Source organism: Streptomyces sp. NPDC002104 (genome assembly GCF_053593795.1).
This window is the reverse complement of record NZ_JBSFDF010000061.1, coordinates 1-42,724: the sequence shown is the minus strand read 5'-3', so window position 1 is coordinate 42,724 and position 42,724 is coordinate 1. Positions and strand designations below refer to the sequence as shown.

The following is a 42,724-nucleotide window of genomic DNA, read 5'->3' as shown; positions in this document are numbered from 1 at the left end:
GGGCGCAGCCCCACGGGGTCCGGGGCGCAGCCCCACGGGGTCCGGGGCGCAGCCCCGGGGAACGGTGGAAGGGCGGGTAGGGGACAGCCCCGCAGGGCCCCGCACCACCGAGCCGCATCCGCCCCCGCGGGGTCACCCGTACGGCCCACCGTCACCCGTCTGGAGTCGCGGGGGCCGAACGGGCGAATGACGATGAGGACGCCGAGGCGGGCGCACCCGCGCCCGGCCGCTACGGCGTGCTCAGGAGGTTTACGCGATGACCACCGCCGGAGAGATCATGCACCCCGGGGCCCAGTGGATCCCCGCCACCGAGACCCTGGACCGGGCCGCTCAGCTGATGAGCCGCCTCAATGTGGGTGCGCTGCCCATCAGCGACTCCAGTGAACGCCTCTGCGGCATCCTGACCGACCGCGACATCGTCATCGGCTGTGTGGCCAAGGGCCACGACCCGTCGAAGATCACGGCCGGCGACATGGCCCAGGGCACCCCGCGCTGGATCGACGCGGGCGCGGACGTCTCCGAGGTGCTGGAGGAGATGCAGAGCCACCAGATCCGCCGGCTCCCGGTCATCGACAACAAGCGGCTGGTCGGGATGATCAGCGAGGCCGACCTGGCCAGGCACCTGTCGGAGGAGCAGATAGCCGGCTGGGCCGAGAAGGTCTACGCCCGCGGCTCCGCCTGACCGGACCGCGGTCGCACCGCGTACAGGACCGCCCGCGCCACATGGTGCGGGCGGTCCAGCATGACCAGGTGCCCGGCCGGTTCCGCGACCTCGAAGCGGGCGCCCAGCGCGTCGGCCAGCGCCGCCTGGCGGACCGGCCAGCCCAGGTCCGGGCGGCGCGCGCCGGAGTCGTGGCCGGCCAGCACGGTGGCGGGCGCGGTCAGCGGCAGCTCCGCGCGCAGCGCCAGCACCTCGGCGGCCGTGTCGGGGTAGCTGGAGTTCTCCAGCAGGGCCCCGCGCCAGACCCGCCCGGTCCGGTAGCAGCGGCGTACGAGGTCCCGCGGGGCCGGGTCCGCGCCGGCCCCGCGGGAGGCCCGTACGGCGGTCCTCCGGGCCCAGGGCCCCAGCGCGGCCGGCAGCCCGGCGGCGGTCACCGCCCGGCCGAGCACCCGGGCGGCGCCGGTCCGCACCCCCGCCGGCAGGACCGTACGGGGCCGCTCCTCCACGCTGCTGTCGACCAGCACCAGGGCGGCGGTGCGCTCCGGGTACAGCCGGGCGAAGGCTTCGGCGTGGAACCCGGCGATCGAGTGCCCGGCCACGGTGACCGGCTCGGCGCCCAGACCCAGCGCGTCCAGCAGCCCGGCGATCCGGTGCGCCTCCCCGGCCGCGCCCGGCGGCCTCACGGCGGGGCCGCTCAGCCCGTGGCCGGGCCGGTCGAAGCGGACGACGGTACGGCCGGCGGCGACGAGCAGCTCCGCCACGGGGTCCCAGTCGAACCAGGCCATGGCGAGCCCCACGCTGAGGACGACCGGCGGTCCGGAGCCCTCCACGAGGACGTGCAGCGGTACTCCGTCCGCGGCGGGGCCGGCGGGGAGCCGTACGAACCCCCTCACGTCCGGCGTTCCCGGTGGACGGAGTACGCGAGCAGGCCCAGCCAGACGGCCACGAACAGCACCTGGAGCCGCTGCCCGGCGCCGAGCGCCCAGGTGCCGTGCCCGGCGGTGAACAGGGCGATGGAGACCAGGGTCCAGACGGTGGCGAGCAGTTCGAGGACGACGAGCACGGGCCCGAACCGCGCGAGCGGGGCGAGCAGGCCGTAGCGGCGGGCGGCCAGCGTGAGGGCCACGATGCCGACGAGCGCCCCCGTCATGGCGAGACTGCTGCTGACGGCGTGCGCCTGATGGGTGGCGGGGACCAGCCCGGCGGTCTCCCGCGCCGCGCATTCGGGGTCCACGGTGGGCGTGCAGCTCAGCGGCAGCCAGGCGTCGGCGGCGGTGGCCGCGCCGAACAGGGTGACCCCGGACCAGCCGGCGACGGTCCACGGGCGGCGGGGTTCGAGGCGTCTCGCGAGGCGGAGCAGGGCCAGGAGGCCGCCGAGGAGGACGAGGAGGCCGGCGGTGAAGTCGGTGGCCCGGAACAGGCCGCCGAGCGGCTGGTCCTGGGCCGCGAGCTCGCTGACGTACGTCTCGATGGGGTTGAGGCCCGTGGAGAGGACGACCTCGAGCACCCACGCGGTGTAGGCGGTGGCGCCGAGCCCGATGAGGAGGGCCACGGAGCGGGCACCGGACCGGGACGTGAAGGAGGGGCCCGTCGTGGCGGAGGAGCTGTTCACGGACCTCCAGGACCTCCGGGACTTCACGGGCTTCAGGTGCTTGAGCGGGCTCTGCGCGTTCAGCGGCTTCGCCGGCGGGTCTTTTGTGGACATAGTGTGACTAATCCTAAGCACGGCTGGACCCGATCCTTCGATGGGATACCCACCCCGGGTAGGGTTTCGCCCATGACCCGCCCCGCCCCCCGCACTCGGCGACCAGCAGTCCGGTGGACCCGGCTGCTGCTGTTCGCCGCACTGCTGCTGGGCATCGCGGGCATGCACACGCTGGGCCATCCGACGCGGGCCCACGCCATGGAGGACGTGCCGTCGGTCCGTTTCGTTCCCCAGGGCGGCCCTACGCCGTCCGGGTCGGCCCACGGCGGCCGACCGGGCACGATGCCGGACGTGGCGCCGGACATGACGGCCTCGACGGCCGCCGGGTCGCACGCGGCGGGCCGGACCACCTCCTCCGCGCTCACCACGGCGCTCACCACCGCGGCCACCGCGGCCACCGCGGCCACCGCCATCGGGACCCCGGCCCCGCGGCACACCGGCATGGACCCCATGTCCGTGTGTCTCGCCGTACTCGGCGCCCTCACCCTGCTGGTCCTCGGAGCCGGACTGGCCGGCCCGCGCCGTGCCGCGCCGCTCGGGGGTGCGGCACGCGCGCCGGGCCGGCCGGGCGGCCCCGACCCGCCACCACCCCGCGAACTCCTCACCCGCCTCACGGTGCTGCGCGTATAGGCCGGGCTCCGTCGTCGCCCCCGCATGCCTCCGGGGCGGCGGCAGACGGTGCCCACCTGCCTGCCTCACACCATCACGAGGTGTTCCGCCATGCGCTCTTCCTCCCTCCCCTCCCCGTCTCCCTCCCCGTCTCCTTCATCCTCGCCCTCCCGCCGCACCCTCCTCGGTGCCGGTGCCGCCCTCGCCGGCTCCGGGCTGCTCACCGCCTGTTCGGGCTCCGGCATGGCCGGCATGGACCACGGCTCCGGTTCCACCGGCAAGGGGCCCTCCTCCCCCGCCCCCGGCGGCTACGTGGACCCGGCCGGCGCCGAGGTGCAGGCCGCCGAGGCCGCCCGCAAGGCCACCGGCCCGCTCACCGAGGTCCGGCTGACGGCCACCGCCACCCCGCTCGACCTCGGCGCGGGCCGCAGCGTCCGCTCGTGGGCGTACGGGGACCGGCTCCCGGGCCAGGAGGTACGGGCCACCGCGGGCGGCACCCTCGCCCTGACCCTGGCCAACCACCTCCCCGAAGCCACCTCCCTGCACTGGCACGGCCTGGCGCTGCGCAACGACATGGACGGGGTACCGGGGCTGACTCAGCGGGACGTCGCCCCGGGCGGCTCGTTCACGTACAAGTTCGCCCTCGCGCACCCCGGGACGTACTGGTTCCACCCGCACTCCGGGGTCCAGCAGGACCGCGGGCTGTACGCGCCGCTGATCGTCGAGGACCCCAAGGAGCCCCTCTCCTACGACAAGGAGTGGGTGGTCGTACTCGACGACTGGCTCGACGGGGTCGACGGCTCCACCCCCGACGCCGTGCTCGGCGAACTCCGCAAGGGCATGGACCCGAGCTCGGGCGGCGGCGGCCACTCCGGTCACGGCTCCGGCTCCGGCTCCGGCTCCGGCTCCGGCTCCGGCTCCCACGCCATGGGCACGCCCGCGCCCGCCGCGAGCGGCGGCCCGTCCCGGGTCCTCATGGGCGGAGTCAGCGAGGTCCTCGGCAAGGACCCGGGCGATGTCGCGTACCCGCACTACCTCGTCAACGGCCGCACCCCCGAGGACCCCTCGGTCTTCACCGCCCGCCCCGGCGACCGGATCCGGCTCCGGATCATCAACGCGGGCGGGGACACCGCCTTCCGGATCGCCCTGGGCGGCCACGAGTTCACGGTCACCCACACCGACGGCTTCCCCGTCGAGCACGCGGCCGCCCGCTCACTGCTGCTGGGCATGGGCGAACGCTACGACGTCCTGGTGACGGCGGGCGACGGGGTGTTCCCGCTGACCGCCCTCGCCGAGGGCAAGGGTGACGCGGCGTCGGCTCTCGCGGTGCTGCGCACCGGTTCGGGGGCGGCGCCGACCGCCGCGACCCGGCCCGCCGAGCTGTCCGGGCGGCCCCTGACCGCGGACACCCTGAAGGCCGCCGAGCCGGTGGCCCTGGCCGCGCGCGAACCGGACCGCACGGTGCGGATCAAGCTGACCGGCGGGATGGCGAAGTACGACTGGGCCTTCGACGGCAAGCCGTACGCCGCGGACCAGCGGCATCCGGTGAAGGCGGGGGAACGGGTCCGGCTGGAGTTCGACAATTCCACAACGATGTGGCACCCGCTCCACCTGCACGGGCACACCTTCGCCCTCGGCGGCCGCCCGGGCGGGGCCCGCAAGGACACGGCGGTGGTCCTGCCCAACGGGAAGCTGACGGTGGACTTCGACGCCGACAACCCCGGTCTGTGGATGGTGCATTGCCACAACGTCTACCACGCGGAGGCCGGGATGATGACCGTGCTCGGCTACCGCAGCTAGGCCGTCCCTTCCGGATCCCGCCCCGGACCGGGCCGGTGGCGCGCCGTTCCGCGCGCGCCGCCGGCCCGGCCGGGGGGGCCGGAGGGGGCCGAAACTCACGGCGGGGAACTCGGATTCCATGACAGGCTGGTGATCGTCACGCGCCGATTGCGACCCGAAGGACTGCCCGCCCGTATGAGCACCCCGCCGAACCCGCCCAGCACCCCGTCCGGTCCGCCGACGGAGCCCGCGGGCACGCCCGTACCCGAGGCGGCTCCCATACCGGCGCCCACGCAGCCCCTGTCCCTCGAGAAGCCCCCGGCCCTGACGCCCCCTCCGCCCCTCGGTCCGACCCCGCCCCTGACCGGGGCGACGGCGGAGAGCCCGGCCGAACCCGCGGACGCGGCCCCGGCCGACTCCGCCGACACGGCCCCGGCCCAGCCCGCCGACGCGGTCCCGGCAGCCCCCGCCGACGCGGTCCCGGCAGCCCCCGCCCCCGGTGCCTTCGCTCCGGTCACCCCCGCCCCGGCCGCCGCCACCGCTCCTGCGGCGCCCGCGTGGGGAGCCCCGTACGGCGCCCCGGGCGCCCCCGGAGGCCCCGGCGCCCCCGGCAACCCGTGGGCCGCGCCCGCCGACGGCTACGGCGCCGGTTACCCCGGCGGCCCGCACGCGCCCGGCTTCCCGCCGCCCCAGCCCCGGCCCGCCTCGAACGGTCTGGCCGTCGCCGCCCTGCTCCTCGGGCTGTTCGGCATCTTCGTCGGCCTCGTCCCCTTCTTCTTCTGGGCCGGCGCCCTCCTCGCGGTGACCGGCGTCGGCATCGGCATCGCGGCCGTCGTCAAGGCCCGCCGGGGAGCGCCCCGCGCCACGATGGCCACGGTCGGCACGGTGCTCGCCGCCCTCGGCCTCGCCGCTTCCGTCGGCGGCTGGTTCATCACCTCGGCCGTCATCGAGAAGATCGACAAGACCGTCGCCGACAACCGCTCGCGCTACGACTACGACGACGGTTACGACTACGACTACGACTACGAGGACGACGAGCCGGGCTCCACCGGCACCCCGACGGCCCCGGCCCCGGCCCCCAAGACCTCGCCCTCCGACATCCCGGGCCGGACCTCGGCCCTGGCCTGGGGCACGCCCTACACCTACGAGGACGGGGTCCAGGTCACCGTGGTGAGCGCGGTCCCGTACAAGCCGTCCTCGACGGCCTACCCGGACGAGGCCCGGGGCGCCAACGCGGTCAAGGTGAAGGTGAAGATCGTCAACAACTCGAAGGCCGCGCTCGACGTCGGCCTGTCCCTGCCGCACGCCCGCGACGACCAGGGCACGGAGGCCGAGATGGCCTTCGACGGCTCCGTGCCGAAGATGTTCAAGGGCTCGATCCTGGTCGGCGAATCGATGACCGGCACGTTCGCCTTCATCGTTCCCGACGGCAACAAGAGCCTGCACTTCGAGATCGCCCCCGGCGTCGAGTACGACGACGCGATCTGGAGCGGCCCGATCGGCTGAGCCGGCGACTCCTGCCACTCCGGCGGCTCCGGCGACTCCGGCGACTTCCAGGACATCGCGTCAGAAAGACGATTAGACTGGGCCGCGTGCCTCAACTACGCCTCGCTCTGAATCAGATCGACTCGCAGGTCGGCAACATCGCCGCCAACGCCGACTCGGTCGTCCACTGGACCCGGCACTCCGCCGAACAGGGCGCCCACCTGGTGGCGTTTCCGGAAATGGTGCTGACCGGGTACCCCGTCGAGGACCTCGCCCTGCGCGGTTCCTTCGTCGAAGCGTCCCGCCATGCGCTGGTCGGCCTCGCAGGGCGCCTGGCGGCCGAGGGGTTCGGGGACCTCCCGGTCGTCGTCGGCTACCTCGACCGTACGGAGAAGGCCGCGCCCCGGCTCGGCCGCCCGGCCGGCTCCCCGGAGAACGCGGCCGCCGTGCTGTACGGCGGGCGGGTCGTCCTGCGCTTCGCCAAGCACCACCTCCCCAACTACGGGGTCTTCGACGAGTTCCGGTACTTCGTGCCGGGCGGCACCCAGCCGGTGATCCGGGTGCGGGGCGTGGACGTGGCCCTGGCCATCTGCGAGGACCTCTGGCAGGAGGGAGGGCGCGTCCCCGCCACCCGCTCCGCCGGGGCCGGGCTGCTGATCTCGGTGAACGCCTCCCCGTACGAGCGCAACAAGGACGACCTCCGCCTGGAACTGGTGCGCAAGCGCGCCCAGGAGGCCGGCTGCACCCTCGCCTACCTGGCGATGATCGGCGGTCAGGACGAGCTGGTCTTCGACGGGGACTCGATCGTCGTCGATTCCGCGGGCGAGGTCATCGCGCGCGCCCCGCAGTTCTCCGAGGGCTGCGTCCTGGTCGACCTGGACCTGCCGGCCGCCTCGGCCACGCCCGTCGAGGGCACCGTGGACGACGGCCTGCGCATCGACCGCGTGATCCTCTCCGAGGAGCCCGTGGAGCCGTACGAGCCGGTCGTGACGGGCGGTTACGCCGACCGGCTGGACGACGACGAGGAGGTCTACGACGCGCTGGTCGTGGGCCTGCGCGCGTACGTGCGCAAGAACGGCTTCCGGTCGGTCCTGATCGGCCTGTCCGGCGGGATCGACTCCGCGCTCGTCGCGGCGATCGCCTGCGACGCGATCGGCGCGCAGAACGTGCACGGCGTCTCGATGCCGTCCAAGTACTCCTCGGACCACTCCCGGGGCGACGCGGCCGAGCTGGCCTCGCGGACCGGCCTGAACTTCCGGACCGTGTCGATCGAGCCGATGTTCGACGCGTACATGGGCGCGCTGGGCCTGACCGGGCTCGCCGAGGAGAACCTCCAGTCCCGGCTGCGCGGCACCCTGCTGATGGCGCTCTCCAACCAGGAGGGCCACATCGTGCTGGCCCCGGGCAACAAGTCGGAGCTGGCCGTCGGCTACTCCACCCTGTACGGGGACTCGGTGGGCGCGTACGGCCCCATCAAGGACGTGTACAAGTCGGACGTCTTCCGGCTCGCCGAGTACCGCAACCGGGCGGCGGCCGAGCGCGGCGAGACCCCGCCGATCCCGGAGAACTCCATCGTCAAGCCGCCGAGCGCCGAACTGCGCCCGGGGCAGGTGGACACGGACTCGCTGCCGGACTATCCCGTGCTGGACGGGATCCTGTCGCTGTACGTGGACCGGGACCAGGGCCTGGAGGCGATCGTCGCGGCGGGCTACGACCCGGAGCTGGTCGCGAAGACCCTGCGGATGGTGGACACCGCCGAGTACAAGCGCCGGCAGTACCCGCCGGGCACGAAGATCTCCGCGAAGGGCTTCGGCAAGGACCGCCGGCTGCCCATCACGAACGGCTGGCGCGAGCAGGCCTGACCCGCCCGACGCGCCTGTCCCCCACGACGCTGCGCCCGAGGGCACGGCGCCCGGCGGCGCGATGCCCGACGGCGCGGCGCCTTACGGCCCGACGGTGACCCGGGCCGCGATCGGGAGGTGGTCACTGCCCGTGCGGGGCAGGGTCCAGGAGGCTTCGGGGGTGACCCCGCGGACCAGGATCTGGTCGATGCGGGCCATCGGGAACTGCGCGGGCCAGCTGAAGCCGAAGCCGTCGCCGGACGCGCCCTGGGTGGAACGCAGCTGCGAGGTGACCTCGGACAGGGCGCGGTCGTTGACCGTTCCGTTGAGGTCGCCGAGCAGGATGACCCGGCTCAGCGGTTCGGCGGCGAGCGCGGCGCCGAGGGCGTCGGCGCTGTTGTCGCGCTGGTTGGCGGTGAAGCCGGCGTTGAGCTTGACGCGGACCGAGGGGAGGTGCGCCACGAAGGCGGCCACCTCGCCGTAGGGGGTCTTCACGGTGGCGCGCATGGCCCGGGTCCAGCCCATCTTGATGTCCACGGGCTTGCTGGAGACCAGCGGGTACTTGCTCCAGAGCCCGACGGTGCCCTCGACCGAGTGGTACTTGTACGTGCTCGCCAGCGCCTTCTCGTAGACAGGGACGGCGCTGCCCTTGAGCTCGGTCAGGGCCAGGACGTCGGCCCCGGACCCGGCGACCGAGGCGGCGGTGCCGGCCGGGTCGGCGTTGTCGGCGTCGACGTTGTGGGTGGCGACCGTGAGGTTGCCGCCGCCTTGCGCCTTGTCGGTGACCAGGCCTCCGAAGAGGTTCGCCCAGACCGCGGCGGTCAGCAGTATCGCGATCAGCGCGGTCGCGGACTTGCGGAAGAGCGCGGCGGCGAACAGCAGCGGGACGGCCAGGCCCAGCCAGGGCAGGAAGGTCTCGGTGAGGCTGCCGAGGTTGCCGATGTCGTTGGGCAGCTCGGCGTGGAAGATCATGACGAGCGAGATCAGTACGGCGAGCGCGGCGAGCACGATCCCGCGCCGCCAGATGCCCGGATCCCGCCGCAGTCCGGCCAGCCGGCGCCGGAGACCCGCTCGGGAGGGCTCGGGCTCCGAGCCGTCGCTCCCCGTCTCCGTCATGTACGCCTGTGCCATGCCACTGCCCTCGCTGCCGTGCTCGCGCTCCGTCCCCGCCTCTTGACCCTAGGCGATGGACGGAGGGTTCCGCGCCGATTGTGTCGACCGTACGTCCGGGAGGACGAACGGCCCTGCGGCCGGGGTTCCGCTTGTCACCAAACGCGCACATTGCCCTGCGGCGATGCCGCCCACGGCGAACCGGACCTCGCGCCGGCCTCGTGCCACTTCCCGCCCGGGCCCCGGGAGTGCCACCATGGTGGTGAGTCCGGGGACGCCGTAAGGGTGCCTCGAGATGAACATCAAGGAGCAGTTGCAATGACGCATGCCGTTTCGCCTGCCCGCGAAGCCTCCTCCCCCACCCTGTACGGAGGCTCGGGCACCCGGCGCATCACCGTCCGCGACCTCACCCTCGCCAAGGAACGCGGCGAGAAGTGGCCCATGCTCACCGCCTACGACGCCATGACGGCGTCCGTGTTCGACGAGGCCGGCATCCCGGTCATGCTCGTCGGCGACTCGATGGGCAACTGTCACCTCGGCTACGAGACCACCGTCCCGGTGACGATGGACGAGATGACCCTGCTGTCGGCGGCCGTCGTACGCGGCACCAGCCGGGCCCTGATCGTCGGCGACCTGCCCTTCGGCTCCTACCAGGAGGGCCCCGTACAGGCCCTGCGCAGCGCCACGCGGCTCGTCAAGGAGGCCGGGGTCGGCGCGGTGAAGCTGGAGGGCGGCGAGCGCTCGCTCGCCCAGACGGAGCTGATCGTGCAGTCGGGCATCCCGGTCATGTCCCACCTGGGCCTGACACCGCAGTCCGTGAACGCCATGGGCTACCGGGTGCAGGGCCGCGGTGACGAGGCCGCGCACCAGCTGCTGCGCGACGCGAAGGCGGCGCAGGACGCGGGCGCCTTCGCGGTGGTCCTGGAGCTGGTCCCGGCCGAGCTGGCCGCCGAGGTCACCCGGTCCCTGCACATTCCGACGGTCGGCATCGGCGCGGGCGCGGAATGCGACGCGCAGGTGCTGGTGTGGACGGACATGATGGGGCTGACCGGCGGGAAGATGCCGAAGTTCGTCAAGCAGTACGCGAACCTGCGCGCGACGATGGGCGACGCGGCGAAGGCCTTCGCCGAGGACGTGGTCGGCGGAACGTTCCCGCAGGAGCAGCACGCCTTCCACTAGGCCACTAGGCATCGGCCGACGGCCGGCCCGCGGACGCGCGGGCCGGCCGTCGGCGGTCTGTAGGTGGCCTGTAGGCGCTTTGTCAGTGGCGTCTGGTCCCATGATGGGCATGACGCGAAACGACAAGAATCCCCTGAACGGCTCGAACGCCGTGGAGGTCCGGGGGCTGGTCAAGCACTACGGCGAGACCAAGGCCCTCGACGGTGTGGACCTCGATGTCCGCGAGGGAACCGTGCTCGGGGTCCTCGGCCCCAACGGCGCGGGCAAGACCACCCTGGTCCGCATCCTCTCCACCCTGATCACCCCCGACGCCGGCACCGCCCGGGTCGCCGGCTTCGACGTGGTCCGCCAGCCGCGGCAGCTGCGCCGGACCATAGGCCTGACCGGCCAGTACGCCTCGGTCGACGAGAAGCTCTCCGGCTGGGAGAACCTCTACATGATCGGCCGGCTGCTGGACCTGTCCCGCAAGGACTCCCGGAGCCGCGCCGACGAGCTGCTGGAGCGCTTCTCCCTCACGGACGCCGCCAAGAAGGCCGTGATGACCTACTCCGGCGGCATGCGGCGCCGGCTGGACCTGGCCGCCTCGATGATCGGCAGCCCGGCCGTGCTGTACCTGGACGAGCCGACCACCGGTCTGGACCCCCGTACCCGCAACGAGGTGTGGGACGAGGTGCAGCGGATGGTCGCCGAGGGGGCCACCGTCCTGCTCACCACCCAGTACATGGAGGAGGCCGAGCAGCTCGCGAACGAGCTGACGGTCATCGACAAGGGCAAGGTCATCGCCAACGGCAAGGTCGACGAGCTGAAGGCCCGCGTCGGCGGCCGCACCCTGCGCATCCGCCCGACGGACCCGGCCGAACTGCCGGGCATGGCCCGCTCCCTGGCGGAGGCCGGTCTGGACGGGGTCGCCGGCTCCCAGGCCGTCCCGGACGAGGGCGCCCTGCTGGTGCCGATCCTCGCCGACGAGCAGCTCACCGCCGTGGTGGGCCTGCTGGCGGCCCGCGGGTACGGCATCTCCGACATCAGCACCTACCTGCCCAGCCTGGACGAGGTGTTCCTGTCCATCACCGGGCAGAAGCCCGCCGCCGAGGACTCCGCCGAGGACTCCATCCCCCACCAGAAGACCGAGGAGGTCGCGGCATGAGCACCGTAACCACGACGAAGCCCAGCCCCACCGCGGCCGCCCCGGCCGGCGGGCCCGTCCTCGCGGACGAGGGCCGGATCGGCCTGCGGGGCAACCTGCGTCACATCGGCGCCCTGGCCCGGCGCAACGTCCTGCAGATCAAGCAGGACCCGGAGTCGATGTTCGACGTCCTGTTCATGCCGATCATCTTCACGCTGCTGTTCGTGTTCGTCTTCGGCGGCGCGATCGCGGGCAAGGGCAACCAGGGCGACTACGTCAACTACCTCGTCCCGGGCCTGATGGCGATGATGGGCATGAACATCGCCATGGGTGTGGGCACCGGGGTCAACGACGACTTCAAGAAGGGCGTGATGGACCGGTTCCGGTCCATGCCGATCGCCCGCTCCTCGGTGCTCATCGCCAAGATCGTGGTCGAGCTCGGCCGGATGATGGTGGCCATCACCATCCTGCTCGGCATGGGCTTCCTGCTCGGCCTGTCGATCAAGACCTCCGTGCTGGACCTCCTCCTGTCGGTCGGGCTCGCGGCGGTCTTCGGCTCCTCGCTCATGTGGATCTTCATCCTGCTGGGCCTCACCATGAAGACCCCGCAGGCCGTCCAGGGCATGGCGATGCTGGTCCTGATGCCGCTGCAGTTCGGCAGCTCGATCTTCGCCCCGACGACGACGATGCCCGGCTGGCTGCAGAGCTTCACCGACGTCAACCCGCTGTCCAACCTGGCCGACGCGGCCCGTGCCCTGATCAACGGGACCCCGCTCGGCAACTCCGTGTGGATCACGCTGGCCTGGTCGGTCGGCATCACGCTGGTGACCATGCCGCTCGCCGTGCGCAAGTTCCGCCAGAAGACCTGATCCGCGGACGGGTCCGTACCGGATCGCGTCCCGGACGGACCCCGGCGGGGAGAACCGGATCAGATGAGGGCGGTGGCCTCCTCCAGGGTGAGGCCGCCGCCTTCGGCGTACGCCGCCTCGTACGCGGCGCCGCCGAGTTCGGCCCGGGCCAGGCCCTCGGCCCGTTCCAGGTCCGCGCGCTCGGTGGTGACCGGGAAGTGCCGGGGCGGCAGCTGGGCGTGGTAGGCGCCGATCAGCCGCGCGGCCTCGTAGGCCCGCTGCGGGCCGCCGAGTCCGGCGTGGGAGAGGGCCGCGGTGAGCAGGTAGACGGCCGGCAGCTGCGGGGCCATCAGCAGCGCGAGCGGGTCCCGTACGGACTCCATGGCCTGCCGGAGCAGGACCAGGGCGTCCTCGTACGTGCCCTCCTGGTTGTCGAGCCAGGCCATCGTGCCGAGCACGAAACCGTCGAAGACGGCGTACGCGCCCAGGGAGAACTCCTCGCGCAGGGATGCGAGCTGCGCGCGGGCCTCCTCGGTGCGGCCGGTGCGGCCGTACACCCCGGCGAGGAACATCCGGGCGGCGGGCCTGGCCTCGTTGCCGACGTGCTGGATGGTGGGGAGCAGTTCGGTGAGCAACCGTTCCGCCTCCTCCACGTGGCCGTCCTCGACGAGGGTCCCGGCCATCCGCACCTGCAGGACCGTGACCTGGGCCCGCGCGCCGAGCCGCCGGGCGTGCTCGATGGCGGCGCGGAAGTCCTCGGCGGCCCGGCCGTACTCGCCGTGCTTCTCGTGGGCCTCGGCGCGGGCGGACAGCGCCTCGGCGCAGCCCCAGTCGTCACCGAGTTCCCGGAACACGGCCAGGCTCTCCTCGGCGTCGCGGGCCGCGTCGCCGGCCCAGTCGGCGCGGTTGGCCAGCACGTTGGCGCGCAGCTGGAGCGCGGAGGCGAGCTCCCAGCGGTAGCCGAGCCCGCGGGCGGTCTCGACGGTCTGCTCGATGGCCTCGCGCAGCAGGACGGGGTCCCCCGAGATCATCACGGCGTAGATCCACAGGACCCCGGGGGCCACGCAGGTCTGCGGGAGGCCCGGGCGGTAGGCGGCGAGCATCCCGTCGACCTGGGTGCGGATCTCCGGGCTGGACCAGCTGGCGTCGGTCTGGTCCTGGGCGGCCAGGCACATGATCCGGATGCCGCGCCAGGCCTCGGTGAGCAGTTCGCCCTCGTAGGGCGGGGGCGTGTCGACGACCCGCCCGTAGACGGGCTCGGCGGGCACGACGGGCTCGGCGAAGGGGTCGGGGCCCAGGGCAGCGGCGGCCGCGGACCAGTGGCGGAGCTCGGTGCGCAGGTCGTGCATCTGCCAGTACCAGACCAGGGAGTGCAGCAGGCAGAGCACTTCGCCGGCGTCCTGGACGGCGACGGCCCGGCGCAGGGCCGTACGGAGGTTCTCGTACTCGGTGACGATGCGGTCGGCGGCCGCGCGCTGGCCGTGACCGCGGAGCAGCGGCTCGGTGGTGCGGGCGAGTTCGCGGTAGTGGGTGAGGTGGCGCCGTTCGGTGGCGTCGCGGTCGCCGCCGGCCTCGGTGAGCCGCTCGGAGGCGTACTCCGCGACGGTCTCCAGGAGGCGGTAGCGCATGCCGGCGGCGTCGGGGGCGGCGACGACGAGGGACTTGTCGACGAGGGAGCCGAGGAGGTCGGCGGCGTCGAGCCCCTCGGCGGCGTCGGTGCAGACGGCTTCGGCGGCGTCGAGGTCGCAGCCGCCGGCGAAGACCGACAGCCGGCGCAGGACGGCCCGTTCGGGCTCGTCGAGGAGGTCCCAGGACCAGTCGACCACCGCGCGCAGGGTCTGCTGGCGGGGCAGGTGGGTGCGCGAGCCGCCGGTCAGCAGCCGGAACCGGTCGTCCAGCCGGTCGGCGATCTGGCGGGGGGTGAGCAGCCGCAGCCGGGCGGCGGCCAGCTCGATGGCGAGCGGCATCCCGTCGAGCCGGCGGCAGATCTCCACGGCGGCGGCCGGGTCCTGGTCCACGGTGAACCCGGCCCGGGCGGCGGCGCCGCGGTCGTCGAGCAGCCGGAGCGCGACGGGGTCGGGCAGCGGGTCGACGGGGCGCAGGGTCTCCCCGGACACGCCGAGCGGCTCGCGGCTGGTGGCCAGGATCTGTACGCCGGGGCAGCGCGCGAGGACCTCCTCGGCGAGGCGGGCGGCGGCGTCGACGACGTGCTCGCAGTTGTCGAGGATCAGCAGCATCCGGCGCCGCGCGCAATGTTCCGCGAGGCGGTCGAGGGGGCTGTCCGCGCGCTCGGTCAGCACCCGCATCTCCTCGGCGGAGCCGCCGCGCAGCTTGGTCTCCCGGGCACCGAGCGCGGAGAGCACGGCCTCGGGCACGTCTTCCGGATCGTCCACGGGAGCCAGCTCCACGAACCACACCCCGTCGGCCCAGGCCGGGCGGTTGCCGTTGCCGCCGGTGGCGGGACGGGCGGCGGCGGGGGCAGGGCTGCCGCCCGCGGCGAGGCCGGGCCCGGCGGGAGCCGTGGCCCCGGCGCGGGTGCCGGCGGCGGGGCGGGGCCCACCGGTGCCGTAGCCGCCGGGACCGCCGTACCCGCCGTACCCGCCGGATCCGTCGGCCCCGCCGGGTACGAGGCCGGGGTCACCGGGGTCGGTGCCCGGGCCGCCCGGAACGGGCGCCCCGGTGCCGGTGCCGGTGCCGGTGCCGTCCGCAGCGAAGTCGACGGACGGCTGCTCCGGGGCGGCGGGGAGTCCGTCCGGCGTGCCGCGGCCCGCCCGTGCGTGTGCCTCGGCGGCCTCCTGCGACAGCCGGGTCTTGCCGGCGCCGCCGGGTCCGAGCAGGGTGACGAGCCGGGACCGGGCGAGGTCGTCGCCGATGACCCGGATGTCCTCCTCCCGCCCGACGAAGGTGGTCAGCCGCATCCGCAGATTGCCCGCACCGGCACCGGCACCGGACGGCACGCGCCCGGCCCCGGACCCGTACGGGGAGCCGGTGCTCCCCGGCCCGGCGGCGCGGCCGGAGTCCGATCCGGCGGGCCCGGCCGCGTAGCCGGCACCCGAACCGTCAGGCCCGGCCGTGTGGCCGTCCGCCGGGTCGGTACGGGGCGTGCGGTCCCCCGGCCGGTCAGCCCAGGCACTGTCGCCGGAGTCCGCCCGGTCAGGGCCGGACGGGACCCCAGCGGTGGCCGCGGGCTGCGCGGCACGGGGCATCCCGTCCCCGGACGGTGCCGGGCGGAACCGGTCCGGCTCGGCCGGAACGGTGAACCCGGAGCCCGGCCCGGAGAAGGCAGCGGGGGCGGAGGCGTCGACCCCGCCCTGGGCCTCCCGGCCGGCGGGCAGGCCGGCGGCGGCATCGGGGCCACCGGGGCCGGCCTGGCCGGACGGGGTGGGTCGTCCGGGCCGGTCGGGCTCGGCCGGAACGGTGAACCCGGAGCCGGGCTCGGAGCCCGGCCCGGAGCCGGGCCCGGAGGAGGCGGGGCCGGAGGAGGCAGCCGGGGCGGAGGCCTCCGGGGCGGCTCCGGCGGAAGCGTCGGCCCCGGCCTGGGCCTCACGGCCGGTGGGCAGGTCGGCGGCGGCATCGGGGCCGGGCTGGCCGGACGGGGTGGGTCGTTCGGGCCATCCGGGCGGGCCGGCAGCCGACTCGGAGTCGTGCCCGGGCCCAGCGCCCGCGGGGGCGGCGTCACCGGGGCCCGTCGGCGGGGCTGTCCGGGGCGGTCCGGGCCGCGTCGCGCGGGGTGTGGGGGGAACCGGGGTCAGCAGGGCCGCGTGGAGCATGCGCAGGGCGGGGCCCGGGGTGGTGCCCAGGCGGGTGGCCAGGTCCCGGCGGACCCCGTCGTAAGCGGCCAGCGCCTCCGCCGGGCGCCCCGCGTCGCGCAGCGCGCGGATGCGCAGCGCCTGCAGGGGTTCGTCCAGCGGCAGCTCCGCGCACAGCGCGGTCAGCTCCGGCAGGACCCGCTCGGCCTCCCCCAGCGCCAGCGCCGCGTGCAGGCGGCCCCGGCGCGCGTCCAGCCGTAGCGCCTCCCAGCGGGCGGCCTCCGGCCCGGAACCCGGCAGGGAGCTCAGCGGTTCGCCCCGCCACAGGGCGAGCGCCTCGTCGTAGAGGGTGGCCGCCTCCGCCGGGGCGGCCTGCGCCGCCGCGCGCGCGAGCCGCTCGAAGCGGTACAGGTCGATGTCGTCCCGGGCGGCGACGAGCCAGTAGCCGCCTTCCCCGGACCCCACCGCCTCGCGCCCCAGCACCCTGCGCAGCCGCCCCACCAGCGCCTGGAGCGCCGCGGGCCCGTCCGCGGGCGGGTCGCCGTCCCAGACCTCCTCGATGAGCGAGGCCGCCGGCACCGGCCGGCCCGGCCGCAGCGCGAGCGCGGTCAGGAGCGCGCGCAGCCGCGCCCCGCCGACGGGGACCGTGCTCCCGTCGTCGCGGATGGCCTGGGTGGTGCCGAGCATCGCGTAACGCACCGGCCCATTGTCTCCGGCCCGGGGCCCCCTCGGGCGCCGCCTCCGGGATAGGTTCGGCGTATGGGTCCCCAGGGCAGTCAGAACCGCAGCCACCAGCACACGCACGACCGAGGCGATCGGCGGATCAGCCCCGTCTTCCTCGGCATCTTCGCCGTCATGGCGGTCACCGGGTGGGCCGTGTGGACGGGGTACTCGGCCAGTACCGGGCTGGCCGTCTTCCTCTTCGTCACGGCGGCCTGGATCGTCTCGCTGTGCCTGCACGAGTACGCGCACGCCCGTACCGCCCTGCACAGCGGCGATCTCAGCGTCGGCGCGAAGGGCTACCTGACGCTGAACCCGCTCAAGTACACGCACGCGCTGCTCAGCATCGTCCTGCCCGTCCTCTTCATGATCATGGGCGGCATCGGCCTCCCCGGCGGCGCGGTGTACATCGAGCGCGACCGGATCGAGGGCCGGTGGCGGCACAGCCTCATCTCGGCGGCCGGCCCGCTGACGAACGTCGCCTTCGCGGCGGTCTGCACGGCCCCGTTCTGGCTGAACGCCCTGGACGGTGTCCCGGTCCCGTTCCGCTTCGCGCTCGGCTTCCTGGCCCTGCTCCAGGTGTCGGCGGCGATCCTGAACTTCCTGCCGGTCCCGGGCCTGGACGGCTACGGCATCATCGAGCCCTGGCTCTCCCACCGGGTCCGCCGCGAGGTGGCGCCGCTGGCGCCGTTCGGCCTGCTGGCCGTCTTCGCGCTGCTGTGGATCCCGGAGGTCAACGCGTACTTCTTCGACGCGGTGTACGGCGTGCTGTCCGCACTGGGCGTGAGCGAGCTGGAGGCCTACTGCGGCCGCGACCTGTACCAGTTCTGGCAGGACACCAGCGGCTTCTGCCAGGCGTCCTGACCCCGGCCCCAACCCGCGGCACGGACCAACGGCACGGACCAACGGCACGGACCCGCGGCACGGACCTGACCCGCCGCGCGGACCTAACCCGCGGTACGGGCCTCCGCCGCGGCCTTCTCGATCTTCGCCTTGCGCAGGTAGAACCACGCCATGTTGGAGGTGACGCCCGCCACGAGCACCCACGCGATCCCGAGCAGGTTGCCCTCGACGAAGGAGACCACGGCGGCGCCCACGGCGAGGACGCAGAGAACGACGGCGAACACGGCAAGGCGGGGCATGGTGGAGGCTCCTCGAAGACACTGAAGCGGTTCAAGCCCCTCCAGTGTCCCCCATGCCCCGCCGTGCTCCCGTCCGGTCGATTTCCACCTTCCCGTGATCTTTTCCCCCGCCCGCCGCTACGGTTCGCCCCAGAACGCACCGCGCAGGGGGGTGCGGAAGGACCGGGGGTAGGACATGCAGGAGATCCCGAAGGGCGCGAACGTCAGCCTGACCGCCCTCAGCGAGGACGCCGGGGCGGTCGTCGTGAGTCTGGGCTGGAGCAGCGCATCGGGAGCCGGCGACGCCGACGTCTCGGTGCTGCTGCTGGACGAGAACGGCAAGATCCGCGACGAGAACGACTTCTACTTCTACAACAACCCGGCGGCCGCCGACGGGAGCGTGCAGCTGCTGGGCAAGGTGCCGACCGACAACGGCGACGAGGACCGCATCAGCGTGGACCTGACGGCGGTCCCGGCGGGGGTCGCGCGGATCGTCGTGGCGGCCAGCCGGTACGCCGGCGCACGCTTCGGAGACCTCGACGACCTGCGGATGACGGTCGCGGACCGCGCCGGGGAGCCGCTGGTCGGCTACTCCATCGAGGACGCGGGCGTGGAAACCGCCTTCATCTTCGGCGAGCTGTACCGGCGGGGCGAGGAGTGGAAGTTCCGCGCGGTCGGCCAGGGGTACGAGACCGGGCTCGCGGGTCTGGCCACGGACTTCGGCATCCCGGTGCTGGAGGACTCCGAGGAAGCGGAGGAGACCGGGGCAGCGGAGGAGGCACAGGAGGCACAGGAGGCGCAGGAGGCAGGAGCAGCCGATGGGACGGGAATCGCGGGTGGAGGGGAGCCGGTGGAAGCCGCCGCGGCCCAGCACCCGGCCGCCGTGCCCGCCGGCGAACCGGTCGCCGGGGCCGCCGCCCCCGCCCCCGTCGCCGTACCGGCCCAGACCCGCGGCCGGGGCCCCCGTACGACCAGGAAGAAGGTCACCCTGCCCAAGGTGGCCAAGAAGTCCCTCGCCGAGAACGACTCCTGGAGCCAGGCCCGTCTCTTCCCCGTCCCCTCCCTCAAGAGCGACCGGGAACGGGAGGTGCGCGCCACCTCGGTCCTGCTGTCGGTCATGGCCCAGGTACCGGAGTTCGGCCGCCGCCTCACCGCCGGGTTCGGCGCGCCCGCCGGCCGGATGCAGACCTTCACGGAGGTCTCCCTCCCCCACGGGGACACCCCGCGGCGCCCGGACGGGGTGATCCGGGTGGAGCGCGCGGGCAAGCTGTGGACGGCGCTCGTGGAGACCAAGACGAACGGCAACCCGCTCAAGGCGGAGCAGGTCCAGGCGTACATGGACATCGCCGCGCGCCGCGGGTACGAGGCCGTGATCACCCTCTCCAACGACGTGGCCCTGGAGGGCCGCCCCATGGTGGAGGTGAAGGTCGACGGCCGGCGCAAGCACAAGGTCAGCCTCTGGCACCTGTCCTGGGCCGAGGTCGCCCACCAGGCGCAGCTGCTGATCCGCCACGAGGGCGTGGGCAACGCCGCGCACGCCTGGCTCCTCCAGGAACTCCTGGAGTACCTGCGCCACGAGCAGTCCGGCTGTCACGGGTTCCAGAACATGGGCGCGGCCTGGGTGCCCGTGCGCAAGGGCATCGAGGACGAGACGCTCGGCCGCGGGGACGCCCGCACCGTGGAGGTCGTGGAGAGCTGGGAGCGGCTGATCCGGCAGGTGTGTCTGCGGCTCGGCGGGGAGCTCGGGCAGAAGGCGCTGCCGGTGCAGCGGGCCCGGCGGGGCAGTGATCCGCAGGCCCGGCGGGTCGCGGCGGCGGACCGGCTGTGCGCGGACGGGAAGCTCTCCGCGGAGCTGCGCGTCGACGGGACCAGCAGCGTCATCGCGGTCAGCGCCGACCTCAGGACCTCCAGGGTCCGGACGTCCGTCGACGTGCCGGCGCCGGAGGGCGCGTACCCGCTGGTCATGGTGAAGCGGCTGCTCAGGCTGCTCGACGGGGCTCCGGCGGACCTGCACGTGGAGAGTCTCCTGGAGGCGGGGCCGGGCGCGGGAGCGGGTCCGGGGAGCGGGCCGCGGGGGACGCTGGAGCGGTTGCGGCCCGAGCCGGGCGATCTGCTGCCCGTGGACGGCTCGGCCGTCGTCGGTTTCCGGCTGTCGCTGCTCAAGGGGATGGGGAGCACGCGGGGGAACACGGAGTCCGGGTTCATCCGGAGCGTGGACGACGCCGTGGAGCGCTTCTACCACGGTGTGGTGGCGCAGTTGGGCCCGGTCGAGGGGCGCGGCGGGCGGCGCGGCTGAGCGGGCGGGGCCACCGCCGGCCCGTCCCACGGCGGGACGGGCCGGCGGTGGCCCGGGAAGGTCAGACGTCCGTGATGCGCAGGCCTGCGTGGGCCTTGTAGCGGCGGTTGGTGGAGATGAGGTTGGCCACCAGGGATTCGACCTGGTGGGCGTTGCGCAGGCGGCCGGCGAAGACGCCGCGCATGCCCGGGATGCGGGCGGCCAGGGCCTGGACGATGTCCGTGTCGGCGCGGACCTCGCCGAGGACCATCACGTCGGTGTCGATCTCCTCGATGGACTCGTCCTGGAGGAGCACCGCCGAGAGGTGGTGGAAGGCGGCCGTGACGCGGGAGTCCGGGAGGAGGGCGGCGGCCTGCTGGGCCGCGCTGCCCTCTTCGACCTGGAGGGCGTACGCGCCCTGCTTGTCGAAGCCGAGCGGGTTGACGCAGTCGACCACGAGCTTGCCGGCGAGGTCCTCGCGCAGCGCTTCCAAGGTCTTGGCGTGGCCCTCCCACGGCACCGCGACGATCACGATGTCGCTGCGGCGCGCGCACTCGGCGTTGTCCGCGCCTTCCACCCCGAGGCCGAGCTCGTCGGCGGCGGCCTGGGCGCGGTCGGCGGCGCGGGAGCCGATGATCACCTTCTGGCCGGCGCGGGCGAGCCGGTAGGCGAGGCCCCGGCCCTGGTCGCCGGTGCCGCCGAGGACGCCGACGACGAGGCCGGAGACGTCGGGGAGGTCCCACGGGTCCTTGGCGGGGGCCTTGGCCGGGGCCTGCGCGGGCTGCTGTGTGCTGTCTGTGGAGGTCATGGGGGCGAGGGTAACCGCGAGATCGTCGGAGGCGAACGCACGGACGCTGTGAGATGCCCCGGTGGGTGCGAGGTGCCGGAGTGGGTGGCGGCCGGGGTGGGAGATGGGGGGAACGGCTCCCGTTTGTCCCTTCCATGCGGCAGGATGCCGATATGGACGCCGTGAGAGTCGCGCTGCTGCGCGAGGTGCTCGCCGGTACGGAGTGGCCCGGGGCCGCGCGCCGGTTCGCCGGGACGCTGCGGCGGTCGGTGGTTCCGGCCGGCGGGAACCTGCTGCTGGTCGGGACCGAGCAGTACGAGCCCTGGCACCTGGCGGCGCACCTGGTCGACGAGGCCGCCTGGTCGGGGCTGCCGGAGCTGGCGCCCACGCTCGTACGCCACCAGGTGCTGCCCGGTGACGCCCCGCACCTGTCGGTCGGCCTGACCCGGCTGGAGGCGGCCCGGCGCGGTCACACCCTGCTGATCGTGGCGCCGGAGCAGCCCGGGGACGGGTTGCTGGAGCGGGTGCACGACGCCCGGCGCGCGGGGGCGACCGTACTGTCCCTGGACGGCGGGGACCCGGATCTCGGGACGCTGGCGCACGAGGCGCTGTCCGTACCGGACGGTGCCGCCGAGCTGGACCTGGACACGGTGCAGCACCTGGTCAGCGCGGCGGCCGGGGAGAACAGCCTGCCGGTGCAGCGCGGGCCGCGGCGGTTCCGTGACCGGCTGGCACGGCTGGCCGACCAGCTGGCCGCGCCGCCGCCCAGCCGCTGGTAGCTAGGGGGTCCCGGTGCCGGTCCCGGTGCCCTCTTCCGTTTCGCGCGTCTTGTCGTTCCATTTGGGGTCGTTCTGCCATTCGAGATTGCGCTCCTGCGCGGTCTCCATGGCGTGGTTCGCCTCTTCGGGTGTCGCGTAGGGCCCGAAGCGGTCCTTCGCCGGGCACTCGGGGCCTTCCTCGACCTTCTTGTGGACCAGGCAGTAGTACCACTCGCCGGGTTTGCCCACCTGGCGCTTCTTGAACAGGGCCATCGTCAGGCTCCTCTCTCTGTCGCCATGCTGCCCCATACCCGCTCGATACACTCGCTCGTATGTCTGGCCAGTCGCTGCTCGTACCAGGCGAGCTCACTCCCGTCCGTTCCGTTCCCGGAAACATCCGCCGGCCCGAGTACGTGGGCAAGCCCGCGCCCACTCCGTACACCGGACCGGAGGTGCAGACGCCCGAGACCATCGAGGCCATGCGCATCGCCGGCCGGATCGCCGCCCAGGCGATGGAAGAGGCCGCCAAGCTGATCGCGCCGGGGGTGACCACCGACGAGCTGGACCGGGTCGCCCACGCGTACATGTGCGACCACGGCGCCTACCCCTCGACGCTGGGCTACCGCGGCTTCCCGAAGTCCCTGTGTTCCTCGGTCAACGAGGTGATCTGTCACGGGATCCCCGACTCGACCGTCCTGCGGGACGGCGACATCGTCAATCTCGACGTGACCGCGTACATCGGCGGGGTGCACGGCGACAACAACGCCACGTACCTGTGCGGTGACGTGGACGAGGAGTCGCGGCTCCTCGTGGAGCGCACCCGCGAGTCCCTGAACCGGGCCATCAAGGCCGTGAAGCCGGGCCGGCAGATCAACATCATCGGCCGGGTCATCGAGTCGTACGCGAAGCGCTTCGGCTACGGCGTCGTCCGGGACTTCACCGGGCACGGGATCAACTCCTCGTTCCACTCCGGTCTGATCATCCCGCACTACGACAGCCCGCACGCCACCACCGTCATCGAGCCCGGGATGACCTTCACCATCGAGCCGATGCTGACGCTGGGCACCCACGAGTACGACATGTGGGAGGACGGCTGGACGGTGGTCACGAAGGACCGCAAGCGCACCGCGCAGTTCGAGCACACGCTGGTGGTCACCGACACCGGGGCGGAGATCCTCACGCTGCCCTGATCGGGAGGAAAACACCGCGCGGAGGTTTTTACCGACAAGGCGTCGGGAACATATTGACTTAGGTAAGCCTAAGAAGGAGGATCGGGTGGGGCGGCACGGCCGCCACACCCGCTTCTCCCTTTTCTTCCGATTCCTCGGAGGTCCGTCTTGGACGCCTTCTCGACCGTCATCCGTGTCGCCTCGCACGAGCAGCACACCGAGGCGGAGACCTCGACCTTCATGAGCGACCTGCTGGGCGGCCGACTCGGTGTGGACGCCTACGCCCGCTACACCGAGCAGCTGTGGTTCGTGTACAAGGCCCTGGAAGACGCCGCGGAAGCCCTCCGGGACGACGCCGTGGCCGGGCCGTTCATACGGCCCGAGCTGATGCGCCTCGCCGAGATCGAGCGCGACCTGGCCCACCTGCGGGGTCCCGCATGGCGCGAGAGCCTGGTCGCACTGCCCGCCACCGAGGCCTACGCGGCCCGCGTGGCCGAGTGCGCGGCGTCCTGGCCGGGCGGGTACGTGGCCCACCACTACACCCGCTACCTGGGCGACCTCTCCGGCGGCCAGATCATCCGCGACAAGGCGGAGCGGACCTGGGGCTTCGAGCGCAAGGGTGACGGCGTCCGCTTCTACGTCTTCGCGGACATCTCCAACCCGGCCGCCTTCAAGCGGACTTACCGCGAACTGCTGGACGCGATCGCCGCGGACGACCTGGAGAAGCAGCGCATCATCGACGAGTGCAAGCGCGCCTTCGACTTCAACGGGGCGGTCTTCCGCGAGCTGGGCGAGCAGTTCCCGCTCAGCGCGTAGCGCCTGCGGCGGGCTGGACGGGGAAGGGGGGTGGGCCCGACGGGCTCACCCCCCTCCGGGCGTCCTCCCCCCGGGGCTCCGCCCCGGACCCCGGAGCCCGGACCCCGTGCCTCAGAGGGCCGCGAGGCCGGGGTTGGCGAAGCGGACCCGGCCGCCGATCTCCACCGTGTCGTCCGGGCCGGGGGCCGTCAGGATCTGGGAGCCCCTGCCCTGGGTGATGTTCAGCGCGCGGTTCAGTTGCGCCGTCAGCAGGATCGCCGCCGAGCCGGTGGCCTCGTCCTCGGTGATCACCCCGTCGGGGCGGCGCGGGAAGCCGCGGGCCCGGATGCGGCCCGCCGCCTCGTCCTCCCAGGCCCAGGCGTACAGCCAGCCCTCGCCCGGCGGCGGGGCGGGCAGCGCCTCGACCGCGGCGGCGTCCGCGTACTGCTCGGTGCGCTTGCCCTCGACCCATTCGGGCCGGGCGGTGATCCAGGTGAACTCCCCGTCGTCGCGCGCCCATACGGCGCCCGCCGGGGGCTGGAGCTCCTCGATGTCGAGCAGCCACGCGACGCCGACCAACGGGTGCCCGGCGAAGGACATCCGGGTGCCCGGGGTGCGGATGTCGACGATCCCGCGCTCGGGATCGTCGACGAACACCGTCTCGCTGTAGCCGAGTTCGGCGGCCAGCGCCTGCCGTGACGCATCGTCGGGGCAGGACCGGCCGTCGCGTACGACGCCGAGCGTGTTGCCGTGGCTGCCGTCACCCGCGCAGAAGACCCTCAGGACGTCGAGATCGTTCACGCGGGCATTGAAGCACGGGTCGGTTCCGGGCCCTGCGTCAGATCTGCGCCGTGCGGCGCCTGCGGGCGGCGAACACCGCGCCCGCGCCCGCCGCGATGATGGCCCCGGAGGAGCCGAGCAGCGCGCCGGCCGGGATCTCGGAGCCGGTGGCGGCGAGGCCGCCGCCACCGACCGTGCCGGCGCCTCCGGTGCCGCCGGCGGTTCCGGTGCCGCTGGTGGTTCCGTTGCCGCTGGTGGTTCCGGTGCCGCCGGTGCCGGCCGGGGGCAGGACGGCGTCCTTGTCCACGGAGACGGTGAGGTTGACGTCGTCCGCCCGGGTGCCCACCGGGTACATGGAGCCGGTGGTCTCGTTGGCGAAGGCGGCGGAGCCCTCCGCCGTGAGCGCGGTGCGCACGGCGTTGAGGGTGAGCACGCCGTTCTTGGCCGTGTAGTCGGCCTTCGCGAGGTCGAGCGTGGCGAAGGGGATGTTCGCCTTGGTCCCGGCGGGGGTCTTCACGTCGAGGACCAGGCTGCCCTTGTCGCCCTCGGCGGTGATGCGGACGTTGCCGAAGGTCATGTCGATGCCGTGGGCCGCGTACTGGAAGCGCAGGTTGCCCGCGAAGGTGGCGTTCAGCTTCCGTGCCTTGGTGTCGAGGGTGCCCTTGCCGCCACCGAAGGCGAAGCTGCCGCCGTTCGCGACCGCGCCGTTCGCCGGGGTGACGGTGCCGCCCGCGTTCTGGACGTAGGTGCGGAAGGACTCCTTGATGCCCCAGGCCAGCTTGCCGCCGAGGATCTTCTGCGGGCCCTGGGTCGCCGGGGAGCTGGTCCCGGCGGTGGGCTTGGGGGAGGCGGGCTTCGACGGGGCGGGCTTCGACGGGGAGGGCGACGACGCCGTCTTCGACGGGGACGGGGAGGGGGACGGTGAGCGGGTGGCCGAGGCGGACGGGGTCGGGCTCGGGGAGGGCTTCGGCGGGAACTTCAGTACGGCCGTCAGCGGGTCGCCCGCCTTGTCCTTGTAGCTGTCCGAGCCGAGGAGCTTGGCGGCGTCGGCCGTCAGCGTGGTGCCGAGGCCGGCCATCGACTGCCCCGCGAAGGCGACCTTCGCGAAGGGGACGTTCTTCGTGAGCTTGCCGTCCCGGGTGACGTCGATGATCAGCAGCTTCTTGCCGGTGTCGATGCGCGGGTTCGCGAGCTTCACCTCGAAGTGGTGGGCGGCCGAGGTGAAGGTGACGCTGCCCTTGAAGGCGGCGGTGACGAGGTGGGTGGCCGGGTCGTACGCGCCGGTGGCCGAGCCGAAGGTGAAGCCCTTGGCGGTCTTCTTCGCGCCGTCCGCGACGGTGATCCTGCCCTGGGCGATCGTCGTGACGTAGGTGCGGTAGCTCTCCAGCACGCCCCAGTCGAGGGTGCCGCCGACGACCGGGATCGTCGCGGGGGCGCCCTGCGCGGCGGAGGCGGCCGGCGCGGTGCCCGTCGCTGCCGCGGGCAGGACGAACGCGGTGGCGGCGATCGCGGCGGAGGTGGCCACGGCGGCGGCGAGGGCGAGGGGGCGGCGGATCGATGACATGGCGGGTCTCCTGAAACGGGGGAAGGAGGCGGAGGAGGGGGAGGAGTACGGGGCTTGCGGCGTGCGAAGGCACGGCGAAGCCGAGCCCTGGCGGTACGAGGCCCTGCGGGGCCCTGCGGGGCTTACGGGTGGGTGCGGTACGGCGGTTGCAGGCCGGCGGGTCCGGCTGCGCCGGGCCCGCGCAGCGGGGCGGTACGGGGCCCGCGGGTGCGGGCGGTTCGGGTAGGCCGGCCCGCGCAGCGGGGCGGTGCGGGAACCCGCAGGTGCGGGTGGCTCGGGTGAGCCGGCCCGCGCAGCGGGGCGGTACGGGAACCCGCAGGTGCGGGCGGTTCGAGTGAGCCGGCCCGCGCAGCGGGGCGGTACGGGAACCCGCAGGTGCGGGTGGCTCGGGTGAGCCGGCCCGCGCAGCGGGGCGGTACGGGGCCTTCGGGCGGCCCCGGGCCGCCGGCCCCGGGGGTCGGGCCCCCGGGTAGGGCCCCCCGGGTCAGCCGCGCGGGGCGGGCCCGCCGTCCTCGGAGGGGTCGGGGGCCGGGGTGTCGGCGTCCGCGGCCGGAGCCGGGGTCTTGGTGCCCTCGGACGGAGCCGGAGCATGGGCCTCGGTACCCGGAGCCGGAGTTCCGGTGCCCGGTGCCACGGCGCCCGGGGCCGGGGCCTCCGTGCCCGGTGCCACGGCGCCCGGAGCCGGGGCCTCAGTACCCGATGCCACGGCGCCCGGGGCCGGGGCCTCCGTGCCCGGGGCCTCCGTGCCCGGGGCCGCGTTCGTGGCGGCCTCGCCGCGGCGGCGGTTGCGCAGGGCCAGGGAGGTCGCTGCGGCGGCGAGGGCGAGGACGGCCACCGCGGCGGCGGCGTAGAGGACGGTGTTCGGGGAGTCGTCCGGCTCCGCCGCGGCCGTCGGGGCCGGGGCGGGCGGGGCGGACGGGGTGGCCGTGGAGCCGAGGTTCGGGAGGGGCGGGAGCTTCGCGGCCCCGTCGAGGGCGACCGCGAGGGAGACGGGGTCCATCTCCGTGCCCGGCTTGTACATGGAGTTGAAGGCCTGGGCTCCGCCCTCCGTGAGGGTGGCCGGGGCTTCCGTGAGGGTGGCCAGGCCGCCCTCGGCCGTGAGGCCCTTGGCGTCGAACTCCACGAGCGGGACGGCGGGTTGGGTGTCCGTGCCGGTGGTGACGTCGGCGGAGAGCACGCCCTTGCCGTTCTCCACCGTGGCCGTCAGCTTCGCGAGCTTCAGGTCGAGGTGCGCCCCGGTGAAGCGCACGGAGCCGGTGAAGGCCGCGTCGAGGGTGCCCTTCGCGCCGTCGTACGCGCCCTTGCCCTGCGGGAAGCGGAACAGCGCGCCGCCGTCCTGGGCGCCGTCGGCCAGCTCCCACTTGCCCTGTCCGATGGAGCCGGAGACGTACTCGCGGAAGGTGCGCCGCACCCCCCAGTCGACGGCGGCGTCGGTGAACGCCCCGCCGGCCCGCGGGGTCCGATCCGCCGGAGTGGCCGGGCCGGTCGGGGCCGGCGGGGCGGACTGCCCGGCCGCCGCGGGCTTGACGTCCACGGAGAGCGAGACCGGGTCGAGCCGCGCGCCCGCCGCGTAGTAGCCGGCGAAGGCCTTGGCGCCCTGTTCGGTGAGGGTGGCCGGGACGTTGGCGAGCGCGATCGGGCTGCCGCCGCCCTTCATGTTCACCCCGCCCAGGTTCAGTTCGGCGAAGGGGACCTGGGAGGCGGTGGTGACGGCCCCGCCCTCCTTGGCCTTGCTGGAGACGTCCACGTAGAGGGTGCCGCTGCCCCCGCCGATCTTGACGGTGGGCCGGCTGACGCTCATGTCCAGCTCGTACGTGCCGTCCGGCTTCTGGTGGCCCTGGAAGGTGACGCCGCCGCTGAAGGCGGCGTGCAGGGAGCCGCTGTCCGGGTCGTAGGAGCCGGTCGCGGAGTGGAAGCGGAACAGGCTGCCGCCCGCGGTGGCGGCTCCGTTCTTCAGCTTGAACCCCCCTTTCGCCACCGGCCCGGTGACGTAACTCTGGAAGGAGGATTTGATGCCCCAGTCGAGTCGGCCACCCTCCACGGTGCGGCCCGCCGCCTGGGCGGCGGTCGCCGGAAGCAGGGCTCCCAGCAGGGCCGCCAGAGTCGCCAGCAGGGCGACGGCGGAAGCACGGGCGGGTCCAGCGGACATGAATGTCCCCTCCAGGGTCTAGCGAGCGAGGTTAGGCTAACCTAAGCTACGTTCGGCCGGGTGTGAAACCCCCCGGCCCCCGGAACCTCCGGACCTCTGGACCTTCGGACCCCGGAACCGCCCGAACCTCCGGACCCCGGTCCGGCCCCCACTCCCAGTCGGACGATCAGGACGGTGCCTTCGTGCCTACGCCCGCCGCGTCAACCCGCGTGTCCCGCCTCGCCGTCGCCCTGACCTCCGTGGTCCTGGCGCTCGGCGTGAGCGCCTGCGGGAGTACGGCCACCCCCGCCGCCGGAGCCGGGGCCCCCGCCCTCCCGGACCGGGTGGAGCCGCTCGCCCAGGCGCCCGCGCCCGCGCTTCCGGCGACCGTGGCCTCGGCGGACGGCGCGCAGGTCACGGTCGCCTCGGCGGAGCGGGTGATCCCGCTGACGGGCGGCCTCAACGAGATCGTGTTCACCCTCGGGCTCGGCCCCAAGGTCGTCGCCAAGGACATCACCGCCACCTTCGAACAGGCCGCGGACCTCCCGGTGGTGACGCGGGGCCACGACGTCTCCGCCGAGAGCGTGCTGTCGCTGCGTCCGACCCTGGTGCTGGCCGAGACCACCTCCGGCCCCGCCGAGGCGATCCAGCAGATCCGCGACGCGGGCGTCCCCCTCCTCGTGGTGGCCCCGGCCAAGTCCCTGGACGACGTGGCGAAACGGACGGAGACGGTCGCCTCCGCGCTGGGCGTCGAGGAGGCCGGTGCGCGGCTCAACCAGCGCACCGCCGACCGCATCGCCGCCGCCCGCAAGGCGCTGCCCGCCTCGGGCAAGAAGCCGCGCGTGGCCTTCCTCTACCTGCGCGGCACCGCCTCCGTGTACCTGATGGGCGGCTCCGACTCCGGCGCCGGCTCCCTGCTGGAGGCGGCCGGCGCGGTGGACACGGGCCCGCAGTCGGGGCTCGGCAAGGACTTCACCCCGATCACGAGCGAGGCCCTGGCGGCCGCCGCGCCCGACGCGATCCTCGTCATGTCCAAGGGACTCGAGTCCGTGGGCGGCGTGGACGGGCTGGTCAAGATCCCGGGGGTGGCCCAGACCCCGGCGGGCATGGACCGGCGCGTGGTCACCGTCGACGACGGGGTCCTGCTCAACTACGGCCCGCGCACCGACCAGGTGCTGACCTCGCTCATCACCCAGCTCTACGGCAAGGCCTCCTGACGTGTCCCTCTCGTACGACGAAGCCCCCGAGACGCCGCCCCGAGCGGACCCCCTTCCCGCTCCCGGGCGGGCGGCGTCCCGGGCCACTCCCACCGCCGCCGGCGCACCGCCCCGGCGGCGGTGGGGTTCCGCCTGGCTCACGGGCGCGCTGGCCGCCGTACTGGTCCTGCTCGCGCTGGTGTCCGCCGGAGTGGGGGCGTACGAGATCCCGCTCGGGGACGTCGTCGGGTCGGTGCAGCACCGCCTCGGCCTCGGGGGCGCCGCCCTCGACCGGGTCGGGGAGAGCGTGCTGTGGAACGTACGGCTGCCGCGCGTGGTGCTCGCCCTGCTCGTCGGGGCCAGTCTCGGCTGCGCCGGGGCGCTGATGCAGGGGGTGTTCGGCAATCCCCTCGCCGAGCCCGGGGTGATCGGGATCTCGGCGGGCGCGGCCGTCGGCGCGGTCGCCGCGATCGGGCTGGGCCTGAGCTTCTTCGGCAACTGGACCATCACCGCCTGCGCGTTCCTCGCGGGACTGGTCACCGTGGGCGCCGTGTACCTGCTGTCCCGCAACGGCGGCCGGACGGAGGTCGTCACCCTCATCCTGACCGGGATCGCCGTGAACGCCTTCGCGGGCGCCCTGATCGGCCTGTTCGTCTTCTTCGCCGACAGCGGCCAGGTCAACCAGATCACCTTCTGGCAGCTCGGCTCCCTCGCCCAGGCCACCTGGCCCAAGGTGCTGGCCGTACTGCCCTGCGCGCTGGCCGGTCTGCTGATCGCCCCCTTCTCCGCGCGCAAGCTGGATCTGCTGTCCCTCGGCGAGCGGCCCGCCCGTCACCTCGGCGTCGACGTGGAGCGGCTGCGCCTCACGCTGATCCTGGTCGTCGCGCTGCTCACGGCGGCGGCCGTCGCCGTGGCCGGGATCATCACGTTCGTCGGGCTGCTCGTACCGCACCTGCTGCGCATGGCCAACGGGCCGGGGCACCGCTTCCTGGTGCCCGGCAGCGCGCTCGCCGGAGCCGTGGTGCTGGTCGCCGGGGACCTGGCCGCGCGGACCCTCGCCCAGCCCGCCGAGCTGCCGCTCGGTGTCCTGACCGCCCTGCTCGGCAGTCCGTTCTTCTTCTGGCTGCTGCGCCGCACCCGTCGCAAGCAAGGAGGCTGGGCATGAGCGTCCGGCTGCGTTCCGGCCTCGCCGCACTCGGCCTGCGCGGAAGCAGGCGCACCGTTCCCGCCCGCCCGGCGCCCGGCGCGCCGCTGGCCGAGGTCACGGAGCTGCGCGTACGGCTCGGCGGGCGCGAGGTGCTCGGCGGGATCGGGCTGACCGTGCGCGCCGGGGAGGTGCTGGCCCTGGTCGGGCCGAACGGCGCGGGCAAGTCCACCCTGCTGGCGGCCCTGTCCGGGGACCTGCCGGCCGCCTCCGGGGAGGTGCGGATCGACGGCCGCCCGATGGGCGACTGGCCGGCCCCCGAGCTGGCCCTGCGCCGGGCGGTGCTCCCCCAGTCGGCCGAACTGGCCTTCCCCTTTCCCGTGGAGGACGTCGTACGGATGGGCCGCGCCCCCTGGGCGGGCACCGGGGCGGCCGGCTCGGACGAGGAGGCGGTGGCCGCGGCCATGGCCGCCACCGAGGTGACGGGCTTCGCGGCCCGCCCGTTCTCCGGGCTCTCCGGCGGCGAGCGGGCCCGGGTCGCGCTGGCCCGCGTGCTGGCCCAGGCGGCGCCGCTGCTGATGCTCGACGAGCCGACGGCGGCGCTGGACCTGCGCCACCAGGAGCTGGTGCTGCGGATCTGCCGGGAGCGGGCGGCGGCCGGGGACGGGGTCGTGGTGGTCCTGCACGACCTGGGCCTGGCGGCGGCGTACGCGGACCGGGTCGCCGTCCTGCACGGCGGCCGGATCGCGGCGGACGGCCCGCCGGCGGAGGTGTTCGAGGACGGGCTGCTGAGCCGGGTCTACCGCCAGCCGGTGGAGGTGCTCCCGCACCCGCGCACCGGGGCGCCGCTGGTGGTTCCCGTACGGGACGCCGAGCCGGCCGGGTCCGGAGCGGCGCATTCCGCCGTACGGAACGGTCACCGCGGCTTGACCTCCGCTTGACCCGGAGATGGGGTCGGCGTGGGGCACCCGTGACGGCTCCGTGTCCGTCCCCGGAATGTGTGGGCTGAATCACTGGACGTGCGGGTATTGGTCAGGTAAGCCTCGGTTAAGTTAGGTCCGCCTCACCGGCCGTGCCCACCGATCGGGGCGGCCGTCTGCCGAACGCCAGACCGCCAGGAGCCCCCTATGCGCCCCGTCCGCCTCTCCGTCGTCACCGCGGCAGCCGTCGCGGCCGCCCTCACCGCGGTCACCGGCTGCTCCGAGAAGAGCGACGCGTCCGGCGACGGCACCATCAAGATCGCGGCCTCCGACTCCGCCTGCGAGATCTCCGCGAAGGAGTTCCCGGCGGGCAAGGTCGCCTTCCAGGTCGAGAACAAGGGCTCCAAGGTCACCGAGCTCTACGTCCTCTTCCCCGACGACCGCATCGTCGCCGAGCGCGAGAACATCGGCCCCGGCACCAAGGCCACCATCACCGCCGAGCTCAAGGCGGGCGACTACGAGATCGCCTGCAAGCCCGGCATGAAGGGCGACGGCATCCGCCAGCAGGTCAAGGCCACCGGCACGGGCACCGCCGTGAAGCGCAGCCCCGAGGCCGACGCCGCGGTCGCCGCCTACCGCAAGTACGTGCAGGAGCAGGCCGACGAGACCATCCCGAAGGCGCAGGCCTTCGCGGACGCCGTCAAGGCCGGCGACGTCGAGGCCGCGAAGAAGGCGTACGCCCCCTCGCGCATCGGCTGGGAGCGCACCGAGCCGGTCGCCGAGTCCTTCGGTGACATCGACCCGAAGGTCGACGTCCGCGAGGACGGCCTGGAGGCCGGCCAGGACCCGGAGAAGGACTGGACCGGCTGGCACAAGCTGGAGAAGTCCCTCTTCGAGGGCAACAAGATCGACGACAACGACAAGAAGCTCGCCGAGACCCTGATGGCCGACCTGGCCGTGTGGCAGAAGAAGGTCGGCCAGGCGGAGATCACCCCGACCTCCATGGCGAACGGCGCCAAGGAGCTCCTCGACGAGGTCGCCACCGGCAAGGTGACGGGCGAGGAAGAGCGCTACAGCCACACCGACCTGGTCGACTTCAAGGCCAACGTCGAGGGCGCGGAGAAGGCCTTCGAGCTGCTCAAGCCGATCACCTCCAAGACGGACCCCGCGCTCACCACCGAGCTGGACAAGCAGTTCGCCGCGCTGAACAACCTGCTGGAGAAGTACCGCCCGAACAAGGCCGCGTACGAGTTCACCTCGTACGACAAGGTCGGCGACGCCGAGCGCAAGGAGCTCTCCGACGGCGTCAACGCGCTGGCCGAGCCGCTCTCGAAGCTCGCCGCCGCGGCCGCGAAGTAACTCCGGAACAGCAGAGCAGGCGGGAGATCCTCACATGAGCGAGTCGGTGTCCGGGCAGCAGCCCGCGCGGGACGACGCCAACGGCGTGCACGAAGCCGCACCGGAGCAGGCGGCCCCCGGCGACGGCGCGCCCTCGCGCCGGACCGTCCTCGGCTGGGGCGGCGCGGGCCTCGCGCTCGGCGCGGCGGCGGCCGGCGGTACGGCGGTCGCCCTGAACTCGGGCACCGACATGGTCTCGGCGGCCTCGGCCGGCGCGGCCGTGCCGTTCCACGGTGAGCACCAGGCCGGTATCGCCAGTGCCGTCCAGGACCGCCTGCACTTCGCGGCCTTCGACGTGAAGACGAAGGACCGCGCCGAGCTGGTCCAGCTCCTCAAGGACTGGACCGCGGCGGCCCGGCTGATGACGGCCGGCCAGCCGGTCGGCGAGGGCGGCTACGGCGGCCTCCCGGAGGCCCCGCCGGACGACACGGGCGAGGCGCTGGGCCTGAAGGCCTCCCGTCTCACCCTGACGATCGGTTTCGGGCCGGGCCTGTTCGCCAAGGGCCGCTTCGGCCTGGAGGGCAAGCGCCCGGACGCCCTGATCGACCTGGAGCTCTTCCCCGGCGACAACCTCGACCCGGCCCGCTCGGGCGGCGACCTGTGCGTGCAGGCCTGCGCCGACGACCCGCAGGTCGCCGTGCACGCCATCCGCCAGCTCGCCCGGATCGGCTTCGGCAAGACGGCGGTGCGCTGGTCGCAGCTCGGCTTCGGCAAGACCTCGTCCACCACCCCGGACCAGCAGACCCCGCGCAACATGATGGGCTTCAAGGACGGCACCCGCAACGTCTCGGGCACCGACACCGCGGCGCTGAAGAAGCACGTGTGGGTCGCCGCCGAGGACGGCAGCGACTGGCTGACCGGGGGCTCGTACCTGGTGGCCCGGCGCATCCGGATGCACATCGAGACCTGGGACCGGACCTCCCTGCAGGAGCAGGAGGACGTCTTCGGCCGCGACAAGGGCGAGGGCGCCCCCGTCGGCAAGTCCAAGGAGCGCGACGAGCCGTTCCTGAAGGCGATGAAGCCGGACGCGCACGTGCGTCTCGCCCACCCGGACAGCAACAGCGGCGCGACGATCCTGCGCCGCGGCTACTCCTTCACCGACGGCACGGACGGGCTGGGCCGGCTCGACGCGGGCCTGTTCTTCCTGGCCTACCAGCGTGACGTCCGCAAGGGCTTCGTCCCGCTCCAGCGGAACCTGTCGAAGAACGACTCGCTCAACGAATACATCCAGCACGTGGGTTCGGCCGTCTTCGCCGTCCCGCCGGGCGTCCGCGACAAGGACGACTGGTGGGGCCGGACGCTGTTCGCGTAAGGGACCGGGAGAACCACAGTGTTCAGCAACTATCTGATCGGACTGCGCGAGGGGCTGGAAGCCAGCCTCGTCGTCTGCATCCTCATCGCCTACCTGGTCAAGACCGGGAACAAGGACAGGCTGGCGCCGCTGTGGCTGGGCGTCGGCCTGGCCGCCACCCTGTCCCTGGCCTTCGGCGCGGGCCTCGAATTCGGTACGCAGGAGCTGACCTTCAAGGCGCAGGAGGCGATCGGCGGCACCCTGTCGATCGTCTCCGTGGGCCTGGTCACCTGGATGGTCTTCTGGATGAAGCGCACCGCGCGGAACATGAAGTCCGAGCTCCAGGGCAAGCTCGACGCGGCGCTCGCGATGGGCACCGGCGCCCTGGTGACCACGGCGTTCCTGGCCGTCGGCCGGGAGGGCCTGGAGACCTCGCTGTTCGTGTGGCGCTCGGTGCACGCCGCCGGGAACGGCGCGGGCCCGCTCATCGGCGTCCTGCTCGGCATCGGGTCGTCGATCCTGCTGGGCTGGCTGTTCTACCGGGGCGCGCTGAAGATCAACCTGTCGAAGTTCTTCACGTGGACCGGCGCCATGCTGGTCGTGGTCGCCGCGGGCGTGCTCGCGTACGGGATCCACGACCTCCAGGAGGCGGACTTCCTGCCGGGGCTGGCCGACAAGGCCTTCGACATCAGCGCGGCGATCCCGCCGGACAGCTGGTACGGGACCCTGCTCAAGGGCACCTTCAACTTCCAGCCGGACCCGACCGTGCTCCAGCTCACCGTCTGGTGCCTGTACCTGGTCCCGGTGCTCGGCCTGTTCCTGGCGCCGTCGCTCGTCAAGCGGCGCAAGGCGGAGCCGGCGGCCGAGCCGGAGCGCTCGGAGCCGCGCGGCACCTGAGTCACCAGAGCCTGTCGACCGTCCCCGGGTAGAGGGGGACGCGGATGCCGGTGAAGGCCGCGCGGACCGAGTCCGCGCGGCCTTCGTCGTCCCCGGCGCGGACCGGGAACGCGCCGAGCACCGTCTTGCCGAGGCCCGGGGCGTCCGTGGCGAGGGGCTCCGCGGGGGTGCCGCCGACCAGGACCGTGCCGGGCAGCACCTCGAAGCCGGCCGCCTCGTAGAACGGGACCAGCTCCGGGTCGCAGCTGAACAGCGCCAGGTCCACCGCCGGATCGGCGGCGAGCCGGGCGCGGGCCGCCGCGACCAGCCGGCTCCCGTACCCGCGCCCCCGTACGTCGGCCCGGGTGACCACACCGCTCAGCCCGGCCGCGCGGTACGTCCGCCCGTCCGCGAGCCGGACCGCCTTGTGGAGGAGCGCCAGGCAGGCGGCGACCCGCCCGCCGGCGTCCAGCAGCAGCACCGCGCGCGGGGAGAGCGCCGGGTCGTGCCCGGGCGACGACCCGGGCCACGCCTGCGCCTCCAGGGCCGCCACCTGCCCGGCGAGCCCGGCGGGCAGGACGTCGTACGCCTCGATGGTCCCCTCGGCGGGCTCCCCGGCGGGCTCCTCGATCCGCATTACGGGATCAGTGCCCCCGCGCCGCCCACCCGGACCCGGGTGTCACCGGAGCGCAGCTCGACGGTGAGCACGCCGGGGCGGCCCATGTCGGCGCCCTGGTGGAGGGTGAGGACGGCTTCGTCCGGGACGAGGCCGCTCTCGCGGGCGTACGCCCCGAAGGCGGCCGCGGCCGCGCCGGTCGCGGGGTCCTCGACGACGCCGCCGACCGGGAAGGGGTTGCGCACGTGGAACTCCGCCGGGCCCGCCCGGTGCACGAGCTGCACGGTGACCAGGTCCAGGCGGCGCATCAGCGTTTCCAGCCGGGCGAAGTCGTAGTCCAGGTCGGCGAGCCGGGCCCGGGTGGCGGCGCCGAGCACCAGGTGGCGGGCTCCGGCGTAGGCGATCCGCGGCGGGAACGCCGGGTCCAGGTCGGCGGCCGGCCAGTCCAGCGCGGCCAGGGCCTCGGCGAGGTCGGCCGGGTCCAGGTCCTCGGTGTGCGGTTCGACGCTGGTCAGGGTGGCGCGCAGGCCGCCGGTCCCCTCCTCCCGGGTCACCGACACCGGCACGGTGCCCGCCTGCGTCGCGAAGACCAGCTCGCCGGGGCCGATCCGCTCGCCCAGCGCCACGGCGGTGGCCACGGTGGCGTGCCCGCAGAAGGGGACCTCCACCTTCGGGCTGAAGTAGCGCACGGAGAAGGCCCGGCCGGGCTCCCCGCCGAGGCCCTCGGGCGGTGCGGTGAGGAAGGCCGTCTCGCTGTAGCCGAGTTCGGCGGCGATCTTCAGCATGGCGGCCTCGTCGAGGCCCGCGGCGTCGAGGACGACTCCGGCGGGGTTGCCGCCGGCCGGGTCGTCGGAGAAGGCGGTGTAGCGCAGTACGTCGGTCATGATCGCCTCAACTGCGCCCCCGGGGCCCGCATTCCCGAATCCCGGGCGTCTTCCCAGGTCGGGACGGGAACGGTGACGGGATCGGGCCCCGGACGGGCGGGTGCGAAACGGGTCAGCCGCGCCCGATGTAGGGCATCGCGGTCGCCATCACCGTCGCGAACTGCACGTTCGCCCCGAGCGGGAGCTCCGCCATGTGCAGCACCGTGCGCGCCACGTCGGCCGCGTCCATGACGGGCTCCACCGCGAGCTGTCCGTTGGCCTGCATGATCCCGGTCTGCATCCGCTCGGTCATCTCGGTGGCCGCGTTGCCGATGTCGATCTGCCCGCACGCGATCCCGTACGGACGCCCGTCCAGCGACAGGGACTTCGTCAGGCCGGTCATGGCGTGCTTGGTCGCGGTGTACGCGATCGAGTTCGGCCGGGGCACGTGGGCGGAGATCGAGCCGTTGTTGATGATGCGGCCGCCCTGGGGGTCCTGGGCCTTCATCACCCGGAAGGCCGCCTGCGCGCAGAGGAAGGAGCCGGTGAGGTTGACGTCGACCACCGAGCGCCAGGCCTCGTAGGAGATGTCCTCCAGCGCGACGCCGGCCGGGCCGAAGGTGCCCGCGTTGTTGAAGAGCAGGTCGACCCGCCCGTGGCGCTCCCGGACGGTCTCGAACAGCGCGGCCACGTCGTCCGGGTCGCTCACGTCGGCGGGGACGCAGAGCACGTCGGCGTCCGGGTGGGCGGCGCGGGCGGCCCCGGCGGTCTCCTCCAGGGGCTCGGTCCGGCGGCCCGCGAGGGCCACCGACCATCCGGCGGCGGCGAGGGTGAGGGCCACGGAGCGGCCGATCCCGGATCCGGCTCCGGTCACTACGGCGATCTGCTTCACACGTGCGTTCATGGAGCCGCAGGCTACGTCACACCGCGCATCGGCCCCGGGACGTTCCGATTGCTGAGAACATGGTGCGATCAGGGGGTGTGAAGACACGATAAGAAGACTGGAGTTCCGTATGCCGGAGCGGGGCCACGCGACAGCGCCCTCGAAGGACTCGTCCACCACGAATCCCTCCCCTCTCACCACCACCCCTCCCCTGACGGCCGCCCGCCGGACGGGACTGCTCGTCACCTTCATCCTCGGCGGACTCACCGCCCTCCCCCCGCTGTCCATGGACATGTACCTGCCGGCCCTGCCGACGGTGACCACGGCCCTGAACAGCCCGGCGGCGACCATCCAGCTCACCCTCACCGCCTGCCTCGCCGGCATGGCCCTGGGGCAGCTGGTCATCGGCCCGATGAGCGACAAATGGGGCCGCCGCCGCCCCCTGCTCATCGGCATGGCCGTCTACGTCCTCGCCACCGCCATCTGCGCCTTCGCCCCGACCGTCGAGCTGCTGATCGCCTTCCGGCTGCTCCAGGGCCTGGCCGGCGCGGCCGCGATCGTGATCGCGCGGGCCGTCGTACGCGATCTGTACGACGGGGTCGAGATGGCCCGGTTCTTCTCCACCCTGATGCTCATATCCGGCGTGGCGCCGATCATCGCCCCGCTCATCGGCGGCCAGGTGCTGCGCTTCGCCGACTGGCGCGGGGTGTTCGCCGTCCTCACCGTCGTGGGAACCCTGCTCACCCTCCTGGTCTGGCGCCGGCTCGACGAGACCCTGCCGCCCGAACGGCGCCAGACCGGCGGCGTCGGCGCCGCGCTGCGCACCATGCGCGGGCTGTTCGCCGACCGCGTCTTCGCCGGCTACACGCTGGCCGGCGGGTTCGCCTTCGCCGCGCTGTTCGCGTACATCTCCGCCTCGCCGTTCGTCGTGCAGGAGATCTACGGTGCTTCGCCCCAGACCTTCAGCCTGCTGTTCGGCGTGAACTCCCTCGGGCTGATCGCGGTGGGCCAGATCAACGGCAAGCTGCTGGTCGGCCGGGTCAGCCTGGACAAGGTCCTCGGGTACGGGCTCGCGGTCATCACGGCGGCCTCGGTCGCCCTGCTCCTCATGACCTCCGGGGTCTTCGGCGAGGTCGGGCTCTTCGCGATCTGCGCCGGGCTGTTCGTCCTGATGTCCGCGATGGGCCTCGTCCTGCCGAACACCAACGCGCAGGCCCTGATGCGCGCCCCGCACGCGGCCGGCTCGGCCTCCGCCCTCCTCGGCACGTCCTCCTTCCTGGTCGGAGCCGTGGCCTCCCCCCTGGTCGGCATCGCGGGCGAGGACACGGCGGTACCGATGGCCCTGGTCCAGGCGAGCTGCGCCCTCCTGTCGGTCCTCTGCTTCGTCGCCCTGTGCCGCCCCTGGCGGACCGGCGGCGCGGCAACCACGCAGACCGCGCAGACCACGCGGACGGCCTGACCCTCCGGGGGAACGGGCCGGGGCGGCTGCCCCGGCCCGTAAACTTGGCGGGTGAACGACACCGCCACCACCACCGCCGAAACCCTGCGCAGCGCCCTCGCCGGGCTGCTCGAAGGCCTCCCGCAGAAGCAGGCCACGGCCGCCGTGGAGCGGCTGATCGCCAACTACCGCGGGACCATCCCGACCAACACCCCCGTCCTGCGCAACCGCTCCGACGTGGCCGCGTACGCGGCGTACCGGATGCCCGCCACCTTCGAGGCCGTACGGTCCGCCCTGGACGGGCTCGCCGAGGCGGCCCCGGGCTGGTCCCCGGCCTCGCACGTGGACGTGGGCGGCGGCACCGGCGCGGCGGCCTGGGCGGCGGACGCCACCTGGGCCGGGACCCGCGAGACGGTGGTACTGGACTGGGCGGACCCGGCCCTGGTCCTCGGCAAGGAGCTGGCCGCGGCCTCCTCCTCCCCCGCGCTGCGGGCCGCCCAGTGGCGCCAGAGCGTCATCGGGGCGGGGATGAACCTCCCCGAGGCGGACCTGGTGACGGTCTCCTACGTACTGGGCGAACTGACCCCCGAGGCCCGCGGCGAGGTCGTCGCCGAGGCGGCGCGCGCCGGCCGGGCCGTGGTGGTGGTCGAGCCGGGCACGCCGGAGGGGTACCTGCGCATCCGCGAGGCCCGCGACCAGCTGATCGGGGCCGGGCTGCAGGTCGCCGCTCCGTGCCCGCACGACGGGACCTGCCCGATCGAGGTCGGCAAGGACTGGTGCCACTTCTCGACGCGGGTCAGCCGCTCCTCCCTGCACCGCCAGGTCAAGGGCGGCTCCCTCTCCTACGAGGACGAGAAGTTCAGCTACGTGGCCGCCACCCGCTTCCCGGTGGAGCCGGCCGCCGCCCGGATCACCCGCAGGCCGCAGATCCGCAAGGGGCTCGTCCTGCTGGAGCTGTGCGGACCCGAGGCCGAGGGGCAGACCAAGGTCAACGTGACCAAGCGCCACGGGGACCTGTACAAGGCCGCCCGGGACGCCGACTGGGGCCAGGAGTGGCCGCCCCCGCAGGGGGCCTGAGCCCGTAGGGGCCTGAGCCCGCAGGGGACCCGGGCCCGTGGCTGACCCGGACCCCCTGCGGGGACGCAACCCGCCGGAGCCGGGCCGGCTAGGGCCTCAGCTCCTGCGTGCAGCACTTCACGCTGCCGCCGCCCTTGAGCAGCTCCCCCAGGTCCATGGGGACCGGTTCGAACCCCCGCTGCCGCAGGGGGGCGAAGAGCCCGGTCGCCTCCTGCGGGAGCAGCACGTGCCGCCCGTCGGAGACCGCGTTGAGCCCGAGGGCGGCCGCGTCCTCGGCCCCGGCGATCAGCGCGTCGGGGAAGAGCCGGCGCAGGACGGCCCGGCTGCCCTCGGAGAAGGCCTCCGGGTAGTACATGACCTCGTCGCCGTCGAGCACGGACAGCGCCGTGTCCAGGTGGTAGTAGCGCGGGTCGACCAGGTCGAGACCGATGACCGGGCGGCCGAAGAACTCCTGGGCCTCGTCGTGCGAGAGCGGGCTGGAGCGGAAGCCCCGGCCGGCCAGGATGTAGGTGGCGGTGACGGCGAAGTCGCCCTCGCCCTCGTTGACGTGGGACGGCTCGTGGACGTCCTGGAAACCGTTCGCACGGAACCAGTCGAGATGGATCTCCGCCTCGGCGGCCCGCTCGGGGTAGGCGAACCGCGCGCCCAGCACCCGGCCGTCGACGACGAGGGCGCCGTTCGCCGCGAAGACCATGTCGGGCAGTCCCCGGTCGGGGACGAGGGTCTCGACGGTGTGGCCCAGGGCCACGTAGCGGTCGCGGAGGTCCTCCCACTGGGCCATGGCCAGGGGCAGGTCCACCGGTTTCGTGGGGTCCATCCACGGGTTGATGGAGTACGTGACCTTGAAGTGCGCGGGTGGGCACATCAGGTAGCGCCGGGGTGTGGCGTCTCTGCGCAATGAAGGCTCCTCACGGTGATGAGAAGAGAATCGTCCCTCCTCGGCGGGAACCGCGCAGTGAACTGACCGGGTGGTTTTCGGAACGGCCGAAAGACGAGCGGGTCGTGGTTGATAAATTGCCGAAATGAGCTCCAGCCCCCTCCCCGACCCCGGTACCGGTCCCGGCTCCGCCCCCCGGTCCCCGGACGCCACGCGCCGCAGCGACCGCTCGCGGCGGGCCATCCTGGACGCGGCGCTCGCCCTGGTGGGGGAGGTCGGCTACAACAAGCTGACCATCGAGGCCATCGCCGCCCGCGCCGGCGTCGGCAAGCAGACCATCTACCGCTGGTGGCCGTCGAAGGCCGCGGTCCTGCTGGACGCCTCGGTCGCGCTCGCCGGGGACGCGGAGTCCGAGGGCGGGTGGACCGGCTTCCCCGACACCGGGGACCTGGCCGCCGACCTGAAGTACGTACTGCGGGCCACGGTCGACGAGTTCGCCGACGAGCGGTACGCGGCCCCCGCCCGCGCCCTGACGGCGGCCGGTGCCACCGACCCCGAGCTGGGGGCGCGTTTCACCGAGCAGCTGCTCGAACCGCAGCTCGCGCTGTACGAGGAGCGGTTGCGGTCGGCCCGCGAGGCCGGACAGCTCCCGCCGGACACCGATCTGCGGCTGACCGTGGAAATGCTGCTCGGACCTCTGACCTACCGCTGGCTGCTGCGCACGGCGCCGCTCACGCACGCTTACACGGATGCGCTGGTGGACGCGGTGCTGGCCGGGGCCGGGGCCGGGTGGGATAGGTCATGACCGGCTGACGGCCGAGAACATATGGCCGGATTCTGTGGTTATGTGGGAGCCCTGGTCGGGGGGTGCGGTCACCCGGCGCCCAGGATGGTGGGAACATGTGAGGGTCTGCCGGGGCAACGGTGTAGGTGAGGGGATAGATGGGGTCTGAGTCGGGCCGCGTCAAACGCGGCGAGCAGAGCAGGATTTCCCAGTGGCTGCGCCGCAAGCCCAAACCCGACGCCGAGGACCCCGCACGAGAACGCGAAGCCCTGCTGCTGGCCGTGGCCGCCGCGGGTCTGCCGATCTCGCCCGCCGCGCATCCGGCCGGCTACCGGTGTTCGTGCGACCGGATCGGCTGTCCGACGCCCGCACGCCACCCCGTCTCCTTCGCCTGGCAGACGCAGTCCACGACGGACCGCGCACAGGTCGAACGCTGGGCCCGCAACCAGCCCGCGGCCAACTTCATCACCGCGACGGGCCTGGTCCACGACGTCCTGGACGTCCCCCTGGAAGCCGGCCACAGCGCACTGGAACGCCTGCTGGCCGCCGGCATCGAGGTCGGCCCGGTCGCCGAGTCCGGCGGTACGGGTGACCAGGCCCGGATGCTCTTCTTCACCGCGACCCGGGGCACGCCCGAGGACGAGGACGAGTGGTGGCCCTGCGAACTGGACTGCCACCCCGAGACGATGGACGAGCACCCCGGGCTGCGCTGGCACTGCCGGGGCAGCTACGTCCTGGTGCCGCCGGCCGCGCTGCCGGGGGACCTCTCGGTGAGCTGGCTCCGCGGCATGGAGCACCCGCTCGTCGATCCGCTGACCCTGCTGGAAACCCTCACGGACGCGTGCGCCACCTACGCCGGGGCCTCCGACCACACCCCCGCCACGGTCGCCTGGCCCCTGGGCCGCTGACCGGCTGCCGCTGACCGGGCCCGGCCCGGCCGGAGCCCCGGACTTCCCCGGCCCGCCAGGCCTGCCAGAGCCCCGCACGGCCGGCCCCGCCAGGCCGGAGCCCCGGACCCGGCCCGTCCGGCGCGGTTCGGCGGCCCTGCGGGGCGGAGTTCCCCTACCCGCCCTTCCACCGTTCCCCGGGCGCTGCCCGGACCCGCGCCTCAAACGCCGGCGGGGCTGAAAGGGGGGCACCGGGCTGCGCCCGGACCCCCTGGGGCTCCGCCCCAG

Annotated in this window: 37 protein-coding genes; 23 read left to right on the top strand and 14 right to left on the bottom strand. The window is 73.8% G+C overall.

The genetic code is table 11. The annotated features are described in order from the left end of the window. The first annotated feature begins 256 nt into the window (after nucleotides 1-256). A complete protein-coding gene (locus tag ACWCP2_RS33525; RefSeq protein WP_450912337.1) occupies nucleotides 257-682 on the top strand; it encodes a CBS domain-containing protein in 426 nt (141 codons plus the stop codon). Here the strand turns inward: ACWCP2_RS33525 and ACWCP2_RS33520 are convergent. After that, nucleotides 661-1,554 carry an alpha/beta fold hydrolase gene (locus tag ACWCP2_RS33520; protein WP_450912336.1) on the bottom strand — a complete coding sequence of 298 codons (894 nt, stop codon included), beginning with the start codon at nucleotides 1,552-1,554 and terminating at the stop codon, nucleotides 661-663. The two genes, ACWCP2_RS33525 and ACWCP2_RS33520, sit on opposite strands and share 22 nt — an antisense overlap. After that, a complete protein-coding gene (locus tag ACWCP2_RS33515) occupies nucleotides 1,551-2,366 on the bottom strand; it encodes a DUF998 domain-containing protein (RefSeq protein ID WP_450912335.1) in 816 nt (271 codons plus the stop codon). Before ACWCP2_RS33515 ends, ACWCP2_RS33520 begins: the two co-directional genes overlap by 4 nt. A 72-nt stretch (nucleotides 2,367-2,438) precedes the next feature. Between ACWCP2_RS33515 and ACWCP2_RS33510 the strand changes: the two genes are divergently transcribed. The 4 genes from ACWCP2_RS33510 (at nucleotide 2,439) to ACWCP2_RS33495 (ending at nucleotide 8,101) form a co-directional block, all read left to right on the top strand. Then, nucleotides 2,439-2,996, top strand: a complete 558-nt coding sequence (locus ACWCP2_RS33510; RefSeq protein WP_450912334.1) for a hypothetical protein — start codon at nucleotides 2,439-2,441, stop codon at nucleotides 2,994-2,996. 90 nt (nucleotides 2,997-3,086) lie between these two features. After that, nucleotides 3,087-4,775: a multicopper oxidase family protein gene (locus ACWCP2_RS33505; protein WP_450912333.1), complete on the top strand. Its 1,689-nt coding sequence runs from the start codon at nucleotides 3,087-3,089 to the stop codon at nucleotides 4,773-4,775. Between the two features lie 174 nt (nucleotides 4,776-4,949). Beyond that, the gene (locus tag ACWCP2_RS33500) at nucleotides 4,950-6,260 is read left to right on the top strand and encodes a DUF4352 domain-containing protein (protein ID WP_450912332.1); all 1,311 of its coding nucleotides are present in this window, start codon (nucleotides 4,950-4,952) and stop codon (nucleotides 6,258-6,260) included. An 86-nt stretch (nucleotides 6,261-6,346) separates the two neighbouring features. Continuing rightward, complete coding sequence (locus ACWCP2_RS33495; protein ID WP_450912331.1) at nucleotides 6,347-8,101, top strand: NAD+ synthase; 1,755 nt, start codon at nucleotides 6,347-6,349, stop codon at nucleotides 8,099-8,101. An 81-nt stretch (nucleotides 8,102-8,182) separates the two neighbouring features. On the opposite strand, the gene ACWCP2_RS33490 is transcribed toward ACWCP2_RS33495, so the two are convergent. Further along, on the bottom strand, nucleotides 8,183-9,211 hold the full coding sequence (locus tag ACWCP2_RS33490) for an endonuclease/exonuclease/phosphatase family protein (RefSeq protein ID WP_450912330.1): 1,029 nt from the start codon (nucleotides 9,209-9,211) through the stop codon (nucleotides 8,183-8,185). Between the two features lie 297 nt (nucleotides 9,212-9,508). Between ACWCP2_RS33490 and panB the strand changes: the two genes are divergently transcribed. The 3 genes from panB to ACWCP2_RS33475 all read left to right on the top strand — a co-directional run bounded on the left by panB (nucleotide 9,509) and on the right by ACWCP2_RS33475 (nucleotide 12,361). Then, nucleotides 9,509-10,369, top strand: a complete 861-nt coding sequence (gene panB, locus ACWCP2_RS33485; protein ID WP_450912329.1) for a 3-methyl-2-oxobutanoate hydroxymethyltransferase — start codon at nucleotides 9,509-9,511, stop codon at nucleotides 10,367-10,369. Nucleotides 10,370-10,469: 100 nt separating this feature from the next. Beyond that, nucleotides 10,470-11,513, top strand: coding sequence for an ATP-binding cassette domain-containing protein (locus ACWCP2_RS33480; protein ID WP_450912328.1), 1,044 nt, complete (start codon nucleotides 10,470-10,472; stop codon nucleotides 11,511-11,513). Then, entirely contained in the window at nucleotides 11,510-12,361 is an 852-nt protein-coding gene (locus tag ACWCP2_RS33475) for an ABC transporter permease (RefSeq protein ID WP_389434117.1), read from the top strand. The genes ACWCP2_RS33480 and ACWCP2_RS33475 overlap by 4 nt, the downstream gene beginning before the upstream one ends. Before the next feature lie 59 nt (nucleotides 12,362-12,420). Here ACWCP2_RS33475 and ACWCP2_RS33470 read toward each other — a convergent pair whose 3' ends face one another. Next, complete coding sequence (locus ACWCP2_RS33470) at nucleotides 12,421-16,776, bottom strand: BTAD domain-containing putative transcriptional regulator (protein WP_450912338.1); 4,356 nt, start codon at nucleotides 16,774-16,776, stop codon at nucleotides 12,421-12,423. Nucleotides 16,777-16,848: 72 nt separating this feature from the next. On the opposite strand from ACWCP2_RS33470, the gene ACWCP2_RS33465 reads away from it, so the two are divergent. Next, nucleotides 16,849-17,673, top strand: a complete 825-nt coding sequence (locus ACWCP2_RS33465; RefSeq protein ID WP_450912327.1) for a site-2 protease family protein — start codon at nucleotides 16,849-16,851, stop codon at nucleotides 17,671-17,673. An 83-nt stretch (nucleotides 17,674-17,756) separates the two neighbouring features. Here the strand turns inward: ACWCP2_RS33465 and ACWCP2_RS33460 are convergent, their stop codons facing one another. Beyond that, nucleotides 17,757-17,951, bottom strand: a complete 195-nt coding sequence (locus ACWCP2_RS33460; RefSeq protein ID WP_450912326.1) for a hypothetical protein — start codon at nucleotides 17,949-17,951, stop codon at nucleotides 17,757-17,759. Between the two features lie 175 nt (nucleotides 17,952-18,126). Here ACWCP2_RS33460 and ACWCP2_RS33455 point away from each other — a divergent pair, with 175 nt between their 5' ends. Then, nucleotides 18,127-20,226: a TerD family protein gene (locus ACWCP2_RS33455; RefSeq protein ID WP_450912325.1), complete on the top strand. Its 2,100-nt coding sequence runs from the start codon at nucleotides 18,127-18,129 to the stop codon at nucleotides 20,224-20,226. Between the two features lie 61 nt (nucleotides 20,227-20,287). On the opposite strand, the gene npdG is transcribed toward ACWCP2_RS33455, so the two are convergent. Then, nucleotides 20,288-21,013: an NADPH-dependent F420 reductase gene (npdG, locus tag ACWCP2_RS33450; RefSeq protein WP_450912324.1), complete on the bottom strand. Its 726-nt coding sequence runs from the start codon at nucleotides 21,011-21,013 to the stop codon at nucleotides 20,288-20,290. Between the two features lie 152 nt (nucleotides 21,014-21,165). Here npdG and ACWCP2_RS33445 point away from each other — a divergent pair, with 152 nt between their 5' ends. Next, nucleotides 21,166-21,771 (top strand): hypothetical protein, encoded by a 606-nt coding sequence (locus ACWCP2_RS33445; protein WP_450912323.1) that lies wholly within the window; start codon nucleotides 21,166-21,168, stop codon nucleotides 21,769-21,771. On the opposite strand, the gene ACWCP2_RS33440 is transcribed toward ACWCP2_RS33445, so the two are convergent. Further along, complete coding sequence (locus ACWCP2_RS33440; RefSeq protein WP_450912322.1) at nucleotides 21,772-22,023, bottom strand: hypothetical protein; 252 nt, start codon at nucleotides 22,021-22,023, stop codon at nucleotides 21,772-21,774. A 59-nt stretch (nucleotides 22,024-22,082) separates the two neighbouring features. Here ACWCP2_RS33440 and map point away from each other — a divergent pair, with 59 nt between their 5' ends. Further along, on the top strand, nucleotides 22,083-22,940 hold the full coding sequence (gene map / locus ACWCP2_RS33435) for a type I methionyl aminopeptidase (protein WP_450912321.1): 858 nt from the start codon (nucleotides 22,083-22,085) through the stop codon (nucleotides 22,938-22,940). A 147-nt stretch (nucleotides 22,941-23,087) separates the two neighbouring features. After that, nucleotides 23,088-23,735, top strand: coding sequence for a biliverdin-producing heme oxygenase (locus ACWCP2_RS33430; protein WP_450912320.1), 648 nt, complete (start codon nucleotides 23,088-23,090; stop codon nucleotides 23,733-23,735). A 111-nt stretch (nucleotides 23,736-23,846) separates the two neighbouring features. On the opposite strand, the gene ACWCP2_RS33425 is transcribed toward ACWCP2_RS33430, so the two are convergent. From ACWCP2_RS33425 to ACWCP2_RS33415, 3 genes are all read right to left on the bottom strand, one after another. Beyond that, nucleotides 23,847-24,515: a PhzF family phenazine biosynthesis protein gene (locus ACWCP2_RS33425; RefSeq protein ID WP_450912319.1), complete on the bottom strand. Its 669-nt coding sequence runs from the start codon at nucleotides 24,513-24,515 to the stop codon at nucleotides 23,847-23,849. Between the two features lie 37 nt (nucleotides 24,516-24,552). Next, nucleotides 24,553-26,058, bottom strand: coding sequence for an HtaA domain-containing protein (locus ACWCP2_RS33420; protein WP_450912318.1), 1,506 nt, complete (start codon nucleotides 26,056-26,058; stop codon nucleotides 24,553-24,555). Between the two features lie 484 nt (nucleotides 26,059-26,542). Further along, nucleotides 26,543-28,207, bottom strand: a complete 1,665-nt coding sequence (locus ACWCP2_RS33415) for an HtaA domain-containing protein (RefSeq protein WP_450912317.1) — start codon at nucleotides 28,205-28,207, stop codon at nucleotides 26,543-26,545. A gap of 182 nt (nucleotides 28,208-28,389) precedes the next feature. Between ACWCP2_RS33415 and ACWCP2_RS33410 the strand changes: the two genes are divergently transcribed. The 6 genes from ACWCP2_RS33410 (at nucleotide 28,390) to efeU (ending at nucleotide 35,032) form a co-directional block, all read left to right on the top strand. After that, nucleotides 28,390-29,403 carry a heme/hemin ABC transporter substrate-binding protein gene (locus ACWCP2_RS33410; RefSeq protein ID WP_450912316.1) on the top strand — a complete coding sequence of 338 codons (1,014 nt, stop codon included), beginning with the start codon at nucleotides 28,390-28,392 and terminating at the stop codon, nucleotides 29,401-29,403. Between the two features lies 1 nt (nucleotide 29,404). Beyond that, nucleotides 29,405-30,547: a FecCD family ABC transporter permease gene (locus tag ACWCP2_RS33405; protein ID WP_450912315.1), complete on the top strand. Its 1,143-nt coding sequence runs from the start codon at nucleotides 29,405-29,407 to the stop codon at nucleotides 30,545-30,547. After that, entirely contained in the window at nucleotides 30,544-31,467 is a 924-nt protein-coding gene (locus ACWCP2_RS33400; protein WP_450912314.1) for a heme ABC transporter ATP-binding protein, read from the top strand. Before ACWCP2_RS33405 ends, ACWCP2_RS33400 begins: the two co-directional genes overlap by 4 nt. A gap of 186 nt (nucleotides 31,468-31,653) precedes the next feature. Beyond that, entirely contained in the window at nucleotides 31,654-32,805 is a 1,152-nt protein-coding gene (efeO, locus tag ACWCP2_RS33395; RefSeq protein ID WP_450912313.1) for an iron uptake system protein EfeO, read from the top strand. A 34-nt stretch (nucleotides 32,806-32,839) separates the two neighbouring features. Next, nucleotides 32,840-34,156 carry an iron uptake transporter deferrochelatase/peroxidase subunit gene (gene efeB, locus ACWCP2_RS33390; protein ID WP_450912312.1) on the top strand — a complete coding sequence of 439 codons (1,317 nt, stop codon included), beginning with the start codon at nucleotides 32,840-32,842 and terminating at the stop codon, nucleotides 34,154-34,156. 18 nt (nucleotides 34,157-34,174) lie between these two features. Then, nucleotides 34,175-35,032, top strand: coding sequence for an iron uptake transporter permease EfeU (gene efeU / locus ACWCP2_RS33385; protein ID WP_450912311.1), 858 nt, complete (start codon nucleotides 34,175-34,177; stop codon nucleotides 35,030-35,032). A gap of 1 nt (nucleotide 35,033) precedes the next feature. Here the strand turns inward: efeU and ACWCP2_RS33380 are convergent, their stop codons facing one another. From ACWCP2_RS33380 to ACWCP2_RS33370, 3 genes are all read right to left on the bottom strand, one after another. Further along, nucleotides 35,034-35,648 (bottom strand): GNAT family N-acetyltransferase, encoded by a 615-nt coding sequence (locus ACWCP2_RS33380; protein ID WP_450912310.1) that lies wholly within the window; start codon nucleotides 35,646-35,648, stop codon nucleotides 35,034-35,036. Next, nucleotides 35,648-36,511, bottom strand: a complete 864-nt coding sequence (locus ACWCP2_RS33375; protein WP_450912309.1) for a PhzF family phenazine biosynthesis protein — start codon at nucleotides 36,509-36,511, stop codon at nucleotides 35,648-35,650. Before ACWCP2_RS33375 ends, ACWCP2_RS33380 begins: the two co-directional genes overlap by 1 nt. 112 nt (nucleotides 36,512-36,623) lie before the next feature. Next, complete coding sequence (locus ACWCP2_RS33370; RefSeq protein ID WP_450912308.1) at nucleotides 36,624-37,394, bottom strand: SDR family oxidoreductase; 771 nt, start codon at nucleotides 37,392-37,394, stop codon at nucleotides 36,624-36,626. Between the two features lie 109 nt (nucleotides 37,395-37,503). Between ACWCP2_RS33370 and ACWCP2_RS33365 the strand changes: the two genes are divergently transcribed. Both ACWCP2_RS33365 and ACWCP2_RS33360 read left to right on the top strand, forming a co-directional pair. Continuing rightward, on the top strand, nucleotides 37,504-38,832 hold the full coding sequence (locus ACWCP2_RS33365) for a Bcr/CflA family multidrug efflux MFS transporter (protein WP_450912307.1): 1,329 nt from the start codon (nucleotides 37,504-37,506) through the stop codon (nucleotides 38,830-38,832). Nucleotides 38,833-38,883: 51 nt separating this feature from the next. Next, nucleotides 38,884-39,888 (top strand): small ribosomal subunit Rsm22 family protein, encoded by a 1,005-nt coding sequence (locus tag ACWCP2_RS33360; protein ID WP_450912306.1) that lies wholly within the window; start codon nucleotides 38,884-38,886, stop codon nucleotides 39,886-39,888. An 88-nt stretch (nucleotides 39,889-39,976) separates the two neighbouring features. On the opposite strand, the gene ddaH is transcribed toward ACWCP2_RS33360, so the two are convergent. After that, on the bottom strand, nucleotides 39,977-41,008 hold the full coding sequence (gene ddaH / locus ACWCP2_RS33355) for a dimethylargininase (RefSeq protein ID WP_450912305.1): 1,032 nt from the start codon (nucleotides 41,006-41,008) through the stop codon (nucleotides 39,977-39,979). Between ddaH and ACWCP2_RS33350 the strand changes: the two genes are divergently transcribed. Both ACWCP2_RS33350 and ACWCP2_RS33345 read left to right on the top strand, forming a co-directional pair. Further along, a complete protein-coding gene (locus ACWCP2_RS33350; protein ID WP_450912304.1) occupies nucleotides 40,911-41,570 on the top strand; it encodes a TetR/AcrR family transcriptional regulator in 660 nt (219 codons plus the stop codon). The genes ddaH and ACWCP2_RS33350 overlap by 98 nt on opposite strands. A 137-nt stretch (nucleotides 41,571-41,707) precedes the next feature. Then, nucleotides 41,708-42,457 carry a bifunctional DNA primase/polymerase gene (locus ACWCP2_RS33345; protein ID WP_450912303.1) on the top strand — a complete coding sequence of 250 codons (750 nt, stop codon included), beginning with the start codon at nucleotides 41,708-41,710 and terminating at the stop codon, nucleotides 42,455-42,457. The last annotated feature ends 267 nt before the right edge of the window (nucleotides 42,458-42,724 follow it).

Excerpts from the sequence above, each read along its gene's own strand:
- ACWCP2_RS33525 (WP_450912337.1), top strand. The coding sequence starts at position 257 with ATGACCACCGCCGGAGAGATCATGCACCCCGGGGCCCAGTGGATCCCC.
- ACWCP2_RS33515 (WP_450912335.1), bottom strand. The coding sequence starts at position 2,366 with ATGTCCACAAAAGACCCGCCGGCGAAGCCGCTGAACGCGCAGAGCCCG.
- ACWCP2_RS33510 (WP_450912334.1), top strand. The coding sequence starts at position 2,439 with ATGACCCGCCCCGCCCCCCGCACTCGGCGACCAGCAGTCCGGTGGACC.
- ACWCP2_RS33505 (WP_450912333.1), top strand. The coding sequence starts at position 3,087 with ATGCGCTCTTCCTCCCTCCCCTCCCCGTCTCCCTCCCCGTCTCCTTCA.
- ACWCP2_RS33500 (WP_450912332.1), top strand. The coding sequence starts at position 4,950 with ATGAGCACCCCGCCGAACCCGCCCAGCACCCCGTCCGGTCCGCCGACG.
- ACWCP2_RS33490 (WP_450912330.1), bottom strand. The coding sequence starts at position 9,211 with ATGGCACAGGCGTACATGACGGAGACGGGGAGCGACGGCTCGGAGCCC.
- panB (WP_450912329.1), top strand. The coding sequence starts at position 9,509 with ATGACGCATGCCGTTTCGCCTGCCCGCGAAGCCTCCTCCCCCACCCTG.
- ACWCP2_RS33480 (WP_450912328.1), top strand. The coding sequence starts at position 10,470 with ATGATGGGCATGACGCGAAACGACAAGAATCCCCTGAACGGCTCGAAC.
- ACWCP2_RS33475 (WP_389434117.1), top strand. The coding sequence starts at position 11,510 with ATGAGCACCGTAACCACGACGAAGCCCAGCCCCACCGCGGCCGCCCCG.
- ACWCP2_RS33470 (WP_450912338.1), bottom strand. The coding sequence starts at position 16,776 with ATGCTCGGCACCACCCAGGCCATCCGCGACGACGGGAGCACGGTCCCC.
- ACWCP2_RS33465 (WP_450912327.1), top strand. The coding sequence starts at position 16,849 with ATGGGTCCCCAGGGCAGTCAGAACCGCAGCCACCAGCACACGCACGAC.
- ACWCP2_RS33460 (WP_450912326.1), bottom strand. The coding sequence starts at position 17,951 with ATGCCCCGCCTTGCCGTGTTCGCCGTCGTTCTCTGCGTCCTCGCCGTG.
- ACWCP2_RS33455 (WP_450912325.1), top strand. The coding sequence starts at position 18,127 with ATGCAGGAGATCCCGAAGGGCGCGAACGTCAGCCTGACCGCCCTCAGC.
- npdG (WP_450912324.1), bottom strand. The coding sequence starts at position 21,013 with ATGACCTCCACAGACAGCACACAGCAGCCCGCGCAGGCCCCGGCCAAG.
- ACWCP2_RS33445 (WP_450912323.1), top strand. The coding sequence starts at position 21,166 with ATGGACGCCGTGAGAGTCGCGCTGCTGCGCGAGGTGCTCGCCGGTACG.
- ACWCP2_RS33440 (WP_450912322.1), bottom strand. The coding sequence starts at position 22,023 with ATGGCCCTGTTCAAGAAGCGCCAGGTGGGCAAACCCGGCGAGTGGTAC.
- map (WP_450912321.1), top strand. The coding sequence starts at position 22,083 with ATGTCTGGCCAGTCGCTGCTCGTACCAGGCGAGCTCACTCCCGTCCGT.
- ACWCP2_RS33420 (WP_450912318.1), bottom strand. The coding sequence starts at position 26,058 with ATGTCATCGATCCGCCGCCCCCTCGCCCTCGCCGCCGCCGTGGCCACC.
- ACWCP2_RS33415 (WP_450912317.1), bottom strand. The coding sequence starts at position 28,207 with ATGTCCGCTGGACCCGCCCGTGCTTCCGCCGTCGCCCTGCTGGCGACT.
- ACWCP2_RS33400 (WP_450912314.1), top strand. The coding sequence starts at position 30,544 with ATGAGCGTCCGGCTGCGTTCCGGCCTCGCCGCACTCGGCCTGCGCGGA.
- efeO (WP_450912313.1), top strand. The coding sequence starts at position 31,654 with ATGCGCCCCGTCCGCCTCTCCGTCGTCACCGCGGCAGCCGTCGCGGCC.
- efeB (WP_450912312.1), top strand. The coding sequence starts at position 32,840 with ATGAGCGAGTCGGTGTCCGGGCAGCAGCCCGCGCGGGACGACGCCAAC.
- ACWCP2_RS33380 (WP_450912310.1), bottom strand. The coding sequence starts at position 35,648 with ATGCGGATCGAGGAGCCCGCCGGGGAGCCCGCCGAGGGGACCATCGAG.
- ACWCP2_RS33375 (WP_450912309.1), bottom strand. The coding sequence starts at position 36,511 with ATGACCGACGTACTGCGCTACACCGCCTTCTCCGACGACCCGGCCGGC.
- ACWCP2_RS33370 (WP_450912308.1), bottom strand. The coding sequence starts at position 37,394 with ATGAACGCACGTGTGAAGCAGATCGCCGTAGTGACCGGAGCCGGATCC.
- ACWCP2_RS33365 (WP_450912307.1), top strand. The coding sequence starts at position 37,504 with ATGCCGGAGCGGGGCCACGCGACAGCGCCCTCGAAGGACTCGTCCACC.
- ACWCP2_RS33350 (WP_450912304.1), top strand. The coding sequence starts at position 40,911 with ATGAGCTCCAGCCCCCTCCCCGACCCCGGTACCGGTCCCGGCTCCGCC.
- ddaH (WP_450912305.1), bottom strand. The coding sequence starts at position 41,008 with ATGGCCCGCCGCGAGCGGTCGCTGCGGCGCGTGGCGTCCGGGGACCGG.
- ACWCP2_RS33345 (WP_450912303.1), top strand. The coding sequence starts at position 41,708 with ATGGGGTCTGAGTCGGGCCGCGTCAAACGCGGCGAGCAGAGCAGGATT.